40 protein-coding genes are annotated in these 48,809 nt (G+C 62.5%); 19 read left to right on the top strand and 21 right to left on the bottom strand.

Annotated features, from left to right (window positions below):
- The 3 genes from A3728_RS08390 to gspL form a co-directional block, all read right to left on the bottom strand.
- Window positions 1–1,076 (bottom strand): GspE/PulE family protein (locus tag A3728_RS08390; protein ID WP_067922080.1); only part of this gene is annotated, 1,076 nt, incomplete at its 3' end.
- Complete coding sequence (gene gspM, locus A3728_RS08385) at window positions 1,073–1,528, bottom strand: type II secretion system protein GspM (protein WP_067922078.1); 456 nt, start codon at window positions 1,526–1,528, stop codon at window positions 1,073–1,075. The genes A3728_RS08390 and gspM, both read right to left, overlap by 4 nt.
- Window positions 1,525–2,691 (bottom strand): type II secretion system protein GspL, encoded by a 1,167-nt coding sequence (gspL, locus tag A3728_RS08380; protein ID WP_067922076.1) that lies wholly within the window; start codon window positions 2,689–2,691, stop codon window positions 1,525–1,527. Before gspL ends, gspM begins: the two co-directional genes overlap by 4 nt.
- A 76-nt stretch (window positions 2,692–2,767) precedes the next feature.
- Here gspL and gspG point away from each other — a divergent pair, with 76 nt between their 5' ends.
- The 5 genes from gspG to gspD are packed head-to-tail and all read left to right on the top strand — an operon-like array spanning window position 2,768 to window position 6,930.
- Window positions 2,768–3,256 (top strand): type II secretion system major pseudopilin GspG, encoded by a 489-nt coding sequence (gspG, locus tag A3728_RS08375; RefSeq protein ID WP_150120695.1) that lies wholly within the window; start codon window positions 2,768–2,770, stop codon window positions 3,254–3,256.
- Window positions 3,253–3,732 carry a prepilin-type N-terminal cleavage/methylation domain-containing protein gene (locus A3728_RS08370; protein ID WP_067922074.1) on the top strand — a complete coding sequence of 160 codons (480 nt, stop codon included), beginning with the start codon at window positions 3,253–3,255 and terminating at the stop codon, window positions 3,730–3,732. The genes gspG and A3728_RS08370 overlap by 4 nt, the downstream gene beginning before the upstream one ends.
- Window positions 3,729–4,100 (top strand): type II secretion system minor pseudopilin GspI, encoded by a 372-nt coding sequence (gene gspI, locus A3728_RS23030; RefSeq protein WP_067922071.1) that lies wholly within the window; start codon window positions 3,729–3,731, stop codon window positions 4,098–4,100. Before A3728_RS08370 ends, gspI begins: the two co-directional genes overlap by 4 nt.
- On the top strand, window positions 4,097–4,972 hold the full coding sequence (locus A3728_RS08360; RefSeq protein WP_067922069.1) for a type II secretion system protein N: 876 nt from the start codon (window positions 4,097–4,099) through the stop codon (window positions 4,970–4,972). The genes gspI and A3728_RS08360 overlap by 4 nt, the downstream gene beginning before the upstream one ends.
- The gene (gene gspD, locus A3728_RS08355) at window positions 4,969–6,930 is read left to right on the top strand and encodes a type II secretion system secretin GspD (RefSeq protein WP_067922067.1); all 1,962 of its coding nucleotides are present in this window, start codon (window positions 4,969–4,971) and stop codon (window positions 6,928–6,930) included. The genes A3728_RS08360 and gspD overlap by 4 nt, the downstream gene beginning before the upstream one ends.
- Window positions 6,931–6,960: 30 nt before the next feature.
- On the opposite strand, the gene A3728_RS08350 is transcribed toward gspD, so the two are convergent.
- Both A3728_RS08350 and A3728_RS08345 read right to left on the bottom strand, forming a co-directional pair.
- Complete coding sequence (locus A3728_RS08350; protein ID WP_150120694.1) at window positions 6,961–7,395, bottom strand: MarR family winged helix-turn-helix transcriptional regulator; 435 nt, start codon at window positions 7,393–7,395, stop codon at window positions 6,961–6,963.
- A gap of 95 nt (window positions 7,396–7,490) precedes the next feature.
- Complete coding sequence (locus A3728_RS08345) at window positions 7,491–7,943, bottom strand: c-type cytochrome (protein ID WP_067922061.1); 453 nt, start codon at window positions 7,941–7,943, stop codon at window positions 7,491–7,493.
- 149 nt (window positions 7,944–8,092) lie between these two features.
- Between A3728_RS08345 and idi the strand changes: the two genes are divergently transcribed.
- Window positions 8,093–8,635: an isopentenyl-diphosphate Delta-isomerase gene (idi, locus tag A3728_RS08340; protein WP_443069105.1), complete on the top strand. Its 543-nt coding sequence runs from the start codon at window positions 8,093–8,095 to the stop codon at window positions 8,633–8,635.
- Window positions 8,632–9,525 (top strand): oxygen-dependent coproporphyrinogen oxidase, encoded by an 894-nt coding sequence (hemF, locus tag A3728_RS08335; RefSeq protein ID WP_067922055.1) that lies wholly within the window; start codon window positions 8,632–8,634, stop codon window positions 9,523–9,525. The genes idi and hemF overlap by 4 nt, the downstream gene beginning before the upstream one ends.
- Here hemF and hemE read toward each other — a convergent pair.
- Window positions 9,522–10,562, bottom strand: coding sequence for a uroporphyrinogen decarboxylase (hemE, locus tag A3728_RS08330; protein ID WP_067922052.1), 1,041 nt, complete (start codon window positions 10,560–10,562; stop codon window positions 9,522–9,524). The two genes, hemF and hemE, sit on opposite strands and share 4 nt — an antisense overlap.
- Before the next feature lie 99 nt (window positions 10,563–10,661).
- Between hemE and hemC the strand changes: the two genes are divergently transcribed.
- Complete coding sequence (hemC, locus tag A3728_RS08325; protein ID WP_067922049.1) at window positions 10,662–11,609, top strand: hydroxymethylbilane synthase; 948 nt, start codon at window positions 10,662–10,664, stop codon at window positions 11,607–11,609.
- Window positions 11,610–11,634: 25 nt separating this feature from the next.
- Here hemC and A3728_RS08320 read toward each other — a convergent pair whose 3' ends face one another.
- The 4 genes from A3728_RS08320 to A3728_RS08305 form a co-directional block, all read right to left on the bottom strand.
- Entirely contained in the window at window positions 11,635–17,370 is a 5,736-nt protein-coding gene (locus A3728_RS08320; protein ID WP_067922047.1) for a DUF11 domain-containing protein, read from the bottom strand.
- Window positions 17,371–17,447: 77 nt separating this feature from the next.
- Window positions 17,448–20,090, bottom strand: coding sequence for an NEW3 domain-containing protein (locus A3728_RS08315; protein ID WP_150120693.1), 2,643 nt, complete (start codon window positions 20,088–20,090; stop codon window positions 17,448–17,450).
- 66 nt (window positions 20,091–20,156) lie between these two features.
- Window positions 20,157–20,669 (bottom strand): DUF11 domain-containing protein, encoded by a 513-nt coding sequence (locus tag A3728_RS08310; protein WP_067922045.1) that lies wholly within the window; start codon window positions 20,667–20,669, stop codon window positions 20,157–20,159.
- 458 nt (window positions 20,670–21,127) lie between these two features.
- Entirely contained in the window at window positions 21,128–21,742 is a 615-nt protein-coding gene (locus A3728_RS08305) for a response regulator transcription factor (protein ID WP_201722304.1), read from the bottom strand.
- Window positions 21,743–22,071: 329 nt separating this feature from the next.
- Here A3728_RS08305 and A3728_RS08300 point away from each other — a divergent pair, with 329 nt between their 5' ends.
- Both A3728_RS08300 and A3728_RS08295 read left to right on the top strand, forming a co-directional pair.
- Window positions 22,072–22,581 carry an oxidoreductase gene (locus tag A3728_RS08300; RefSeq protein WP_067922041.1) on the top strand — a complete coding sequence of 170 codons (510 nt, stop codon included), beginning with the start codon at window positions 22,072–22,074 and terminating at the stop codon, window positions 22,579–22,581.
- A 5-nt stretch (window positions 22,582–22,586) separates the two neighbouring features.
- Window positions 22,587–25,226, top strand: coding sequence for a hybrid sensor histidine kinase/response regulator (locus A3728_RS08295; protein ID WP_082851047.1), 2,640 nt, complete (start codon window positions 22,587–22,589; stop codon window positions 25,224–25,226).
- 231 nt (window positions 25,227–25,457) lie between these two features.
- Here the strand turns inward: A3728_RS08295 and A3728_RS08290 are convergent, their stop codons facing one another.
- The 5 genes from A3728_RS08290 to A3728_RS08275 all read right to left on the bottom strand — a co-directional run bounded on the left by A3728_RS08290 (window position 25,458) and on the right by A3728_RS08275 (window position 32,962).
- Window positions 25,458–26,048, bottom strand: a complete 591-nt coding sequence (locus A3728_RS08290) for a lytic transglycosylase domain-containing protein (RefSeq protein WP_067922037.1) — start codon at window positions 26,046–26,048, stop codon at window positions 25,458–25,460.
- 233 nt (window positions 26,049–26,281) lie between these two features.
- The gene (locus tag A3728_RS08285) at window positions 26,282–26,512 is read right to left on the bottom strand and encodes a hypothetical protein (RefSeq protein ID WP_067922034.1); all 231 of its coding nucleotides are present in this window, start codon (window positions 26,510–26,512) and stop codon (window positions 26,282–26,284) included.
- A gap of 25 nt (window positions 26,513–26,537) precedes the next feature.
- Window positions 26,538–26,786, bottom strand: coding sequence for a hypothetical protein (locus A3728_RS08280; protein WP_067922031.1), 249 nt, complete (start codon window positions 26,784–26,786; stop codon window positions 26,538–26,540).
- Window positions 26,774–26,899, bottom strand: a complete 126-nt coding sequence (locus A3728_RS23855) for a hypothetical protein (RefSeq protein WP_269084742.1) — start codon at window positions 26,897–26,899, stop codon at window positions 26,774–26,776. The genes A3728_RS08280 and A3728_RS23855 overlap by 13 nt, the downstream gene beginning before the upstream one ends.
- A 201-nt stretch (window positions 26,900–27,100) precedes the next feature.
- Window positions 27,101–32,962 carry a GEVED domain-containing protein gene (locus A3728_RS08275; protein WP_067922027.1) on the bottom strand — a complete coding sequence of 1,954 codons (5,862 nt, stop codon included), beginning with the start codon at window positions 32,960–32,962 and terminating at the stop codon, window positions 27,101–27,103.
- A gap of 488 nt (window positions 32,963–33,450) precedes the next feature.
- On the opposite strand from A3728_RS08275, the gene A3728_RS08270 reads away from it, so the two are divergent.
- Complete coding sequence (locus A3728_RS08270) at window positions 33,451–34,062, top strand: DedA family protein (RefSeq protein ID WP_067922024.1); 612 nt, start codon at window positions 33,451–33,453, stop codon at window positions 34,060–34,062.
- A 76-nt stretch (window positions 34,063–34,138) separates the two neighbouring features.
- The gene (locus A3728_RS08265; protein ID WP_067922021.1) at window positions 34,139–35,788 is read left to right on the top strand and encodes an acetolactate synthase large subunit; all 1,650 of its coding nucleotides are present in this window, start codon (window positions 34,139–34,141) and stop codon (window positions 35,786–35,788) included.
- Window positions 35,789–35,809: 21 nt separating this feature from the next.
- Here the strand turns inward: A3728_RS08265 and A3728_RS08260 are convergent, their stop codons facing one another.
- From A3728_RS08260 to A3728_RS08235, 6 genes are read right to left on the bottom strand one after another with little or no spacing between them, the layout of a single operon-like run.
- The gene (locus A3728_RS08260; protein WP_067922016.1) at window positions 35,810–36,175 is read right to left on the bottom strand and encodes a Na+/H+ antiporter subunit G; all 366 of its coding nucleotides are present in this window, start codon (window positions 36,173–36,175) and stop codon (window positions 35,810–35,812) included.
- Window positions 36,172–36,441, bottom strand: coding sequence for a K+/H+ antiporter subunit F (locus A3728_RS08255; RefSeq protein ID WP_067922014.1), 270 nt, complete (start codon window positions 36,439–36,441; stop codon window positions 36,172–36,174). Before A3728_RS08255 ends, A3728_RS08260 begins: the two co-directional genes overlap by 4 nt.
- Window positions 36,438–36,941 (bottom strand): Na+/H+ antiporter subunit E, encoded by a 504-nt coding sequence (locus tag A3728_RS08250; RefSeq protein ID WP_067922012.1) that lies wholly within the window; start codon window positions 36,939–36,941, stop codon window positions 36,438–36,440. The genes A3728_RS08255 and A3728_RS08250 overlap by 4 nt, the downstream gene beginning before the upstream one ends.
- Window position 36,942: 1 nt before the next feature.
- Window positions 36,943–38,559 (bottom strand): monovalent cation/H+ antiporter subunit D, encoded by a 1,617-nt coding sequence (locus A3728_RS08245; protein ID WP_067922009.1) that lies wholly within the window; start codon window positions 38,557–38,559, stop codon window positions 36,943–36,945.
- Entirely contained in the window at window positions 38,556–38,933 is a 378-nt protein-coding gene (locus tag A3728_RS08240) for a Na+/H+ antiporter subunit C (RefSeq protein WP_067922006.1), read from the bottom strand. Before A3728_RS08240 ends, A3728_RS08245 begins: the two co-directional genes overlap by 4 nt.
- Before the next feature lie 2 nt (window positions 38,934–38,935).
- A complete protein-coding gene (locus A3728_RS08235; RefSeq protein WP_067922004.1) occupies window positions 38,936–41,797 on the bottom strand; it encodes a monovalent cation/H+ antiporter subunit A in 2,862 nt (953 codons plus the stop codon).
- A 224-nt stretch (window positions 41,798–42,021) separates the two neighbouring features.
- Between A3728_RS08235 and pcaF the strand changes: the two genes are divergently transcribed.
- The 7 genes from pcaF to paaZ all read left to right on the top strand — a co-directional run.
- Complete coding sequence (gene pcaF, locus A3728_RS08230; RefSeq protein ID WP_067922002.1) at window positions 42,022–43,227, top strand: 3-oxoadipyl-CoA thiolase; 1,206 nt, start codon at window positions 42,022–42,024, stop codon at window positions 43,225–43,227.
- Window positions 43,228–43,256: 29 nt separating this feature from the next.
- Window positions 43,257–44,249, top strand: a complete 993-nt coding sequence (gene paaA / locus A3728_RS08225; RefSeq protein ID WP_067922000.1) for a 1,2-phenylacetyl-CoA epoxidase subunit PaaA — start codon at window positions 43,257–43,259, stop codon at window positions 44,247–44,249.
- A 4-nt stretch (window positions 44,250–44,253) separates the two neighbouring features.
- Window positions 44,254–44,598 carry a 1,2-phenylacetyl-CoA epoxidase subunit PaaB gene (gene paaB, locus A3728_RS08220; RefSeq protein WP_082851046.1) on the top strand — a complete coding sequence of 115 codons (345 nt, stop codon included), beginning with the start codon at window positions 44,254–44,256 and terminating at the stop codon, window positions 44,596–44,598.
- 29 nt (window positions 44,599–44,627) lie between these two features.
- Window positions 44,628–45,350, top strand: a complete 723-nt coding sequence (gene paaC, locus A3728_RS08215) for a 1,2-phenylacetyl-CoA epoxidase subunit PaaC (protein WP_067922083.1) — start codon at window positions 44,628–44,630, stop codon at window positions 45,348–45,350.
- Window positions 45,344–45,811 (top strand): 1,2-phenylacetyl-CoA epoxidase subunit PaaD, encoded by a 468-nt coding sequence (gene paaD / locus A3728_RS08210; RefSeq protein WP_067921998.1) that lies wholly within the window; start codon window positions 45,344–45,346, stop codon window positions 45,809–45,811. Before paaC ends, paaD begins: the two co-directional genes overlap by 7 nt.
- A gap of 3 nt (window positions 45,812–45,814) precedes the next feature.
- On the top strand, window positions 45,815–46,879 hold the full coding sequence (locus A3728_RS08205) for a 2Fe-2S iron-sulfur cluster-binding protein (protein ID WP_067921995.1): 1,065 nt from the start codon (window positions 45,815–45,817) through the stop codon (window positions 46,877–46,879).
- Window positions 46,880–46,888: 9 nt separating this feature from the next.
- The coding region (gene paaZ, locus A3728_RS08200) for a phenylacetic acid degradation bifunctional protein PaaZ (protein ID WP_067921992.1) at window positions 46,889–48,809 on the top strand (1,921 nt) is incomplete at its 3' end.

Below are 48,809 nucleotides of genomic sequence, written 5' to 3'. Positions count from 1 at the left end.
AGCCGCGCGACGGCGCCCACGGCGGTATTGGTATGCAGGGTGGAGATCAGCAAATGCCCGGTCATCGCGCTTTCGACGGCGATCTGCGCCGTTTCCCGGTCCCGGATTTCGCCCACCATGATAACGTCCGGGTCCTGCCGCAGAATGGCGCGAAGGCCCCGGGCAAACGACAGATCGGTCTTGGGGTTCACCTGCATCTGGCCGACGCCGTCCATCGTGTATTCGATCGGATCCTCGACGGTCATGATATTGCGCTGCCGGTCATTCAGCATGTCCAACCCGGCATAAAGCGTCGTCGTCTTGCCGGAGCCGGTCGGCCCCGTCACCAGCACCATGCCATCGGGCCGGGCCAGAATACGTTTGAGCGCGGCATTGTCCCGCTCCGACAGGCCGAGGTGATCTATACCGCGCAGGGTCTGCCCGCGATCGAGCAGGCGCAGCACGATCCGTTCGCCGAACTGGCTCGGGATGGACGAAATCCGCACATCCAACTCGTAGCCGCCGACCCGCAGCGAAACCCGCCCATCCTGCGGCATGCGCTTTTCCGCAATGTCGAGCTTGCCCATCACCTTGATCCGGCTGACTAGCAGGGGGGCCAACGCACGCTTCGGGCTGATCACTTCACGCAGGACACCATCGATGCGGAAGCGTACCGAAAGGCGCCGTTCCTCGGTTTCGATATGGACGTCGGAGGCACCCTCCTTGACCGCTTCCAGCAACAGCGCGTTGATCAGACGCACCACCGGCGCATCGTCGTTCTGGGCCAGCAGATCGTCCACCGAGGCAGCGGTATCGGCCAGCGCCGCCAGATCGTCGTCCGCGTCCGCCGCCACCCGCGCCGCCTCGGACGCTGAATCGCGGTAGAGCGTCCCCAGCGCGGCTTCGAAGTCCCCCGGCGGGACCTCTTCATAGGTGACTTTGCCCGCCGCGACGCGCTGCGCTTCCAGCAGGGCTTCGGGGGGAGCATCGGCGCGATAGGCGCACCGCAGGCCGCGCTCTTCATGCAGCAGGATGACGCCGTTGGCCTGCGCGAACCCATAAGCCAGACGGGGCGCGACTGTCTTCACTTCGTTCATGACACCGGCTCCAGCAACAGACGGGCGGAAACCATGCCGGGGGCGGGGCGGCGGTCGATCTCCACCGCGCGTGCGGTGACCCCCTGCGCGGTTTCCAGTTCAGCCAGCCAGAGCATCAGCCCGGCGAAAGGCACATCGTCGAGCAAGACGCGCATGCCCGCGCCTTCGGATTCGATCCGTCTGAGGGGCAGCCCGGCCGCGTCGGCGGAACCGGTGATCCGCGTGGCGATGGGTGTGTCGTTCTGCGGCGCGCTCTGCACGATATCGACGTCCGACAGCGCAGCGGTTTCGGCCACCAGCTGATAGGCCGCGATCTGCGCGCGCTGTGCATTGCGCAACTCCGTCAGCGGGACCCATGCGAACTGGTAAAGCGCGACCGCGGCAATCAGCGGTAGCACCGCCCCCAGCAGCACCTTTTCCCGCGGGGTCAGCCTATCGAACCACGCTTTCATGTGCCCCTCCGCGCGATGCGCAACTCGGCCTCGGCGCCGCCGTCACTGGCGTTTGCCGCACCGCTGCGCACGGTGAAACCCGCAGATTCCAGTACCTGTTGAATGGCCTGAAGATCATCCAACGCGCGGGTCTGGATCAGCACCACCAGCGCGCCGTCCTCCGCGCCCCATGACATTCTGCGAAACTCCAGCGGGATCTCGGATGTGGCGAGCGTGCCCGCCACTTCATCCAGCAGGGGCAGGAAATCCCCCCGGGCTTCGCGCTGCGGGCGGGGTGCCAGCCGGGCGAGCAGGGGATCGACGTCTTCCGTTACCACGACCCCGGGCAGCCGCTGTTCCGCCGCCGTCTGGGCGGCGAGCTTGGAGCGTTCGACCAGATCCCTCAGCGCCAGCGTATCATTGGCGAGAATGGCAAGCTGCGCCAGCACGGCCACCGCCGCCAGCAGCGCGGCATAGCCCGCGATCCGCAAGGCGCCGCCCTGTGCCCGCCGACCGCGAGAGAATGAGAACGCCAGATCGGCGGGATCGGCAGGCGGCGGATTGTCTGACAGATCCCGCGCCGCGTAACTTTCCGGCAACGCCATGGCGAGCGACAGGACGTCCGGTCGGCCAGCCTTGGCCCACAACAGCTCAAGAAGCGGAAGCGGCGCGGCAAAGCCCGTCCCGTCGGAGGAGCGTACCACCGCCCGCTCACCTTCGCGCCAGACGGACCACGCCACGCGCCCCGGTTCTGCGGCGGGGCGGGGAATCAGCAGGAATTCGGGCAAGACAGACGCATCTGGCGCGCTCTGTGCCAATTCGTTCAGCAGAGCGCGCTCGCATACCAGGGCAACGACCTCCCCCCCAGGACCGGCGGGCCCCGGCCCCTGCGCCACCCGGACGGAATCGATGGGGGCTGCAATCCGGTCTTCGACGGCGTAGGTCAGCAATGCCTCCCGCTGGCGCGCGCCGGACTTTGGCAGATCTACGGCATGGGCACCGACATGTTCGGATGCGATCACCTCCGGCTGGGTCCGGCGAAGGCGCGCCAGTTCCCGCGCGCGATGTTTCAGAAGCGATGCGGCAGGCGCAAGCGGCAGCCGCCCCTGCGCGGGCCCGTCGGCAGATACCGCGCCAGGCCGCCCCGGGGCGGTATCGGCTGCGATAGTGCCTTGATTAATCACGAACTATTGCCTTTTCCTCGGTCTCGTAATCGCGATACTATCCTCACACGCACGAAAGCAGAAGGAAAACAGTTTCATGCCGCCAGCGCTTTTAAAGGCCCTCCGCAACCGCTGGATGCGGCGCAGGAAGCGCGTGCCCGACGCGGGGGTGACATTGATCGAAATGATGGTGGTGCTCGTCATCATCGCGCTTGTCGCCGCGATCATCGTGCCCAACGTGATCGGCCGCCCGGATGAAGCCCGCGCCACCGTCGCGCAAACCGACATCCGCGCCATCGGCAGCGCGCTGGAGCTTTACCGCCTCGACAATCAATCCTATCCGACAACCGCCCAAGGGTTGGCGGCGCTGGCCGAACGCCCCACCGCCCCGCCCGAGCCGCGCAACTGGGTCGCGGGGGGCTATCTGCAGTCCGTACCGCTCGATCCGTGGGGCAACGCCTATCTCTATCGCTCCCCCGGGGATACGGGACCGTTCGACCTCGTTTCGCTGGGCGCTGATGGGGCCCCGGGGGGCGATGGTGTGAACGCCGATATCGTGCATGGCGCGCGGCAGGTCTCCAATTGACAACGCGGCGTGATCCATCCGCCGGCGTCACGCTGGTGGAGGTTCTCGTCGTGCTTGTGCTGATCGGAGTCATGGGGGGTGCCGTGGGCCTTGCAGTCAACAGCACCGGCCGGCAGGATACCCTGCTGCGCGAAGCCGAACTGCTTTCCGCGCGCCTGCATATCGCCGCCGATGACGTGGCGCTGGCAGGTCGGCCCATGGCCTTCATCTGGGGGCCGGATCGCTATGCCTTCCGGATGCTGACGAAAGGCGAATGGCAACTGCCCGAAACGGGCGTTCTGCAGCGCACACACGCCTTGCCCGATCCGCTGCGATTGAGCGAGGGGCAGAACCGGAACAGGGGCCAAATCGTCATCAGTGCAGACATGCGCCCGACCTCGGGCGAAGAAGCGATCCTGCGCCTGCAGGGCGATGGCGGAGAGGCCGTACAACTTGCGTTCGACGGTATTTCGGCCCGAAGGGTCCCGGCGGAATGACCCAAACCCGCGATCCCGAGGCAGGGTTCACCCTGATCGAAGCGCTCGTCGCGATGGCGGTTTTGGCCCTTGGGGCGGTCTCCCTGCTCAGCGCGACCGAAGGGCATACCGCGCGCATTTCGGACGTATCCGACCGGATGGCGGCGAAATGGGCGGCTGAATACAAGCTCACGGCATTGCGATTGGGCATGAGCGGCGCGGAAAGCGATGATATCGACATGCTTGGGCGGACCTTTACCGTAGACACCGAAACCGCTGAAACAGCGGATCCCGACCTGCGCCGCGTGACCCTGCGGGCGCGGCTGCGCCGGGATGATACCGTTTTCTTCGTGCTCGACGGATATATCGATGCGGGTGGGGCCATATGACAAACCGTGAGGATTTTCGCTTTTTCCGCTGGCTGATCCTGATCCTTGCCACGGGCTCGGTGGCGGCGGGGGCCGCTCCGCTCACATGGCATCTGGGCGGCCATCACGAGATCGAGCCGCCCCCGGTCGCGCTGCCGGTCCAGGCGACACAGGACGCCGAGCCGATCGACCTTGCCGATACCCTCGCCCTCGCACCATTCGGCTCCACCCAAGTGGCCCCCGCCGCTGAAGAAACGGCGGAGGCGATCCCGCTGGATCTTGTTCTGCTCGGCGTCATTGTGAGGGATGATCCCGCCCGGTCGCTCGCCTTGATCTCCGTTTCCGGGGAAGAGGCCAACTATCGTACCGGTGATACCGTAGCGGAAGACGTCACGCTTCTGTCCGTCGCGCAGTCCCACGTGATGCTGGACGTTAAGGGCGAAAGCCGCAAATTGGCCTTCGCGGGCGAGGAGTTCGACGAGGACACGCCCAAGGTTCTGACCGGCGCGGAACGGCTGGCCGCCCTGATGGTGACGGCCGATGGCCCCTCCATCAGTGAGCAGGTGGACGCCGCACAGAAGAGCCGCCCGACCTCTACCCGGGGGTTTATCGACATGTGGCGCGAACGCATCAGGGCCAACCCCGCCGAGGTTCTGGACACAATAGGATTGGTTCCGACCGACAACGGCTATAGGATCGCCGACGAACATGACACGGGTGTAAGCCGTGCAGGATTGCAGGCGGGCGATGTGGTGACGACGGTCAATGGTCAGGCAGTAGGTAACGTGGAACAGGATCGTGCGCTTTACGATTCGGTTGCGGCCTCGGGCATCGCGCGTATCGAGGTCGAGAGGAACGGCAAAACCATCGTCATGTCGTTTCCCCTCCAATGAGGGTTTTCTGGCATAGTCTGATCGCCCTGATCCTGACGGTCGCGCTGACGCTTCCGGCACGGGCGCAATCGGATGAAACCTTCGTCATCAACCTGCGGGACGCAGAAATTTCCGTTCTGGTCGAACAGATTTCCGAGATTACGGGCCGGACGCTGGTGCTCGATCCCGGGCTCACGGGCGATGTGACAGTGGTATCCGCCGAGGCGCTGGACAAGGAAGGCGTCTGGTCGCTTTTCCAGTCGATCCTGAAGGTGCGTGGCTTCATCGCCGTGCAGGCGGGCACGATCTGGCAGGTCGTACCCGAAGCCGAAGCGCGTACGGTCAGCGGCCCCACCATCGCGGAGACGCCTTTCGCAGGCAGTCAGGACGTGGTGACGGAAATGCTGCGCCTGACACGGCTGCCATCGGAAGAAGCGGTGCGCGTCCTGCGCCCGCTGGTTGCCGAAGCAGGCTATATCGAAGCAATCGATGACCCCAACGCCATCGTCATTACCGATACGCGGGCCAACGTGGACAGGATCAAGGCCATCGCCCTGTCCTTCGACGGCGACGCCACTGTCCGCTCGGAGGTCATTCGTTTCCGCAGCGCGGAAGCAGCGGCGGTGGGCAATGCGATCCTCGATGTGCTGGGCCCGGCCGGTACGGGCGCGCGCCTGTCGGTCGATCCGAACTCCAACCTTCTTCTGGTACGCGGCACGCCGAGCGACATCGGCGAAATTCGCGATCTGGCCATCGCGCTGGATGTGGCGCCGCCAAACGATCCCCGCGTGGCGGTCTCTACCACCGTGTTCAACCTGCAATACGGTGACGCGGCAGTCATCACGGAGATCGTCAAGGGAACCGTGGGCGACGCGACGGACATCACCAACGCTGTGGCGCAGGATGTGGGCGCAGCGCCCGTAGCGGCTGAAGGTGCAGAAGCCGAGGCCGCATCGCGGTTCGTGCCGCTCGACCGTGTGGTGGAACCCGATGCGGTCACGATCACGGCCTCTGTGGAAACAAACTCAATCATCGTGCGCGGGACCGCGCGTCAGGTTCAGGAAATCGGCAGCCTCATCAAGGCGCTCGACGTCCGCCGACCACAGGTGATGATCGAAGCGGCGATCGTCGAAGTCTCCGGCGATGTGGCGGAACGGCTCGGCACGCAACTCGGGCTTGGCCAGAACTTGCCCGTGGGCGGTATCGCCGCGACCTCCTTCAGCAACGGGGGCGGCACACCGATCAGCGCCATCCTCGCCGCCGTGGGGGTACCCGCAGGCTCCGCCCTGTCCACGGGTGGAACGCTGGGTGCCTCCAGCAACGAATTCGGGCTGCTGGTACAGGCCCTGTCGCAATCGACACGCGCCCGGTTGCTGTCCACCCCGTCTGTCACCACGCTGGATAACGAACCCGCCACCATCGTCGTGGGCCAGAACGTGCCGTTCCGCACCGGCAACTTCTCCACCCAGGGGAACACGCTGACGCCCTTCACTACGATCGAGCGGCGCGATGTCGGGATCACCATGAACGTGGTGCCCCGCATCACTGCGGGCGGGGTCGTTCAGCTGACCATCGAACAGGAAATTTCCAACCTCGTGAACGCGAACGTTCAGGGGGCGGCAGACCTGATCACCAACCGGCGAGTAATCAATACCACCGTCATGGCCGACAACCGGGGCACCGTTGTGCTGGGCGGGTTGATCAGCGATGATAGCACCAGCGGCGAAAGCAAGGTGCCCGGGCTGGGCGACATCCCTGTGGTGGGCGAATTGTTCAAGTCGCGCAGCGCGAACAACACCAGCAGGACGCTTTTCGTCTTCCTGCGGCCGACGATCCTGCGCAACAAGCATGACATTCAGGCCGCATCCAGCAGCCGGTATGACCGGCTGAAAGCCGCCAGCGTGCGCCAGCCGCCGAAGACCATCCTGAAACAGCGCGCCGTCCGCCAGCTGCCCCTGGAAATTCAGGGCCTCTACTGACCGGCTTTGCCACCGGGCGGATAGGGGGCCTCAGCCCCTCCGCCGCTGGTCCATGCCCGCCAAAGAAACAAGGAAGGCGGTAAAGCGCTTCCGCTCCGACGGGGTGATGTTTCGCCAGAGCTTCTGATTGTAATCGTCGGCGATGCGCGACAGGTCGGCATAGGCACGTTCACCCGCGGGGGTGAGCCGCAGGATTTCCTGCCTGCGGTCGGTCGATACTTCGTCCCTTACCAGAAACCGCATGGCCTCTAGGCGCACGACGGCGCGGGACACTTTCGTTTTATGAATCCGCGCCCGCTGCACAATATCGGTGGCGATCAAATCGCCGTAGCGCCCGAGATGAAAGAGCACACGCCAATCCGTGCGCAACATGCCGTATTTGTCTTTGTACGTGCGTTGAAATTCGAGGCTGACCTGCTCCGCCGCCTGGTTGAGCAGGTAAGGCAGGAAATCGGCCATTTCCATACCGGTATCTTCAGGCCCGGAAGGCATGGGCCATCCTTTCGCTTGAGCGGCGGATCGGCAGGGAAAGCGCGGTGCCCCCTGCCCGCCGCCGCTGATCAGTCAGCGCTCTTTTCGACCTCCGGCCCGACAGAAACGAGATAGGCCCAGACATCCTTTGCGTCCTGCTCATCGCGCAGCCGGAAGGACATCTTGGATTTTGCCTTCTTGTCATCGAGATATTCCGCGAGGAACCCCTTGGGGTCCTGCACGTAGGCGACGAACTCTTCCTCGTTCCATTCCAGACCGGCTTCGCCTGCAGCCACGATGGAATCACCATAGCTGTAATCTTCGAGGCTACCCGCCTGACGCTGATAGACACCGTAAAGGTTGGGACCGACCCTGCCACCCTTCTGGATCTCCATTCCGTCGTCCGCAACAACCACGTGACAGGATTTGCATTTGCGGTAGACGTCTTCTCCTGCTTCGGCGTCCCCCGACATATGCGCATCCGCAAAGGCTGCGCCGCCGGAAACGGAAGCTCCCAGAGCCATGATCATCAGTTTTTTCATCGGGCTGCTCCTATCTGTTCCAGCACAAAGATTAGCCTGTACCGGGCGCGAGTAAAGCTTCTCATACGCCCTGCGCCTTCATGTCACCGTGATCGCGCAGTTGCCCTGCGCCCGAAATCTGTGCGACAGAACCGGCCATGGATACGAGCATGATACCCGCCTGGGTCAACGGCGAACTGACCCCCATGGACAAGCTGCAGGTGCACGAACGCGGCCTCCGGCATATGGCCGTTTCGGTATTCGTTTTGGCTGGCGGAGCAATCCTTTTGCAGCGGCGGGCGCTGGGGAAGTACCACACCCCGGGATATTGGGCGAATACCTGCTGTACCCATCCGCTCTGGGGAGAATCCGATGCCGATTGCGCGTGCCGCAGGTTGGAAGAGGAACTCGGGGTTACCGGCCTCACGCCTGAATACCGGGGGCGCGTCGAATACCGCGCCGATGTGGGCGGGGGCCTGACAGAGCATGAAGTGGTCGAAGTCTTCCGCGCCGAAGCCCCGCGTGACCTGTCTGTGCGGCCCAACCCGGATGAAGTCATGGACACCCGCTGGATCACCCGACAGGATTTGGAGGCGGAGTTGCGCGAAAGCCCGGAAATATTCACGCCCTGGCTGCACATCTACATGAAGGAGCACGGGGATTTGATCTTCGACGACGCATCCGCCGCCACACCGGGGGGAACATCCGCATGACGCCCGACTTCGAAACGGAGAAGCGCGAAGCCGCTGCATGGTTCCGTGAATTGCGCGACTGCATCGTGGCCGCCTTCCATGACATCGAGGATGCCCATGGCACTGGCCCCTTGTCGGACCGGCCCGTCGGTCGGTTCGACGTGACCCTGACCCACCGAACCAGCGAAGACGGTTCAGACGCGGGGGGCGGCGAAATGAGCGTGATGCGCGGCGGCCGCGTGTTCGAGAAGGTGGGCGTGAATATTTCCACTGTCCACGGCCTGCTGGGCGAACGCGCCCAGATGGCCATGGCCGCGCGCAAGGGTATCCCCGGCATGGCCGAGGATCCGCGGTTCTGGGCCTCCGGCATCTCGCTGGTGGCGCATATGCAGAACCCGCATGTCCCGGCGGTTCACATGAACACCCGCATGTTCTGGACACCCCACGCATGGTGGTTCGGCGGCGGCGCCGACCTGAACCCCTGCATCGAATACGAAGAGGACACCCGGCATTTCCATGCGGAAATGAAACGCGCCTGCGACCCCCATGGCGAAACGCTCTATCGGGAGCTCAAGGCCTGGGCGGACGATTACTTTTACATCCCGCACCGCAAACGTGCCCGTGGGGTCGGCGGCATTTTCTACGACGACCGCAACACCGACGACTGGCAGGCTGACTTCCAGCTGACCCGTGACGTCGGATCGGCGTTTCTGCCGGCCTATCTGCCGCTCGTCGAACGCCACCGTCAGACCGAATGGAGCGACGCCGACAAGGACGTGCAGCTGCGTCATCGCGGGCTCTATGCGGAATACAACCTCGTTTACGATCGCGGCACCAAGTTCGGGCTGGAAACCGGCCACGATCCTGATGCCGTGCTGATGAGCCTTCCGCCGCTTGCGAAATGGGCCTAGGCCCGCGCGCCGCGAACCGTATCGATCATCAGTTGCACATTCTCCGGGTCTGCGTCCGGGGTGATCCCGTGACCCAGATTGAAGATATGCGGCCCCTTTGACAGCGCCTCGACGATGCGTCGGGTTTCCCGGACGAGCGCGTCGCCCCCCGTTACCATGTGGGAGGATTTGAGGTTGCCCTGTACGCACCCCCGCGTCTGGACGTGATCCGCCACCCATTCCGCCGTCACGCCGTCATCCACGGCGATGCAGTCGGCGCCGATGGCGGCATGGGCCCCCTCATACCGCTCGCCCGCGCCGCGCGGAAAGGCGATGATCGGCACGCCGGGATGCTTCTGCTTCAGGGCCGCGACGATGCGGGCCATGGGCGCGATGGAATAATCCGCGAAATCCTGATCCTCCAGTGAACCGGCCCATGAATCAAAGAGCTTCACCACTTCGGCGCCCGCGTCGATCTGCGCGGAGAGATAGGCAATGGTCGCTTCGGTGATGCGGTCCAGCAATGCTTCGAACAACGCGCGGTTCTCTGCCTTGAGCGCATGGGCAGGCCCCTGATCGGGCGTACCGCGCCCGGCGATCATATAGGTGGCCACCGTCCAGGGGGAGCCGGCGAACCCGATCAGCGTCGTTTCGCCCGGCAATTCACGCGACAGGATGCGAACGGTTTCATAGACCGGGGCAAGGTGGTCATGAATATCGCTCGCTGGCTTCAACGCGTCGAAATCCCGCTGCTCCGTCACGGTAGAAAGCCGCGGGCCTTCCCCGGTAACGAACCAAAGGTCGGCCCCCAGTGCCTGTGGCACCAACAGAATATCGGCAAACAGGATCGCCGCGTCGAAACCGTAACGCCGGATGGGCTGCAATGTCACCTCCGCCGCGAGTTCGGGGTTATAGCAGAGCGACAGGAAATCGCCCGCCTGCGCCCGGGTCGCGCGATACTCCGGCAAATAGCGCCCGGCTTGGCGCATCATCCAGATCGGGGGTGTGGGAAGGGTTTCCCCGGCGAGGGCGCGGAGGATCGTTTTTTGCGATGTCATCTGGAACTTTCGGGGGTTTCTGTCCGGAGGCATCATGTAACGCAGGGCGGGTGGGATACAAGTGTTGGCAGTGTGACGACCTGCCGCTAGGAAGGGCGCATGACGTCCCAGCTCCCCTCCCCCCGCGCACCGCTCAACATCGGCACACGCGGCTCCCCGCTTGCGCTGGCCCAAGCCCATGAAACGCGCGACCGGCTGGCCCATGCCTTCGATCTGCCGTTCGAAGCCTTCACCATCGTTGTCATCAAGACGACCGGGGATCGCATCATCGACCGCCCGCTGAAGGAAATCGGGGGAAAAGGGCTCTTCACTCGCGAGATCGAGGATGCCTTGCTCTCGGGGTCGATCGACATCGCGGTTCATTCGATGAAGGATATGCCCACGCTTCAGCCCGAGGGGTTGTTGCTGGATACCTATTTGCCGCGCGAAGACGTGCGGGACGCCTTCATTTGCCCGGGGGCCAGCACGCTCGACCAACTGTCCGAAGGAACGGTCGTCGGCACCTCCAGCCTCCGCCGACGGGCGCAGCTGAAACTGCGGCGGCCCGACCTTGAGGTGGTTGAATTCCGGGGCAATCTGCAAACACGGCTGATGAAGCTGGAAAAAGGCGTCGCGGCGGCGACATTTCTGGCCATGGCAGGGCTGAACCGTCTGCAGATGAAGGATGTTCCGCAAAGCCCGATACACCCCGATGTCATGCTGCCCGCCGTGGCACAGGGGGCCATCGGGATCGAAAGACGCGCCGATGACACCCGTACGGCAGAGATGCTGGCGGCGATCCATGACGATGAAACGGGCCTGCGGCTTGCTGCGGAGCGGGCCTTTCTGGCCGAACTCGACGGGTCTTGCGAAACGCCGATTGCGGGGCTGGCCGAACTCGACGGCAAGCGCCTGTCCCTGCGGGGCGAGGTGCTGCGCCCCGATGGGTCCGAAGCCATTGCCGATACCGTGACCTGCGCGGTCGAGGACGGGGCCGAGGCGGGCCGGGACCTCGCCCGCCGTCTGTTGAAAGACGCGGGCGAGGGTTTCTTCGACTGGCGCGAATAACCCGGGAGCCTTTGTGCCCGGATCATCAGCCTCCGAGGAACCTGTCGAGCAGCCCCCAAAGGGTTTCATCCAGCTTGAGCCGGAGCCGCAGGAAGAGGCCCTCCTGAAACTGCTCCTGATCGAAAGGCAGGGCGTCTTTCGCGTGGTTGTAGCCAACAGAGATCATCGCCCCATCCGCCAGCACGAAGCCCGCCTCCAGCCCGACGGCCTGACTGGAATAGCCGTCGGAATCCCACATGTGGAACCCATTGAGCGTGGCATGGAACCGGTCCGCCAGCAGTTCCCACGTAAGGCCGGCCTGCACCAACTGCATCAGTGATTTGGCCCGCAGGCTGCCGGGAACATTGTAGGACGCGCGCTGCCCGGCGTACTTCGCGTTGACATAGAAATCGGAATTCACGTCATAGGTGCCTGCCACGGACCACAAATGGTCCGACGTGGTGAAAGACTGCCCCTCCATGCGGTTCTCGTACCATGCGAGGACCTTCAGGCGGGAATCGTCTATCGCGCGGTAGGATGCCCCCACCCGCATGCGGTGCCGGCGCTGGCTCGGCCCGGCGCCGCGGGCGTCATAGGCGTAACGGCTCCGGGCGAGAAAGGTCACCTCGGGGCTCAATGCGCCCGCGATCCCCACATCGGAAAAGCCGGTATAGCCGTCATCTTCCCATGTCTGGTCCAGCGTTCCTTCCGCGATCCAGAGGCCATCCTCCGATTCCCATTTTCCGCCGAGGGAAAGACTGGTCAATCCATCGCCGCTCGTTCCCATGTCAAAGCTGTGTTCCAGCCCAAAGCGCCAGGATATCCGCTCATTGAGTGAAAAATCGGCGTCGAACCCCTGCTTCAGTTGGCGCGTTGCGGCCTCGCCGGTGACGATGCCACTGCGCGCGTCCAGCCAGTCGGTGATGCGGTAGGTCATACCGATGTCCGCGCGGTCCACCCGAGAGCCTTCCGGCCCGAAGGACAGCTCCACGAGGCCGACGACATGCATACGTTCGTTCAGCCTGTAATCCGCCCCGATCAGAAGGCTGCCGACATTGAATTCGGTCTCATGCACGGGCAGTTCGAACTGGAGGTCGAGTTCGAGGTTCCCATCCGCGATCGGGCGCCATTCGACACCGTGCAGCAGCGCCCATTCCGTCGGTTCGCCCGACACATCGCGCAGCTCCCGCGAATAGCGCAGCCCGTCCACGCGGATGAGCGTTTCGTCGATGACCCGCCGCAGGGCCACCTCTGCCGCGAGATATTCCCGCCCTGAGAGGCTATCGATCACGTATTCCGCGTTGCCTGACAGGGTATGCCGTTCCGACAGGCGATATTCATAGCTGAGCCTTGCCTGCCCTGTGCCCTTCCGGGTCGGGGCGTTCTGTATGTCGAAAAACTCCGACGCGTGGGAGGCTTCGAGGTGAACCCGGGCGTTTTCCGAAACATGTTCGGCTGCGATACGCACCGCTTCGCCCTTGTTGCCTGCGACATCACCGCTCTGTGCCACTTCGACGACCACGGTATCCCGGGGCGTGATACGTGCTTCGGCAAAGGCTGATGTCACCCCGAAGCGCTCTGCCGTTCCGTGGCGCCCGTCGGATTGCACATTGCGCAGGCCGACTTTCAGACGCTCGCTTACATCCGCGACCACCTGACCGCCGTAAAGCCAGTATTTCTCAGCCGTCCGCCCCTCCACCTGGTAGGAAATGCGCACCGATACGGGATTGCCTTCATCGTCCTGCTGGGCCACCGGCACGTCGAAGATGATCGTGTTCAGGAAATAATCGAGCACGTAATCCGTGAGGCGGCGCAGTTTGCGGGTGCTCAACACCTCGCCGGAGTCCTCGTCCCGCACGAGGATCTCAACCAGTTCGCTGCCTTCCCGGTAGTCGGTAAGGTTCACATCATAGGGGCCTGAAACACCGCGACCGGCAAATTCCACCTCCCGCGACTGCTGGTCCGTGCGCGCCGCAAAGACCGAAACCTTCACGCGCTCCCCCTCATGGTGGACCTTGGCCCCCGTGGTCAGCCCGCGATAGCCGCCCAGCGCAAAGGCGGGGTCCGCCGGTTCGATAGCAAGATCGCCATAGAGCATGTACGAGGCCCCCCGCTCCACCTTCACGAAGAGGTTGGAGGAAGACTGCGCATCAAATCCGCGCTCCGAACTGTCGCCATATACCGGGTAGTATTGATCGGCACGGATATCGCGGAAGAGCCGTTCGTCGGCGTCCCGGTCGCTGCCATAGCGCAGGGTCAGCAGGGCGCCACCCCGGATCCGCCCTTTCAGATAAAGCTGGCCGCGCAGGCCGGTTGTCGTATCCTCGAAGGGGCCCAGCGCATCGGTATCGATCATGTCATGGCCGCGCTTCAGCCCGACGGAACCTTCGATGATCCCGACGAGCTGGCGGCTCTTCAGATCCGGGATCAGCATGATACGGGCCTTCGCACTGTCAAAGCTGGTTCTGGCAGAGATATCCTGCGGCCCCGCCGCCTGGGAAGCGAGAAGCCCGAAGGTTGCTTCGCCATTGTCGACATAGGCCTGGATGCCGGGCTGTTCCTCGCGAATGTCCGTCACGTCCCAGACCGAACCGCGCGCTTCAAGGGTCACGACGGCGGAGCCCTGCGCAATGGCACCGCGGTTGTCCAACAGCCGTACGACCACCGGGATCACGGTACCCTGAATGGCGGGCGCGTTGGGCGGCGCGATGATTTCGAGGGTCGCGGGATCGCCCGGGGCGTTCAGGGTGATCGTCTTTTCCCGCCGGGGGATGCCAAAAGGATCGGTTCCGATCAGGCGAATGCTGTTGGGACCGGGGTTGAGCCTGACGGCCACGAGTTCCATCGCCTTGATGCCGCCCCGCTCCCATATGACGCTTTCGCCGACACGACCCGAGCCGATCCGCTCCCCGTTGACTTCAACGTGGAGCGCGAGGTCGAGGGGACCTTTGACGCGAATGTTGGTAGTCCGACGGGGGGCGTCCTGCCCGTCTGACAGGTCGATGAAATCGAACCCCTTTTCCATGTCGCGGATCAGGTCTTCGAGGGTCGCGGTACCCTCACTTGCTCCTGCCCCGTCAGTGTCCTCCGGCGGGGTCAGATCCTCGCCACGGTAGATCTGGGTCCCGGTGGAAAGGCCTGCCTCACTGCGGGCGCTGCGCTGATCGGGTGTCGTCGTGTCGATGGGAAGGTCGGACAGCAGGTTTGCATCCTTCCCCTCGCGGTCGGACAGTTTGCGGTGCCGCAACACGACATCGCCGCGAATGTCTCGTTCACATCCGATCAGGGGGAAGTCTTCTGCCTGCAATGCACCGCGGGAGAGGGTGACCATGCGCGATCCCGGGCGCCCCATGTCACCCACACGGCTGGCCAGCGGCTCCGCCCCTTCGGGCAGGGTTTCCGTCTGCAACGCCAGCACATGCGATACGGGGCGCAGACCAAAGAGCGAATAGCGCCCGTCCTTGTCCGTGACGACGCTGATGCCTTCCTGCGTTACGATACGCACACCGGGAACACCCAGTTCTTCCGCCTCGTCCCGCAGGCCATTTTCGTTGCAGTCGAGGTAGACGGAACCCATGATCGACGCCCGCCGGGAAAACACGCCACCTTCGGGGTTGAGCCGCACTTCGGCTCGCGCGATGTTGGATTCGCGGTGCTGACCGGTCCCCGCCTGATAGCCCGACAACACCGCCTCGTTGATGCGCTTGCCGGCCTGTGTGGTCGGCGTGAACCGCACAAGATATTCGAGTGATCTTGAACCGAGGGGGGTGATCTCCCCCATATCGAAAACCAGCTGACCCGCCTCGTTCAGCACCGGATCCGCAATCGTTTCGCCGCCCAGCCGGGCGGAGCCGGGGATATAGAGGGCATTGCGCGGAAACTTGTCCGCAACCTTGGCCTGCTGCAGGGATTGCCGCATGTTGTTGGTGGCCTTGACCGTATAGAGCACGAATTCATTGGCCTGCACTTCCGGTTTGTTGACGGATTTCTCCAACGTCAGCGGCACCCCGTAGTAGGGATCGAGCGGCACATCCATCAGGAAGACCGGACCGCTGGTATGGGAAAAGGCATGCCCGTAGGACCCTTCCATCTCGACCCGGCGCTCGAAACCACTGAACGCCGTGCGGGTGGAGGGGAATTCATAGCTGGCGGGCGGGCGCACTTCGATCCGATAGGTATCGGTATGTGCATGGCCTAGGCTGAAGAAGCCGTTCTGTGCCGTTTCGACCATCGCCATGCGATGGCCCGACATGTCCATCAGCATGACAGTCGCGCGCGAAACAGGCTCGTTCGTGATGCTGTCGAAGACGAAGCCGCCGGGTTCGACCTGCAGGTGGCCGGTGGCGGAATCCCCGGCGCATTCGGACGTGGCATGAAGCGTATCGGCCTGCCCCGAAGCGATGACCCCGTCGAATGATACCGGCGACTGCATCGACACGATCGGCATGGGGGCGGAGCGGAACTCACCCGAGTTTGGCGCTGTTTCGGTGGCGCGGATCAATTCTTCATCCCCGGTCCGCTCGCTGCGCACCGCGATTTCGATCACATCGATTTCCGGCGTCGTATTGCAGCGACCGGCGATGAGCCGAAGACCCGTATCCATGCCGGTATCGGCAAACTCCATCTCCGCCCCTGTGGCGGGGTCCATGAAGCTGAGCGCCTCGGACATTTCCATATCTTCGAAGAGGGCCATGCCCACTTCGTTCGATCCGATCCGGGCCACGTTTTCATCGGAGAGGTGATAGGTTTCGGCGATGTTCAACACATCGACCGGGCCGCGCGATGTCAGGGCTTCTACCGTGAAGCCCACCCGCGACATACGTCCAATGGCGTAGTCCTTCGGCGACAGGAAAGCCACGGCATCGACGGTTGCAAGGTCTGCCGGCGGGGCGGTGACGAAATCGAATTGCGGCGTCCCGTGAACGTGGAACAGCTCCATCAGGTTGGCGTTCTCGTCGATCCGTACGAACCGCGTGTTGAGCGGCACCGGGTCGTAGACCAGAACGCCCGCTGCGCGCGCACCGTCAATCCGGATCGGCGAACCGCCTACCTCGTCGTAAACCTCGATGTCTTCCTTGCCGTTGTTGTGCAGGTCGAGCGTATAGGACAGCAGCATGCCATCTTCGGTCTCTGCGTGCTCGACGCTCTTGCGCAATTGTAGAATGTGGTTCGAGATCGAGACTTTGCCGGTGGCCGTACCGTGATGGATCACCGGCATATCCGTCGCGGGTGAGATTCCTTCGACCAGCAGTTCACTCTCCATCGAAGCCTCGAGGTGCGCGGAAGGGGAAATCGAGAACCGGTAGATAAGGTGCATGGTTTCACCGACCGGCAGATCGAGCATGTTTTCACGCAGCATCACGGGATCGGCCCGGTCGATCCGCCCGTTGCCTTCCATGTCCTGAAACAGGTCGGTGGCCATCATCATGCCGGCGGGCCCCGCATGTGCGATGCGCCAGGCGGCGAGAATGGGTGCATTGCCGGTGTTGGAAACCTTGAAATGGAATTCGCCCCAGTTGCCTGCCGAAAGCAACAGATCGGAATGACCTTCTATTTCGAGCGCGGGGACCGCGGCTACCACGGCTTCGACGCGGTTCGACAGGACGGTTTCGGTGATGCCGAGCCGGGTGTTGAAATAATGTGCCGACGCGACGTTGATGATCCGGGTTCCCGCCTCGACCGCCATGGCGGGAGTGGCAAGCAGGGACAGTGCGACCAGCATCGACAGCAGAGCGGCGATGGCGCTGGCCCACAGTTGAAGGATTGGCGACGAAGGACGCATGGCACAGATACCCGAAATAATAGGAGAATGGGGGGAGAGGGTGTCACCCGGCCCGCAGGCCGGGTGACTGGGGTCGATTACTCAGCGACCTTCACGGTGAACTCGAGGCGGGCGAAATCACCCGGGAGAACCGTGTTGTGGAAGCTCTCCGCAGTCGTGCCGGTCATGGTCACGCTGGAGGAAGGCTCCGCCGGGTAGACGCTGTAGCTGCACGCCCCGCCGCAGGTTTCGATCAGGGAATAGGCAGGCGCCGTATCCCGGATGCGGACGTTGCCCGCGTTGGTCGTTCCCGTGTTGGCCGCTTCGATCTGGTAGCGGATGCACTGGCCGGGCTCCACGTCCAGCCGATTGGTGGTGAAAGTACCCACCGCACCGGTGCACAGGGGATCGATGTACTGGCGCTTGGTCAGCGTGACGTCACCGGAGACCACGACCACCTGGTCGCTGACTTCGTTGTTCGCCGTGTTGCTGTCGGTCGCCAGACCGGAGTTCAGCGCAGTCGCCAGCGTCAAGGTACCGATCTCGGACACGCCCGGGATAGCGGAAGACGGTGTCTGAACACGGTAGATCAACTGGATCTGATCGCCGGGTGCGATGCCGTTGCTTCCCGGCGCCACGCCATCGATCAGGTCATCGAAGTTGTCGACGATGACTTCGGTGCTGTCGATCACGCCGTTGCCGTTGGCATCCCAGTAGATGGCGCCCGAGAAATCGGTCAGACCAGCTTCGGAGATCGCGCCTTCGGTGATGGCGATGTTCGAGTTGTTGGTCACGATATGGACCATGTCGACGATACCGCCGGGTGCTGCCTGAGTCTCCTGATCGGCTTCGATGGCGACGTCGATGACTTCGTTCACCGTGACCTGGTTGACGATACGGTCGGACTGACCGGTAACGGCAGAGGCCACTTCGATGTCGATCAGCGTATCACCGGGTGCCTGACCTTCTGGCGGACGGATCACGACATTGAAGTCGAGGTTGCCACCTGCCGGAATGGTGCCGGTATTCGACACGACCGTGCCATCCAGCTGCTGGAACTCAACGGTCCATCCTGTGGGCAGAGGCTGGGCCAGCGACAGGTTGAAGCTGTCCGATGTCGTGCCGCCATTCTCGACGTTCATCGGGAAGGTCACGGCAACGCCGGGATCGGTTGTCGAAGTCACCCACGGATTCGCGCCGTTGGTCGGGTTCGCACCGTCCCCTTCGGAGCCTACAACCTTGTTTTCAAGGTCGATGGCCGAGGCCAGTACCTGACCGGTGAATTCGGCAGTCGAGCTGTCGAACGCGCCGCTGTTCTCGGAGGTTGCCACCACATTCGCGGTGAATTCCGATGTCGGTACGGGCGAAACGTCGGTGGGCAGCTTGGCCAACAGGGTCACCCTGCGGCTTTCACCCGACGCCAGCGGACCAACGGACCCGACGATCGGTGTCGCCCCGTCTTCAGCCACCATGCGGAAGGTCGTTCCGGCCGGGAAGTCGACGTTGCTGACATCCAGCGTGTAGCTGTCCGTCACGTTCGAAGTGTTTGAGATCACGAACTCGAACGGGATCGTCGCACCCTGATATACATCGACGTTATCCGTCACGATATCGTTGGGGGTTCCGTCCGTATCCGTCGAGGAAGCGACCGTACCGTCACGCGTGCCGTCGGGGGCGATGCGCGTGTCGTCGATCTCGAGACGGTATTGTTCGTCCACCGTGATCTGGGCCGTGTTCGAATCTGGGAAGGCCGTACCATCCACGCTCTGAGTTGCGGTGTTCGGGATGATCCCGGAGGGAACGTCCGGTGCCACCACTGCCTGGAAGGTCACGCTGCCCGACCGGCCCGAGGGAACCTGGCTGACGATGAACTGAACGTCCTGGCCCGCGGCGGAGTAGGCGATCGTTTGCCCCCCACCGTTCGTACCATCCGCTGCATTCGCGGCGTTTGCCTCGCTCAGGGGGCCTGTCGTATCCGACCAGGTCGCGCTGTTCGGGACATAGACAAGTCGTCCGTCCAGCGTATCCTGCACGATGTAGTTGTCGGCCGCGGCCAGACCTGTGCTGGAGTATGTCAGAGTGATCGTGACGACATCGCCGCTATCGACGATATTGTTGTTGCCGGTGCCCGACGCCGGATCGACCGTCATCGACTTCACGACTTCCATGATGGCGCCGGTTGAAATCGTCAGATCGTCCAGATTGGCATCCGAAACCGTCGCGTCCAGAACGGAGGTCGCGACCACATCGATCTGGTCAGTTCCCGTCTGGGTGGTGGAGGCCGTGGCTTCGATGATGAAGCCGAACTGTTCGCCCGGTGCCAGAACTGGGGTGGAGGTAATGGGCGTTGTCGAATCCGCCACGCCGTCCATGTCGGCATCGGGATAGAAGACGAGCGTGGTATCGAGCGTGCCGGTATCGCGCTCCACCGCTGTCAGGTCATAGGAATCCGGCCCGTTACCGTCGTTGGTCACGATATGTGGCAGGAAGGCCTTGCCGCCGGGTGCGATGGTTTCGGAATTATCCGAAAGGAGGGTGACGCCGGCGACTTGCTGGACAACCGTTTCGACCTTGTTCGATGTCACGGTAATCGTATCGCCGGCATTGTTCGTATAGGTGGCAACCGCCTGGTTGCCGATGACATGGCCCGCCTCCGGGGCCGCGCCATATCCGACGGTCCCGAAGACCGCCAGCAAGGCCGCTGCTGAACAGCCGTGCTTAAGTTGCGTGTTAATTCTCACTTAATGTCACCATTTCTTTTCGAGGGTTGAGGAATGGGGCAGTCCTGCCCCGGCTGAATACCGAGGTCAGTTGACGACGACGCGGTAAGAGTTTTCCACGGCTTCACCCGCGGGAAGGGCGTTCAGAAGGGTCCAGCGGACCGCTGCGATGCTGTCTTCGGGGACCGGTTCCATACGAACGGTTCCATCCTCATCGACGACCTTGCGCATCGCCGGCAGGGAGGACCATTCCAGACCTTCGAGGTCCGGATCCATTTCCGCCTGAATTTCGAACTTGGCATCGAGGCTGCTCGCTTCGCTGCCGAGGTTCAGTGTGACGCCTTCGGGTACGGGGCCGGAGACGACCAGACCGCCAAGGGCGTCTTCGGTCAGGTTCTCATGTACGATCTTGTACTGGATCGCTTCGCCGGGGCGAACGGTGTCGCGTTCGACCAGTATCTCGTTTCCATCGGTATCGACCTCCACGATACGGAAGTCGAAATTGGAACGCAGCGCATCGGCCTGGGCCGTCGCCGCGGAAGCGACGGACAGCAGAAGGGCCAGACCGGTCGCTTTGAGGAAGGGTGTTTTGTCAGACATATTTTCTCCTTTGGGCACTTTTTCGACGCGCCCTGTTTCGGTGTCGGGCAAATTGGCGCGCAGTTGCTAAGAAGAGGTTTGCTGACAATCGACCGAGAAAGGCATTCCCTCCTCGGGGTAGGCGTCGGCGCGTCCGCAGAAGCCGGATGGCCCAAAGTCGGGGCCGACCTTTCGATAGCTGCTAACGGTTAGACGAAGGTCGAATGCTCTTATTCCAAAGGGTATTCGCGCCCGAGCTCAGCGCCGGACCCCCACGTGGAAAGATGGTAAACAATTCCCTCTAACCCACTCAATTGTCAGCAAATTAAGAAAAACGGATCGCCGCCCGTGCCGTCCGCACCCGGGATTCGGCGACCCGAACCCGCGATTCCCTGTCCATCCGCGAATCGGTTTTGCCTACCGCAAACGAAAATGGCCGCCCGAAGGCGGCCATTCTGAAATGCGGTACTGAAACGGCGTTAGATGAAGCCTGCTTCCTTCGCGATCATCGCTGCGTGGGTGCGGTTCTTGGCATTCAGCTTCCGGCTCAGCGTCTTGACGTGCAGCTTCACCGTCACTTCCTGCAAATCGAGGTCGCGTGCGATTTCCTTGTTGGCCTGTCCCTTTGTCAGGCCAATCAACACCTGCTGTTCGCGCTCAGTCAGAAGGTTCTGGAACGCGTGTCCCGGATCATCGTCCGGTTGTGCCATGAAACTGACCGGGGCAAAGACTTCTCCCGCGGCCATGAAGCGGACGGCGTTCATCAGCGACTTGGCTGACATGGTCTTGGGCAGGAAACCGGCAGCACCTGCGGCCAACGCGTCTTCCGCGACCGATTTCGTCGCAGTCCCCGATATGATGCCGACGGGGTTGCCATCGTTCAGGGCGAGCGCCTGGCCGAAACCATCCAGCCCCTTCATGCCCGGCATTTCGAAGTCGAGCAGCACAAGGTCGAACGGGCCGTTCTTCTCCATGATGTCCAGTGCTGAATCCAGCGTTTCCGCCGTCGCCACGCTGGTTCCTTCGTCCGCCTCAAGGAAGGCGGCGATCGTGTCCCTGACAAGATCATGGTCGTCCGCTAGCAGGATATGCATCGTCATCGTCTCCGGCTTCTTGTCTCCGGCACGGGGGCCGAAAATCCAATTACGTTCCCGATAGCCTTAAAATGAGGCAAATACATGGCGACTGAATGAACCGCCTCGCACACGCTTTGGTTGTCGGGTCTATCCTATCGATAGGAGACGAGGTTCATCCGATACAAGCTATTTTCGAGGTATATCGCCGGATGCCCCGTCTGCCTATCCCAAAGGATAGTCGACCTATTCCAATCCCTCCGTGCAAGGGCATCCGCCCGCCGGATATATACTGTGGATCATCACGACCCGCCGGCACCGTTCGGCCCATGAACCGCTAGGAGACCAGAATGAACGTCACAAAGAAGCTCGTTGCCATCATCGCCGCCCTGACCCTCGCCGCCGGAACCGGCAGCGCGGATGATCTGCCCGCTCCCGAAGGCGACGTCGTACTGACGGTCACAGGTCACATCCATGAAAAGAACGTAGAGGACAGCGCGGCTTTCGACATGGCCATGCTCGAAGCGCTCCCTAGCGTCAAAGTGACGACCGAAACCATCTGGACCGAAGGGCCGCAGACCTTCGTGGGGGTCGAGCTGAAGGAACTCGTCGAGATGCTCGAAGCCACGAGCGACAGCTTCCGTGCCACCGCCATCAACGATTACGCCATTTCCATACCGCGAGAGGACGCGATCGAAGGCGGGGCAGTCGTCGCCTACAAGCAAAACGGCGAATACATGTCACGCCGGGACAAGGGCCCGCTCTGGGTGATCTACCCCTACGATGACAACATCGACTACCGTTCGGAAACGATCTACAGCCGTAGCATCTGGCAGCTGGACCGTATCGAGGCAGAATAAACGTCATGGACCGAGCCGACCGCACATTCCCCACGTCACTGCCGGCAAAGGCGTTCACGCCCAGACGCCGCGCCATGCTGCGCGCGGCCGTCGCGGTGCTCATCATCGCGGAGTTCTCTGCGGTCGGCTATCTCTCCCTCCAGCTTTCCGACAAGATTCAGGAAATGCGCGAGATTCCAAAGGACAATGTCCAATGGAACCTTTCCCAGCTAGAGGTCGATTTTCTGAAAATGCTGGCCGCCGGAAAGCGCGCCGAAGAAGACCCCGCCGCGCTGGAAGAGTTTCGCAAGCGGTTCGATGTATTCTACAGTCGTCTGACGCTGCTGAGCGAAAGCGCCGACGCCGAAGCCATCGACATGAAGAGCGATACCCGCCATCAACGTGCGGAGCTGAGGGAATTTCTGGATGAGACCGTGGGCTTCGTCGATGCCTCGGACGCGGTGCTCATCGAAGCGATGCCGCAGATCAATGCCTACATGGAACGGCTGTCCGATATGCCGCGCCGTCTTTCGCTCGGGGCCATCGAAGTCACCGCCGACATGTCCGACCGTCAGCGGCAAGAGATTTTCGATCTGCTGCGCTGGCTCGGGGGCGTTTCCCTCTTCGTGGTAGGTCTTCTGTTCCTGACGTTCGTTGCCATGATGTTGCAACGCGTGGAACTGTCATCGCGGGCGCGCAAGATCGCGAAAGCCAGCCAGATGCAGGATTCGACGCTGCGCGCCTCGCTCGATGCCATCGTTGTGGCCAATGAAGAGGGGCGCATCACGGATTTCAACGGCTCGGCGGAAAAGGTCTTTGGCCTGCGCCGCGAAGATGCGGTGGGGCGTCTGCTTTCGGAAACCATCGTTCCGCCGTCCTTCCGCGAAGCGCATGAGGCGGGCATGTCGTCCTATACCTCGCCCTACGATTCCAGCATCATCGACAAGGGGCGCCTTGAACTCACGGCGATGCACGCGAACGGGCATGAATTCCCCATCGAGATCTCGATCACCGAAGTCGCGACCAACACCGGCATCAGCTTCATCTCCTATATTCGCGACATCACCGAAGAGAAGCGGAACCAGGCCGAATTGCAGGACGCCCGCGACCGGGCCCTGACCGCCTACAAGGAAAAATCCCGTTTCTTCGCCGTCATGAGCCATGAGATGCGCACACCGCTCAACGGCATCATGTCCGCGCTGAACCTTCTGAGTGATGCCGACAACACCCCCGAACAGCAACGCTACATCCATATTGCGGAAACCTCAGGCAATATCCTGTTGGGTCATATCAATGACGTGCTGACAATCGAGCGGCTCGATTCCGGAACCGGCAGCGCGCAGACGGCCTCCTTCTATCCCGGGGCGGCCCTGCGCAACCTGGCCGACAGCATGCGCCCACTTGCCGAAGCCCAGAATACCAGCCTCTCGGTCGAAGGGCCGCGACATGACATCCCGCTTCTGGCAGATGAACGCGCGCTCAACCACGTGGTGACGAACCTTCTCAGCAATGCCATCAAGTTCACCCAGAGCGGGGCCATCCTGCTGAAGATCGATCTGACGGAAGAGGACGAAAACGTCGGGATCACTGTAGACGTGACCGACACCGGCGTCGGAATTTCCCCCGAGGATTGCGAACGCGTCTTCGACGATTTCGTGACGGTCGATCTGCCCTATGAACGCAACGCCACGGGGACCGGTCTGGGCCTGGGCATCGCGCGGCGCATGGCCGGACAGCTGAACGGAACGCTCACCTGCGAAAGCGAATTGCGCAAGGGTTCGACCTTCCGCTTTACCGCCACCTTGCCGAAGGCTCCTGCCCCCACGCGGCTGATGGCGGCCGAAGAAAACCAGCAGCCCGGAGATACCGAAAGCCTCGATATCCTCGTGGTGGAAGACAACCCGATCAACAGCGAACTGCTCGAAGCCTTGCTACGCCGGGAAGGGCACCGGGTCTCTCTTGCGTCCGACGGCTTCGAAGGGGTGCACCTAGCGAGCAAGTCCTTCTTCGATCTCATCCTGATGGACATCAGCATGCCCAACATGAACGGGATCAAGGCGACACAGCAGATCCGGGATTCAGGCGGGCTTTCCCGCAATACGCCGATCTATGCCGTCACGGCCCATGCCATGCCGGCGGAAATCGAGGAGTTCAAGAAGGCAGGCATGCGGGGATGCCTTTTGAAACCCATCCAGATCGGGGAACTACGCAAGATACTGGCGGAAACGACGCATCGCGTGTCGAAGAAACGCAAGGAAAACGCTCCTGCACAGCCCGCCTTTCTTCAGCGCAAGAAAGCCTCTGACGAGGACGTATCGCGGATCGACGAAGCGCGCCTGTCGGAAATGCTGGAATTGCTCGGCTCCGACGCGGTGCGCAAGCGGGTGGCGAAGTTCATCACGGATGTGGCAGAGGGCATCGCGACCATCGAAAAGGCCACCGCCGCGGGCGCGCTCGACGATGTCCAGGCCAATACGCACAAGCTTTCCGGGTCTTCCGCGCTGTTCGGCGCCACCGGCCTGCACGCGCTGATGCGCCGTATCGAGGTTGCCTGCAAGGAAGGCCGCGCCGGAGAGGCGCAAGAAGGCGTCTCCGAGCTTTCGGATCACGGGATGGAGGGTGTGGCCGCGCTGGAAGAAGCGGTCCAACGGCTGACAGCCGCCTGATCCAAAGGTTTCTGCCTGGCTTCTCAATGTACCTATGGCGTTTGCTTGATCTGCTGTTTCGCGGCTTGCTGATCTTCGGTTGGTAATGGTCACCCGACAGGCCTACTGGCTTGGATCAGCAAAGCCATTCATTCGTGCCCCGCTCGATGCTTCCAATAAAGAGCGGCGGTGCAGCAGGCGTATCCGACCCAATCGCAAAGTTCGGACGCAGCCTGCAGCACCGCCTCGTCCTCACTGCCCGAGGATCTTGCGTACGTAGTGCATCGTTTCCTTGTAAGGTGGAACGCCACCGTATTTTCGCACGGCGCCGGGCCCCGCGTTATAGGCCGCGAGTGCCAGACGCCAATCGCCGAAGGCCTTGTACTGGGTACTGAGGTAACGCGCGCCGCCTTCGAGGTTCTGCATGGGATCATGCGGATTGACCTTCAGATCACGCGCCGTTCCCGGCATCAGCTGTGTCAGCCCGATTGCCCCCACCGGGGAACGGGCGTTCCTGTTCCAGCCTGATTCCTGCTGGATGAGAGCGAGGAAGATCGCCGTTGGGATACCGTAACGAGCGGCCAGCCGCTTTGCCGTTGCAAGATAGGTAGCGGCATGGGGGCCCCGGGCGGGGCGCGGTGCGATCCGCAGGGGCGTCTCCGCAACGGTCCTTGCCCTGACCTGCTTTGGCGCGACTTCAACGATGCCCCGCTTGTCGACCGCCGCTATCTGGTAGGCAAGCAACTCCATCCGTTTGCCGGGCACCCCGAAAAGCGCCTCGGCCTGGGCCGGAAAGGGTAAGGATACAACACCGAAAGTCGCCGCGGCCAAAAGTAATTTCATTTGTTAACTCCAATCTCATTTTGGATTACCGAAATCATGATGAATATGTTAACAAATACGGAAAACATATTTTACTGCGCAAAAGCGGAGCGGAACCTCCATTCGCAGAGATAAAAGATATTCATTTGGATAGCGTTAATTCAAAAATGAAAAAGACCCCGCTCGAACCAAAGGAAATTCGAGACGGGGCCAGATGTAGTATCGTTCTGGAGGGAACGTTGATCAGGTGCGTTCTATTCGAAAGCGGGCACCTGTCCGCCGGGGGTCCGGTCGTTTAGCTTGCTTGCGGTGTCGCCGGACCGCGCCTGCCTGCCCATTGCGATGGCGAGAAACAACAGGGTGCTCACGAACCCGGCGACAGTGTAGGCCGCGATCGTGATGAGAAGGGGATAGCCGGCAAGGAGGCATCCCGCCCCCGTGGTGCCGGCGCATATCGTACCGAAGAGCAAAGCTGCTGCAATCATTGTGAAACTCCCTGATATGAGCGCATTATGCGGCTTGCAGCCACTCGTCCGCGTCGACCACGCGCAGGCCGTGATTCTGCGCAGGGGCGGGGTGGCGGGGGGTGAAATCACGGTCCTGGATCGCTTCGATGCTGTAGTCGAGGAACAGGATCAGACCATGGCCCGCGATGGCGAAAACCGGCAGAACAGCGATGAGCGGTGCGCCTACCAGCCAGGCGCCGCCGGCGCAGAGTGCGCCAAAGATGATGCCGACGATATGGCTCAGAATGTGCATGCCATGCCCTCCTCGATTGCGGTGCCGGGCCGCGCGGTGCGGGGGGCCGTCAGGTATTCAAGGGCGATGATGCGCCGCAAACGCGCGATCTGATCGAAAGGAATTGAGTTCATTTCTTTGTTCCTCCATTTATCTACAATTCATAGATACCAATTCCTCAAATCGACTGCATCTGCGCAATAGGTGGAAGCAAACGCTCTTTTGTGACTTCGCCCTCCTTTCGTATAGTCTGCGCCTATCCCTCGCAGAGAACACAGGTCATAATTCTGCCACAGCAGTTAAAATACCCTTAAGTGTTCTTCAAAAACCCTGCCTCAGGGGTCGATGCGGACAGAAAACGTCACGGAGCCTTCGGCGCCCGGCGGGTGGGTTCCGGCACAATCCCAGCGCAGGGGGCCAGCATACCCGGCGATATTCGTCGTTGGCACGCCGATCGCGCAGCTCAGGTCAGGCCCGACGATGACGGGGCTGGGCACGGGTGCCGCCAGGCTGGTGTAGGCCGGCGTCCGGTCATAGATGATGACGTCCCGCGCGGTGGCCCTGCTCGGATTGGTGAGCCGGATGCGGTATTCCAGCACATCGCCCGCCTCCCCGGTATTCGCCGTGCCTTCCGGGGTGTTTTGCGTCTGGTTCCGGACATACTTTTGAAGCTGCAACAGCCCGAGGCTTCCTCCGGTTTCAACCACATCGGTGTTGGAAACCACATGGGACTTTCCGGTATCGGTAAGCGCCGTGATCGCCTGCAGATCATAGGTCAGACGGCTCCCCGGTCCGACACCGCCCCCGGCGGAAACGCGCGAGACGAGGCAGAGGACATCCCCGGCCACCACGGCCACGGGATCGGTGGCAGGCGTATCGGCGGTGCCGTCGCAATCCGTATCCAGATAGATCGCGGCGCTATAGGCGTCGGGGGCCGACATCTGGACCTGATCGTAGGTAAAGGTGACTTGACCGGAGGATGTCGCCGTATATTCGTGCAGCAGGCTGGTGATCTGTCCCGCCTCTACGCTCGCGGTCTGATCCTCGGTCAGCAGTGGTGCTTCGATGATGCCGAAGACAAGGTTCGGATAATCTGTCTCCGCGGCCGGTGTGAAGGTGAACTGCCCGTCGCGCGGATCGGGATCGACGAGCGAAGGTAACCCGCTCTTGCGTTCAGAGATCGGAAATATTGCATCAATCGTGTCGATCGCCAGTGTGATCTCGCCACTGTAGGCCGCGTCCAATGCGTATTCCCACGTTCCGTCGGGGGCAATCACCGGGGAGGCGATGAGGGTGCCGCCGCTGTCGAAAATGGACAGGCTCGCGATATCGGTGCCCACTTCGCCGCCGTTCACGATACCATCGTGCGCCGTGCCCCCGCCGACACCATTGTCCAGGATAATTTGCCCGGACAGCTTTCTTTCACCGGCGTAGATTGAAATTTCGTAACTGTCCTCGTCATCGTCCGCGATCCCGTCGTTGAAATCGTCCACCTTGATACCTGTCCCTGGGTCACTGTCCCGGTCGGGCAGGGAGCTTTGGATAATTTCCACCACGTTGAGGTGATCGCCGCTCTCCAGCACGCGCGCGGTCACCCGCAGCGTTTCCGTCGTGCCGGGCAGAATTTCGTCCACGAACCAGACGCCGGTATCCGGGTCGTAGTAGTCCCCCGTCGCCGGGGCATCATCGTTGATATAGACATACCCGGACGGCAGTTTTTCGATCACGGTCACGCCGGAGGGCGAACCGGGGCCCGAATTGTTGATGGAAATGACGAAATCGATCACATCCCCCGGCGCCGCGGTGGTGATGACGGTGTTGCCCCCCACCGCATAGGCGACCTTGGTCAGCGAGAGGTCGCTTTCCTGGGGATCGAAACCGAAGTTCTGCTCCGGCGTGTCGCTGTAGGGCGCGACCACGACACCGACGATCGGATTCGACGTGCCGATCTGCGAACCGGCGGGAAGATCGGTATCGTTCACATCGACTTCAAGCCGGTAGCTCGTCCCGGGCGAAAGATCCCCCACCGAATAGGTGCCGTCAGCGAATGTCTCCACGCTTTTGAGGAAGACGTCATCCGACAGATCGTTCGGCGTGTTCCGGTCGTCGAATACCCGGATCAGGATACCGCCGCCCAGATTCAACTCGCCCGGGTCTTTCACGTCGGAGGCGTTCTGGTCGATGTAGATGTTCCCCGAAAGGGAGCCGAAGGGGATCGCCGAAGGGCCGCGGCAGGAGGCGCCGTCATTGGTGCCGCCCTCTTCGTCCTGGCTGACGGCGATGACCTGACTGATGCCTGTCGACAGGTCGACGAGCGAGATTTCGTTGGAAACGTTGTCGTAGATGTAGAAGCGACCGGTATCGTCGAACCAGACCGCGCCATAGGTTCCGGTATAGGTCGATGGGCCGAAGAACTGAACGGTCTCCGTGCCGACGGAGGCCGTCCCGTTGTTGGCCGACACGCTGAACAGCCGGTCGGTCCTGCTGTCGACACCATAAAGTCGACCGTCCTGAGCATTGTAGGCGAAATCCACGGCGCCGACATTGTCGCTCAGTTCAAGCAGGCCCAAATCGACGGACGCGTTCGCGTTGGAAAGGTCCAGCAGTTGAAAGGTGTTGTTGTCTACGCGGTAGACCATGGTGCCGTTGGGCATGATGTCCCCCGCGTTCGTGCCCTTTTCAATGCTGTTGGGCGGGTCCGGCATCTGGGTGAATTCACCGGCCCCGTCCACGCGCCAAAGCTCCTTCTTGCCACTGCGTACGGCATAAAGGTAGCCATCCACCTCGTTGTACCCCCAACCGCCATTCAGGTTGTCCGTTGTGGACCCGATATCTTGCAGGTTCAGGGTGTAGCCGGTCAGTCCCGCCGAAAAGACCAGCCGTTTCAACGTCGAGTTGGATGTGGCGATCTGGTACAATCCCGCATCGCAGACCACGGGCGGCGCATCGCCCGAAATCGTCAGCGCATAATCCTCAACCTCGCCGTCCAGCGCGAGCTGCACGACCCCCGCGCTGGTCGACCAGCGGAAGCGCGCATAGGTTTGCGTCAGCGCCGCACCGGCGGGCACGTCCACGTCGAAGACGATCACACCGTTCAGCAACCCGTCCTTGTCGCTGGCGCTACCATCCTGAACATCCGTGGCCACCATGTCGCCGGGATCGAAACTGCCATCCGCCCCGAAATCCACCCAAGCCTGAAGATAGGCAACACCCCCGGTCGCCGAAGCTGCCCCGCCGGTAACCTCATTGACCGTTACACTGACTTCCGTGCGGGCCCCCCGGAAGAACTGGGGCAGGATCACACCGTCTTCGTCATCATTGCCATCCAGATCGTCCCCTGTCGCATTGCCGTTGGACTGGGAAGCGGCATCGGGATCGGGCGGCACACTGCCGAGGTAGGTACCCGCCACCCCGGTATCCGCGATGACATGCTGCGGATCGCCGTAGCTCGCCGGGGCATCGCCCCGGTCGACGACCGGGGCCGCCGCGATGACCACGGCGTAATCTTCGACCTCACCGTCCGGGGCGAAGACCGTGGGCGAAAGCCCCGCCTGCTGCGACCAGCGGAACCGGGCAAAGGTCTGATCTAGCACGGCATCGCCCGGCACGATGACATCGAACTGGATGAAGCCGTCGTTCGCGGCTTCGTCGCGCCCGGTTCCATCATCTGCGAGGTCCCGCGCGATCTGTTCCGCTGTCCCCACCTCAAAAACACCATTGCCGTTGTAATCGACCCATGCCTGCAAAAGACCCTCATTGCCCGTCACCTCTGCGGTGATCGTGGTGAGAAGCCCTTGGGTCATGGGCGGAATATCCATGCCGTCATCGTCGTCGCTGTCGGCATTCGCGGCGTTCCCCGGCGCGGCATCGCCCGAAACGACCGCACCAAGGCGAAAGCCGTCACTGTCGATGAAGTTGTGAAGCGCATCCCCGAGGGTGCTGGGCGCATCCGTCATGTCGGCGCAGGCCTGGATATCGGCCATATGCATGCTGTCCGCCCCGGACAGGCCGGGCGCGCTCAATTGCAAGGGCGTGTGGCGGATGATCAGGCGATCGATCGTTTGGCTGAAGCCCACGTCAAGCGCTCGGCTGGTGCCGGTGCCGAAGGGGCCGCTACGCTCCCCCGTCACGCTGCCATCGTCATTCGCGACCCGGGTCATGGGCAGGCTTGCCGGGTTGGTCGCCATGGCAGGCGAAACACGGACACCCTGATATTCACCATAGATCGTGACGGATTCGTCAGCATTGAGGTCCGCGATGTAAAGCTGCACACCCTTGAGCGGCGTGTTCAGATCCACGATCGTTTCGGAATATTGGGTGTCGAGCATCGCATCGCCGCCGGAATAGAGCGGCGTCGCCGTGCCCACGGTCGCGGGGCGGAATGGGGCAGAGGCGTCGTTTACGGTAACCGTACCGCTCAGCCCCAGGCGGGAGAAGGGGACGGACTGCCCCAGCAGCGTGGGCGTATCGCTGGTCCAATCCACAACGGAAAATCGGTTGCCGTTACAGGACGGCAGGGTTTCCACAGGAACGTTCGTCACATTGACGGAAACACTGTCTGATGCTGGCCCGGCTTCTGCGCTGGAAATACTGGTGCTGGCGTCCACCGTTTCCGCAGCGGCCGCATTCGTCCGCACGTCGAATTCGATCGCGCCGCTCCCGAGCCCCTCAAGAACGGGCATTGTTTCAAAGATGAAGGTACCACCCGAAGGGTTGGTTGCGGGGCGTATGTCATCACCCGAGATAACCTCGAAATTGTCGGTCGATACGGTCTGCGACGGCAATGCCACCTGAACGACAGTGTTCGTCATGTCGCTGACGGAGGTGTTGGCATAGCTCACCCGGTAGCGCAGGGTCGCCGCCGGGGGGATGTCCCCCCCGTTGTAGGGGGCGCCGTTCACCTCGACGATGGTAATGCCCACCGCGATATCATTCAGCGTCGCGGGTGCGTAGGAGGATGAGCCGGCAACCCAGTAACGCCACGGGTTGTCATTGCCCGCAGCGCCCCCTTCGGCCGAATCGCCCCCGTGACCTTCGGCATTCAGCACGCCCAGATTGTTGATGTCCGTTACCCGCAGCCGCAGGGCCGCGTAATAGACCTCATTCACCGCGATACCGCCGAAAGCGAAGCGCACCGCGTTCGTACCGGCGGGCAAGGCGGTCAGGTCCGTACTGTTCAGGTCATAGCCGACATTCGGCACCTCGGTGCAGACATCTACGGAATTGACGCCCGGATCGGTCGTTTCGGGAAACACGCTGCCCGCGCCGGTCGCGGGGCCCTCCTGCCCCGGCAAGGCAGGATCATCCGCCCGGCACGACCCCGGATACTGGATACGGTTCCACGGCCCCGTGGTCCCATAGCGGTCCCAGTCGGAACCGGATTCGGGCCCCGCCACGGGACTGCCGGAGCGGAACGGAGTGGCCCCCCGCCCGTCAGTGAGGGAGGTCTGCTCCGCCGTCGAGAAACCGTTGTCGAAGATCGAGCCACCCGATCCGAAGGCGTTGACTTGAACCGCATCCCACTTGTTGTGCACCCGGGCGGTGCCGGTGCCACCGACGGTCCCCCATGGGGTGCCGTTGGTCGGATCGACGAGGTATCCGTTCGTCAGGTCTGCCCGGTCCGATCCATTGGCAAACATCGCCGTATCCGCACGGGTCGAATAGAAGATACCGGTGTCACCGTAGATATAGGCCAATCCCGCGTTGCATTCGGCGACCGGGTAGCCTGCGACGGTACATGCGCTGTCATCCTCGGGCTGCCAACCATTGGCCGTGACATCGAAGGTAAGCTGGCCCTTCGGCCCCCATCCCTTCGAAATCCCGCTTCCCGTAGAGGCGCGCGCGGGCCGGGCGTCCACCGGATTGCCAGCCGCGTCGGTGATATAGGCCCCGACGACTTCCGTACCCTCCGGGACATACAGCGTGGCATAGCCGCCCGGGCCGTCATCCGTTCCCGCGACGATGGCGGGGAAGCTGGAATAGACCTCGATCACGTCGCCGTTGGAAAGCGCCTGCCCCCCGCTCTGGACCCGGGCCTTGATCTCGTTCCGCGATGCCGGGGTAAGGTCGATGACGCCGGTGCCCAGCCAGGCGCCGTGGCTGAACACGATCGCGACCAGAAGGCACCAGAAAAGCAATGCAAGGCCATACACCCGGAGGCGGCGAAACTGCTTTCCCTTCGGCGACGATCTGTCCATCGTTATCTCCCTCTCCGCCGCGGTGTCGGGCACCACAACCCTGCTTAATTGGTCAGAACCTAACCGCCGGTTAAGTCCGTTCAGGCAAAGCGTACGGCTCCGCCTCGACCTATGGTTTTAGGCTACGGCTTTCGGAAAGTCGGGCGCGCTTCGGGCCAGCCGCGGTGCGCATCCGAATACCCGCGGTCACGAAAGGATAGTTTTGGGCCGGGGGCCGAAGGGCCGCCATCTGTCCGCAATTCGGAACCATAGACCCCACGAAGGGTTGGTCATGGGAAGACAGATAGACAGACATGCAAATGGGGGGTCCGCCATGTTCGCGTTCTTAGCAATCGTTCTTTGTACCAGTCTTATCGCCCTTGCCCTGCGCGCAGTCGCAACGGCGCCCGCGCCGGCCCGCGTCCCGGCACGAAAGCCCGGCACCACACATCGCTGAACGCAGTCGGGCAGAGGCCCGGCGCCATCGCTCAGATTGATCAGGAGACCTCATGTTCGACTGGATCACCGGTCTTTTGGACCAGTTCGGATACTTTGGGGTCGGCTTCCTGATGTTCGCGGAGAATGTCTTTCCGCCGATCCCGTCCGAACTGATCATGCCCCTGGCGGGGTTCCTGACCTACGAAGGCAATCTGAATTTTTTTGCCGTCCTTGTGGCAGGCAGTATCGGTTCGCTTCTCGGAACCGGCCTTTGGTATCTTGGCGCACGGAAGATCGGGCGCAGGCGGGTCCGCGAATTCATTGCCCGCCATGGCCGCTGGCTTACCATCACCCTCGAAGACCTTGACCGGGCATCGGACTGGTTTGAACGCCACGGTCGCGGGGCCGTGCTGATCGGCCGTATGGTCCCGGGCATCCGAACGGTCATTTCAGTGCCCGCGGGTTTGACCGGCATGGCGGTAACGCCGTTCCTCGTCTACTCCCTGATCGGTACCCTGATCTGGAACCTTCTGCTCACCGGTCTGGGCTATGCGCTGGGAAGCCAGTACGATCTCGTCCAGACCTACCTCAATCCCGTCTCCAACATCATCTTCGCCGCAATAGCGCTGCTTTACGTGTACCGGCTGGTGAGGGGGAAGGGCAAAACACCTCGAGAGCCGTGAACTGTCCCGCCCCGGCACCTTCGGCCCATGGTGTCGGCCGGGAGCCGACCTTTTCACGCATCTGCAAGGAGACCTCATGAAAGCATCCGATCTTTTCGTCCGCTGCCTCGAAGCGGAAGGTATCACACGTATCTACGGCCTTCCGGGGGAAGAGAACGCCGATCTGATGATCTCCCTCCAATCTTCGAAGATCGAATTCATCCTGACCCGGCATGAACAGGCCGCGGCATTCATGGCCTCTGTCCATGGGCGGCTGACTGGCGAGGTGGGCGTTTGCCTCGGCACGCTCGGCCCCGGGGCGACCAACCTCATGACAGGCGTTGCCGACGGGAACATGGACCGCGCGCCGCTTCTGGTGATCACGGGACAGGGCGCGCTTACCCGGCAGCACAAGGAAAGCCATCAGGTGGTGGATGTGGTGGACCTCTATACCCCCATCACGAAATGGTCCTGCGCGGTGAACGCTGGCGAAAACATTCCGGAAATCGTAAATCGCGCGGTAAAGCTCGCCGTCGCCGAAAAGCCCGGCGCCACGCATATCGAACTGCCCGAGGATATCGCCGCGACAGAGGTGGAGATGACGCCGATGCGCCCTGCCCGCCCGCGCCGCCCGGTTCCCGAAGAAAGCCTGATCGATGATGTGTGGGAGCGGATCCAGAGCTCCAAAAGCCCCCTGATCATCGCGGGCAACGGCGCGATCCGGACCCGCGCCAGCGCGGCGCTGACCGAATTCTCCCGCGCGACAGGCATCGGCGTGCTGATGACCTTCATGGCGAAGGGCGCGGTGGATATGGATGACCCGCAATGCCTCTTTACCGTGGGCATGGGCCAGCGGGATTTCACGCAACTAGCCATAGATGCGGCGGATCTCGTTATCACGGTGGGCTATGACGTCGTGGAATACGGGCCGGAAAAGTGGAACGCCGAAGCGAAGACGGATGTGATCCACATGGATTTCCTCCCCGCTGAAAGCGACCGGCACTATCAGCCACAGTTCGAGGTTGTCGGCGATCTGGCCCATGGTTTGCGCATGTTGAACGAACGTGTCGCACGCGATGGCGCCCCCGACTTCGACCTGCGCGCGCAGGCCAAGCTGCGTGAAAAGATGCTTTCGGAATTCGCGGAACATGCGGAGGACAAAACCGAAGGCAGCATTCGCCCGCAAAAGGCCATCGCCGATGTCCGCGCCGTTCTGAAGCCAGAGGATATCCTGCTGTCAGGCGTAGGGGCGCACAAGATGTGGGTTGCCCGGCACTATCAGTGCCACAAACCCGGCACCTGTATCATTTCCAACGGATTCAGTTCCATGGGAATGCCATTGCCCGGCGCCATCGCAGCCACCCACGCCCGGCCCGAAGCTAGGATCATGGCCGTCGTGGGCGATGCGGATATCATGATGAACCTGCAGGAGATGGAGACAGCGAGCAGGCTCGGCTCCGACATCACCATGCTGGTCTGGGAGGACAAGGCCTATGGCCTCATCGAATGGAAGCAGGAGGAGGAGTTCGGCAAACATACCGATCTTTCCTTTGGCAATCCCGATTGGCTGAACCTTTGCACCGCGATGGGCTGGAAGGGCGATCGCTGCGAAAATGCCGCCGATCTGCAGGACGCGCTTCGCGAGGCACTGGATCACAAGGGACCTGCGCTCGTCGTGATCCCCATCGACTACCGTGAGAACATGAAGCTGTCAGAGCGCCTCGGAAAGATCGACACGACCTTCTGAAAAGGGCTCACCCCCGGTCGATCAGCCCGGTTCGTCGACCTTTTCGAGCGTGGCCCAGACTTTGTCGGGTTCGGGCTGGGGCAGCGCGTCCTTGTTGTGTTTGCGGTGGATATGCACCTTCGCGATAAAATGCGCAGAGATCGGGGCGGTCACGAAAAGAAACGCCATGATCAGCACCTCATGCAGCGAAGGTTCCCCCCGCACGTAGGAATCGAGGATGGAGGCCAGCAGGAGTGACCCGACCCCCAGCGTGGAAGCCTTCGTCGGTGCGTGGAGACGCGCCATCGGGGTGCGCAGTTTCAGCAGCCCGATGGATCCCACAAGGGTGAATGCTCCGCCGACAAAGAGGAAGATCACGGTGGCGATGGCAAGGATATCTTCGATCATTCGATGATGTCCCCCCGCAAGACGAAGCGCGCAAGCGCCACGGTGGAAACGAACCCGAGCATGGCGAAGATCATACCGCTTTCGAAATAGATCTGCGTGCCCCACTTCAGCCCGATAAGCACGATGAGCGCGATAGCGTTGATGACCATGGTATCGAGCGCAAGGATACGATCCCCGATATGCGGCCCGATGATCAGCCTGACCATCGCCAGAAGTTGTGCGAGGCCTGCGGCGAAAAGCGCAAAGTAGAAGGCGATCTCGATCACTGGAAAATCTCCTTCAGCCGGCGTTCATAGCGGTTCTTGATGTCGTCGCGGACGGCGTCGGGGTCGGGCGCGTGGAGGGCATGTACGAGCAGCGAGCGTCCGTCGCGGGACAGATCGGCGCTGAGCGTGCCGGGGGTCAGCGTGATCGTTCCGGCCAGCATGGTGATCGCCTCGGGCGCCCGCAGTTCGAGCGGGATTTCCACCCATGCCGACTTGATGTTCCGGTTCGGCTTGAACAACACGATGAGCGCCACAACCACATTGGCAACAAGGATGTCCCAGATCACGATCACCGCGTAGGTCAGCAGCTTGAAGGGCCGGGGAACGGCGGGCCGATCCGGCCAATAGGCCGCCGTGGCCGCAGGGATGATCCACCCCAGAAAAAGGCCGACCACGAAGGTGCCCAGCGATACGCTGTTGTTCAGCAGCGCCCAGACCGCCACCAGAAGGACCGTCAGCAGCGGATGCGGCAAGAGCCGGTTCAAGACGCGTGAACGCATATCAGTGGCCTCCTTCATCTGGCTTGTCCGAGGTCTTCTTCTTCGGATCACCGGCGTCCTTGGCCTTCCCGATGATCCGCCCCTCGGTCTCCAACACCTTGGTGATATAGGGCTGCGGCGCGAAAAGTTGCGCAACGGTGGCATCCGTCACCCGTGTGAGCGGACCGGCAAAGACAGTGACGACCACGACATAGCCCAGCAGGATCCCCACGGAGGTCATCGGCAGGACGCTGTTGCGGGGTGGCGGCATCGTCCCCTCCGGCGCCTCCTCCGGCGGGACCGGGTCGGCATCCTGATAGGCCTTCCAGAAAATCTGCGATCCCGCGCGCCCGAAACCCACCACGGCGACCAGTGACGAAATCAGGATGACGGCCCAGATCCACCAGATCAAGTCACTGTCCAAGGCCGCATCCAGCACCAGCAACTTGCCGACGAAGCCGGAAAGCGGCGGAAGGCCGCAAAGCGCAATGGCCGCGACAAAGAACATTCCCGCCATTAACGCCCCGCCCCGCAGGGGGGGTGCGACTTGTTCCAGCCGTCCTTCTGCGGCCCGGCGGTCACGGATGACATCGACCAGAAGGAAAAGCGCTGCGGCTGTGAACGTCGAATGCACCGCGTAATAAAGCGCCGCCGATATCCCCTCGGGCGTGAAGATCGCCACGGCGGCCAGCAGCATGCCCATGGAACCGATAACGGAAAAGGCGACGAGCCGTCCTATCTCCCGCGCGCCCAGCACCCCGATCATCCCCAGCGCCAGTGTCGCCAGGGCGGCGGGCAAAAGCCAAGTTCCGAACAACCCCGTCGTCAGATCAAGGTCCGGCGGAAAGACCAGCGTATAGAACCTAATGATGCCATAAGCCCCCACCTTGGTCATGATCGCAAAGAGCGCCGCGACAGGCGCGGGCGCTTGGGCATAGCTCGCCGGGAGCCAGAAATGCAGCGGCAGAAGCGCCGCCTTCACCGCGAAGACACCCAGAAGCAGAACGCTCGCCACCCGGATCCCCGCCGTATCGCCCGCATCCAGCGCCGCGACCCGCCCTGCAAGGTCTGCCATGTTGAGCGTTCCGGTCTCGGCATAGAGCGTGCCCAGCGCAAAGAGAAAGAGCGTGGAGCCCAGCAGGTTGTAGAGGACATACTGCGTGCCCGCGCGCAGCCGCTCTGCCCCGCCGCCATGGATCATCAGCCCGTAGGAGGCGATGAGCAGCACTTCGAAGAACACGAAAAGGTTGAAGGCATCCCCGGTGAGAAACGCCCCCATGATCCCCATGAGCTGGAACTGGAACAGCGCATGGAAATGTCGCCCCCGGGCATCCCAGCCGGATCCCACAGCATAAAGCAGGACCGGCACAGCCAGCAGCGCCGTCAGCAGGACCATCAGCGTCGCCAGCCGGTCAGCCACGAGGATGATGCCGAAAGGCGCCTTCCACGCCCCCAGTTGATAGATCGAAATCGTGCCGTCCGACGCCTGCCAGAACAGCCCGAGCGCGAGCGCCAGCAGCCCGAACGTGCTGGCGATCGACAGCACGCGCGCCAGCATCTGGTGGTGACGCGCAACCAGTACGATGATCGCGGCCATCATCGCTGGCAACACGACCGGCAAAACCGTCCAATGCATCATGACGGCGCCTCCCCGCGCTTTGCCTCCGGCGCGGGCTGCGCTTCGGGTTGCGTGGCGGGCGCGTCCACCAGATCGTCATCACAGCTGAGGTAGGACCCCAGCGCGATAATGACGACAACCGCGGTCATGCCGAAGGAGATCACGATGGCCGTCAGCACAAGAGCCTGCGGCAACGGGTCGGTGTAGACCTCGACCCCATCCTGCAGGATCGGGGGCGCGTCCACCGCCAGACGCCCGGCGGTAAAGAGAAACACGTTCACCGCATAACTGAGCAGAGACGTACCGATAATGACCGGAAAGGTCCGCAGGCGCAGCACCATGTAGATGCCGGCGGCTGTCAGCGCACCGATGGCAGTAGCGACCAGAAGCTCCATGTTCAGCCCCCTTCCCGTTCGGCGGCAGCATCGCGGGACGGGTCGATATCCATCGCGTGTTCGCTGACGGCGGTCCCGGCCCGGCGACCCAGCCGCGAAAAGCTTTCAAGCGACAGCATCACCGCGCCCACGACCGCAAGGAATACGCCAAGGTCAAAGCCCATGGCGGTCGCCAGTTCGAATTCGGCCATCGGCGGTATCTGGAAATAGCCATAGGCGGATGTCAGGAACGGCTGACCGGCGAACCATGCGCCAATGCCCGTCAGCCCCGCGACCAGCACCCCCGCGCCGATGATGCCATGGTAAGGATAACGCTGCCGTTGCGCGGCCCAGGCGAAACCGCTCGCCATGTATTGCATCACCACGGCAATCGCGACGATGAGCCCCGCGATGAATCCGCCGCCCGGATCATTGTGACCCCGCAACAGGATGTAGACACCGACCATCAGCACCACGGGCATCATCACGCGGGTCAGCACCACCATCATCAACGGATGCGGATCCCCGGCGCGGCGTTCCTCGAACCGGCGGTTCAGCAGCTTGGCGCGGACAGGGCCGGATAGCAGCGCCTCGGTCAGCGCGTAGATCACCAGCGCCGCGATCCCCAGCACGATAATCTCGCCGAACGTATCGAAGCCCCGGAAATCCACGAGGATGACGTTGACGACGTTGGTGCCGCCCCCGCCCTTGTAGGAATTGGCGAGGTGGTATTCGGCAATGGTCTCCGCCGAAAAGTCCGACAGCATCATGGTATAAACCAGCGCCGCAGCCGCAGCGCCCCCAGCCAGTGCAATCGTCCCGTCACGCAGCCGCCGCCCGGCGGAGGATTCCGCGGGGGATCGGTTCGGCAGGAAGTTCAGGGCCAGCAACAGCAGAATGATCGTCACAACCTCGACAGAGATTTGCGTAAGCGCGAGGTCCGGGGCCGAGAAGAAATTGAAGCCGATGGATACCATCAGGCCGATCACACCCATCAGGATCAGAACGGCCAGCCGGTTCCGGTGTACCGCGACGAGGAAACCGGTTGCCGCCACCAGCATCGCCCATGCGGCCACGGCGTTGGGGGTGATGGGCAGCATCGTCCGGCTGAACGCCGCGTTGGAGCCGGTAACCCACGCATGCACCCCGATGGCGATCACGGTGACAAGGAAAATCGCCGCGTACCGGGTAAAGGCCCCGTTGTGCAGCCCCCCGGCCAAACGCTCTGCGCCAGACACGCAGCGGGCGATGACCCCGTCGAAGATATCCTTCGCCTCGGGCCTTGGCGCGGCGTTCCAGCCCCTCGCCAGCGGGGAGTAGAGCGCCAGCAGGATCAGACCGCCGACAAGCGCCCCGGCGGACATCATCAGCGCGGGATTGACCCCGTGCCAGATCTTCAGGTGCGTATCGGGCAGCTCCGCCGCGCTTCCGATCACCGCCCCCGTTACGAGTTTAACGAAGGGTTCGGCAAGGAAGGGCGCAACCCCGATCGCGACGACCGGAATGATCAGCAGGGCAGGCGGCAGCCAGAGGCCGACGCCCGGATCATGCGGCTTGGCGGGATAATCGTTCCGCACCGGCCCGAGGAAAGTATGGGCAATGAAACGGAAGGAATAGGCCGCCGAGAATACCGCGCCAAGCGTCGCAACGGCGGCCACCAGATAGGGCGACCCATAAAGCGTCACATGGGTGGCTTCCTCCAGCATCATTTCCTTCGACAGGAAGCCATTCAGCAGCGGTATGCCGGCCATGGACAACGCTCCCAGCGTCGCGATGGCGAAGGTCGCAGGCATCACCCGGGCGAGCCCGCCCAAACGCCTGATGTCGCGCGTATGCACCGCGTGATCGACGATACCCGCGCTCATGAAGAGCGCGGCCTTGAAACTGGCGTGATTCAGGATGTGGAACACCGCCGCCATCGCACCGAATGCTGTGCCGGTGCCCAGAAGGAACGTGATCAGCCCAAGTTGGCTGACGGTGGAGAATGCCAGCAGCGCTTTGAGGTCATTCTTGAACAGCGCGATGATCGCGCCCAGCACCATGGTCAGCAGACCCGCCGAACTGACGATGACGATCCATGCCTCGGTGCCCGACAGCACCGGCCAGAGCCGCGCCATCAGGAACAGCCCGGCCTTAACCATCGTGGCGGAATGCAGATAGGCCGAAACCGGCGTGGGTGCCGCCATGGCGTGCGGCAGCCAGAAATGGAAGGGGAACTGCGCGGACTTGGTGAAACACCCCAGGAGGATCAACAGAAGGGCCGGCAGATATAGCGGGGAATCCTGTATCAGCTCCCTGTTCTGCAGGATCACCGTCAGATCGAAACTGCCCGCGATATTGCCCAGCATGAGCATCCCGCCGATCATCGAAAGCCCGCCCATGCCGGTGACCGTCAGCGCCATACGAGCACCCCGCCGGCCCTCGGGCAGATGCTTCCAGAAACCGATCAGCAGGAAGGACGACAGCGAGGTAAGCTCCCAGAACACCAGCAACATCAGGATGTTGTCGCTGAGCACGATCCCGACCATCGCGCCCTGAAACAGCAGCAGATAGGTAAAGAACTCGCCCATGTTGTCGTTGCGCGACAGATAGGCACGCCCATAGGCGATGATCAGCAGCCCGATACCGAGGATCAGCGCCGCGAACATGAAGCCCAAAGGATCAAGGAAGAAATTCGCGTTCAGACCAAGCTGCGGCAGCCAGTCGATCCGTGCGGTGACCACCTCCCCCGCGAAGACGGCAGGCGCATGGGTCGCAAGCCCTATCGCGGCGACGAGCGTAACCAGAAAGGTTGCGTAAAAACAGGCCTGTCGGCCCGCCTGTATCATCAGACCCGGCAGCAGGGCGCCGATGAAGGGAAGAGCCACGATAAGAAACAACGACATGCGCGCGAACATGAAGGAAAGCGAAATGTTTGGAAATACCCCAATGGGTGTTTTCGGAGCGGCATATTCGCTTTGTCACAGTTGCCCCGCCGCACCAGAAGCGCGCGCAGGTCGCACGGCCCTCAATACGTTACGATCCTCTGGTTGTATGCGCGATTTCGTAACATTTATATTGTTGCGAATCGCAGGTAGCGGTACACTGATGACAATTTGGGAGAACGATAATGCAGGCATTCATCTGTGACGCGCAACGCACACCCATCGGGCGCTATGGTGGTGCGCTTTCGTCCGTCAGGGCTGACGATCTGGCGGCGGTACCGCTCGCTGCGCTGATGGAACGCAACAGTCAGGTGGACTGGTCCAGGGTCGACGATGTCGTGATGGGCTGCGCGAACCAGGCGGGGGAAGACAACCGCAACGTCGCCCGCATGGCCGTACTGCTGGCGGGGATGCCGGTGGATGTTCCGGGCGCCACGATCAACCGGCTCTGCGCGTCGGGCATGGATGCGGTGGGCACCATCGCCCGGGCGATCCGCGCCGGCGATATGGACCTTGGCATCGCGGGCGGTATCGAAAGCATGAGCCGTGCGCCCTTTGTCATGCCAAAAGCAGAAACCGCATTCTCCCGCAGCAATGCCGTTTATGACACCACGATTGGCTGGCGGTTCGTCAACCGCAAGCTGAAGGATCAATACGGCGTCGATTCCATGCCGCAGACCGCCGACAACGTGGCCGAGGACCATGACGTCAGCCGCGAAGATCAGGATGCCTTTGCCGCGCGCAGTCAGGAACGCTGGGCCGCCGCGGACAAAGCGGGCGTCTTCGCAGAGGAAATCGCCCCCGTCACCATTCCCCAGCGCAAGGGCGATCCCATCGTCGTCGACCGGGATGAACACCCCCGCCCCGACACGACGCTGGACAAACTGGGCAAACTGCGCGGCATCAACGGGCCGGACCTGACGGTCACCGCGGGCAACGCTTCTGGCGTGAACGACGGGGCCGCAGCACTTCTCATCGCGTCGGAGGCCGCGGCGAAAGATCAGGGGCTCACCCCCATCGCCCGGGTCGTCGCCATGTCCGCCGCCGGGGTCGAGCCCCGGGTCATGGGCATTGGCCCAATTCCGGCGTGCCGCAAGGCGCTGGACCGCGCTGGCCTCGGTATCGACCAGATCGACGTGATCGAACTGAACGAAGCCTTCGCCAGCCAGGGGCTCGCGACGTTGCGCGCGCTGGGCGTGGCGGACGATGACCCGCGGGTCAACGCCAACGGCGGCGCCATCGCCATCGGGCATCCGCTCGGCATGTCGGGGGCACGGCTGGTGATGACCGCTGCACTGCAACTCAAGCGGACAGGCGGGCGCTACGCGCTTTGCACAATGTGCGTTGGCGTGGGTCAAGGCGTGGCGCTGATACTGGAAAACGCAAGCTGAAGTCTCTTATCCTCGAAAGGATCTGAACCATGTATGCACAGATGATCAAGTCCACCGGAAAGGGCGTGAAATCCCTTGATGAGATGGATCCGCAGGAACGCGCCTTTCAGGAACGTATCGACGCGGGCGGCAAGATCGAACCGAAGGACTGGATGCCCGAGGGGTATCGCAAGAACCTGATCCGCCAGATCGGACAGCATGCGCATTCGGAAATCGTGGGCCAGTTGCCGGAAGGCAACTGGATCACCCGCGCGCCCACGCTGGAACGAAAGGCGATCCTGCTGGCAAAGGTTCAGGACGAGGCGGGCCATGGCCTCTACCTCTATTGCGCGGCAGAAACGCTCGGCGTCACGCGGGACCAGATGACCCGCGACCTGCTGTCGGGCAAGATGAAATATTCCTCGATCTTCAACTATCCCACGCTGACCTGGGCGGATATGGGCGCGGTCGGCTGGCTGGTCGACGGCGCCGCGATCATGAATCAGGTGCCACTGCAACGTACCTCCTACGGACCCTATGCCCGTGCCATGGTCCGCATTTGCAAGGAGGAATCCTTTCACCAGCGGCAGGGCTACGACATCATGATGAAGATGGCCAAGGGCACGCCCGCCCAGCGCAAGATGGCGCAGGATGCGTTGAACCGCTTCTGGTACCCGTCGCTGATGATGTTCGGCCCCTCCGACAAGGAATCCGTCCACTCGGCGCAGAGCATGGCGTGGAAAATCAAGATGAACACCAATGATGAGCTTCGGCAGAAGTTCGTCGATCAGACGGTGCCGCAGGCGGAATATCTCGGCCTCACGGTGCCTGACGAACACCTGAAATGGAACGAGGAGAAGGGCGGCTACGATTTCTCGGAACCCGACTGGGAAGAATTCTTCGACGTTCTGAAGGGCAATGGCCCCTGCAACACCGAACGGCTGGAAGCACGCAATAAGGCGTGGGACAACGGTCGCTGGGTGCGGGAGGGTCTGCTGGCCCATGCAGCCAAGAAACGCATCGCGAAACTGGCGGCGGAGTGAAGAGATGAGCAGCCCTGAATCCTCCCCCTATCGCGAAACCCATGCGGAAAAGCACGGCAAGGCCCGCGCCACCGAATGGCCCCTGTGGGAAATCTTCATCCGGGGCCAGCACGGGCTGAGCCATCGCCACGTGGGTAGCCTGCACGCGGCGGATGCCGAAATGGCGATCAAGAACGCGCGCGACGTCTATACCCGGCGCAACGAAGGGGTCAGCATCTGGGCCATCCCAGCAGAGGCCATCGCCGCCTCCTCCCCCGAAGACAAGGGCCCGATGTACGATCCGGCCAACGACAAGGTCTATCGCCACCCGACCTTCTTCGACATTCCAGATGAAGTGGGGGCCATGTGAGCGATCCGCTGTTCGAATACCTCTGCCGCATGGGGGACAATACGCTCGTCCTGGGGCATCGCGTGTCCGAATGGTGCGGGGTGGCACCGGTACTGGAAGAAGACATCGCGCTCGCGAATACCGCGCTCGATCTCATCGGTCAGACGCAACTTTGGCTCGGCCTCGCCGCCGAGGTCGAAGATGCCGGGCGCGACGCCGATGCACTGGCCTTCCGCCGCGATGTCTGGGACTTCCGCAACCTTCTGCTGGTGGAACAACCGAACGGCGATTTCGGGCGCACCATGATGCGGCAATTCCTGTTCGACGCATGGCATCTGCCGTATCTGACCGCCCTGATGGACTCGAAGGACGCGCGCATCGCCGCCATCGCCGAGAAATCGGCGAAGGAAGTGACCTATCACCTCGAACGTTCGACCGACACGGTGATCGGTCTGGGCGACGGCACCGAAGAAAGCCACAACCGCATGCAGGCGGCGCTGGACCGGCTGTGGCCCTATGTCGGCGAGATGTTCGTCGGCGACGCGGTCGACAGTTCCCTGCAGGAACGGGGCCTCGCGCCGGACCCGGCCAGCCTGCGCCCCGGCTATGACGAGCTGGTGGGCGATGTGTTCACGGCGGCCACGCTGAAGCGTCCCGAAGATGATTTTGCCCACAAGGGCGGCAAGACCGGTGCGCGCCACTCCGAACATCTGGGTCACATGCTGACGCAGATGCAATGGCTGCAACGGGCCTATCCGGACGCGACATGGTAATCGAACGCCCCTCCATAGACACGGTCTGGGGCTGGCTTTCCGAAGTCCCCGATCCCGAAATCCCCGTGATCTCGCTCACCGATCTGGGGATCGTCCGGGATGTCGCGTGGGCGGGCGATACGCTCGAAGTGACGGTCACGCCGACCTATTCGGGCTGCCCGGCTACGACGATCATCAACCTCGACATCGAAACGGCCCTCCGCGAACGCGGGGTGGAGAACATCCGCCTGAAACGCCAGCTTTCCCCCGCCTGGACAACCGACTGGCTGACAGCCGAGGGCCGCGAGAAGCTGGAGCGTTACGGCATCGCCCCGCCCCGTCCCGCAGGTGGGCCGGAACATTGCCCGCTGTGCAAATCGCCGGATGTGGAGCGGATCAGCCAATTCGGCTCCACCCCCTGCAAGGCGCAATGGCGCTGCCGCGCCTGTCTGGAACCCTTCGACTATTTCAAGTGCATCTGAACCATGTCCAGCTTTCATCCCCTCGAAGTCACCGACATCCATCATACCATCCGCGATGCGGTGGTTCTGACCCTGCGCCCGGAGGATCCGCAGGCCTTCGCCTTTCGTCAGGGGCAGTACCTGACATTCTCCAAGGATTTCGACGGGACAGAGGTTCGGCGCAACTATTCGATCTGCGCAGGCCTTGACGACGGCGAGCTGAAGGTCGGCATAAAGCGGGTCGATGGCGGCGCCTTTTCGACCTACGCGAACACGGAACTGAAGGTCGGTGATGTGCTCTATGCGATGCCGCCGCAGGGGAAATTCTTCACCGAGATCGAGCCCGACCGCGCCAAGGATTATATCGGTTTCGCGGGCGGCTCCGGCATCACGCCGATCCTGTCGATCCTCAAGACCGTGCTGAAGCGCGAACCGCAATCGACCTTCACGCTGGTCTACGCCAACCGCGCGGTGAACACGATCATGTTCCGCGAGGAGCTTGAGGACCTCAAGAACCGCTACATGGGCCGGTTGACCATCATTCACATGCTGGAATCGGGGCAGGACATCGACCTGTTCACCGGCCGGGTCGATGCCGAGAAATGCGCGCTGCTCTTCAAGCTCTGGATCGATCCCTCCAAGCTCGACACCGCCTTCATCTGCGGGCCCGAACCCATGATGCTCGCCATCGCCGAGGCGCTGAAGGCCCATGGCATGGACCCCGATCAGATCAAGTTCGAACTCTTCGGGGAAAGCCAGCAGGGCCGCCTTGCAAAGCGCGAAATGGAAAAGCGAAGCGAAAGCGCTGCTGGCACCGAAGTGACGGTGATCATAGAAGGCGCCCGCCGAAGCTTTACGATGTCACGCGGCCAGTCGGTGCTGGAGGCGGCACTGGAAAACAGTCTCGATGCGCCATTCGCCTGCAAGGCGGGGGTCTGTTCCACCTGCATGGGCAAGGTGCTGGAGGGCGAGGTCGAAATGCTGTCGAACCACGCGCTGGAGGATTACGAGGTCGAGCGTGGCTATGTGCTGACCTGTCAGAGCTACCCGGTCTCGGACAAGCTGACGATCGATTACGACACACATTAGGGGGCGCCGATGAAAGACGTTCACAGTTTTGCCGTCGGAAAATGGGTGCCGCCCGGCACAGATGCCCGCGACATTCGCAGCGCGATAGACAACATCCCGCTTGCCCGCGCCGGGGGCGGGGCCATCGACCCAGACGCCATGCTGCGCCATGCCCGCGAAACCGGCGGTCCGGCCCTGCGCGCCATGACGTTCCATGACCGGGCGCGGATGCTGAAGGCGCTGGCGCTCCATCTCAAGGAACGCAAGCAGCAGCTTTACGATGTGTCTTTCGATACCGGCGCCACGCAAGCAGATCACCTGATCGACGTGGATGGCGGCATCGGCACGATGCTCGTCTTCGCCTCCAAGGGACGGCGGGAAATGCCGGATGCGCATGTCTTCCTTGACGGTCCGGCGGAGCAGCTTGGCCGGGGTGGTCAATTCTTCGGGCGGCATATCTGCACCCCGTTGCAGGGCGCCGCCGTTCATATCAACGCCTTTAACTTCCCCGTCTGGGGCATGCTGGAAAAACTGGCGCCTACCCTGCTCGCCGGGATGCCCGCCATCGTGAAACCCGCAACGGCGACCTGTTATGTGACGGAAACCTGCGTGCGCCTGATGCTGGAGTCGGGCATCCTGCCCGAAGGTTCGCTCCAGTTCGTCGCGGGCGGGCTGGGCGATATGCTGGACAGGCTGGATTGTCAGGATACCGTTGCCTTCACCGGTTCCGCCGATACCGCGCTGAAGCTGCGCGGCAATCCCAACCTGCTGGCGCGCTCCGTCAGGTTCGCCGCCGAACAGGATAGCCTCAACGCCTCGGTGCTTGGCCCCGATGCAACACCGGGCACGCCGGAATTCGACCTCTTCGTTAGGGAGGTTCATCGCGAAATGACGGCGAAGGCCGGGCAGAAGTGCACCGCGATCCGCCGGATCATGGCCCCCGAACCGCTGGTGGCACCTTTGATCGAGGCGCTGAAGGAAAAGCTGGAAGCCACCCGCATCGGCGATCCGCGCGACAAGGACACGAAGATGGGCGCCCTCGTCTCCGCCGCACAAAAGCGCGACGTTTTGGAAAAGACAGCACTGCTGGCGCGGGAAGCCGAGCGTGTGTCGGGCGACCCGGACCGGTTCGAAGTTCACGGTGCGGATGCCGCGGCGGGTGCCTTCCTGCCACCGATGCTGTTTCATTGCACCGACCCCGATACCGCCAGCCGAGTGCATGATACCGAAGCCTTCGGCCCGGTTTCGACCGTTATGCCCTACCGCGACGTGGCACATGCGGCGCACCTGCTGAACCGCGGGCAAGGCTCGCTCGTCGCCTCTGTCATCACGCATGACGCAGGCTTTGCGCGGGACATCACCCTGAGTTCGGCGGCCTATCACGGGCGGCTCTACTTCGCCGACCGAACCTCCATGAAGGAAGCCACCGGCCACGGTGCCCCCCTGCCCCATATGGTGCACGGTGGCCCGGGTCGCGCGGGCGGCGGCGAGGAACTGGGCGGCATCCGCGGCGTCATGCACTACATGCAGCGCACCGCTGTTCAGGGCAGCCCCGACATGCTCAGCGTCATAGGCCAGCAATGGATACCCGGCGCGGCGGAGATCGACGACAGGGCGCATCCCTTCACCCGCAGCTTCACCGAACTGGAGCTGGGCGAAACATTCAACAGCGACAGCCGCGTGGTCACGCTCGACGATATCGAGACCTTTGCCCATTTCACCGGCGATACCTTCTACGCCCATATGGATGACGAAGCGGCGGCGGCCAATCCGTTCTTCCCGGGCCGGGTGGCGCATGGCTACCTGCTGCTCAGCTTCGCGGCGGGGCTGTTCGTGCAACCTGATCCCGGCCCCGTGCTGGCGAACACCGGGCTGGACAACCTGCGCTTCATGGCACCGGTACAGGCAGGCGACAGCATCAAGGTACGGCTCGTCGTCAAACAGAAAACAC

Source organism: Sulfitobacter sp. HI0040, assembly GCF_001634885.1.
Classification (GTDB): domain Bacteria; phylum Pseudomonadota; class Alphaproteobacteria; order Rhodobacterales; family Rhodobacteraceae; genus Sulfitobacter.
Note: the sequence above shows the minus strand (reverse complement) of the source record. Positions and strands in the feature narration are given on the sequence as shown.

Coding starts and splice junctions, on each gene's coding strand:
- hemF (WP_067922055.1), top strand. CDS start 8,632: ATGACGCCCGACTTCGAAACGGAGAAGCGCGAAGCCGCTGCATGGTTC.
- A3728_RS08265 (WP_067922021.1), top strand. CDS start 34,139: ATGAAAGCATCCGATCTTTTCGTCCGCTGCCTCGAAGCGGAAGGTATC.
- A3728_RS08250 (WP_067922012.1), bottom strand. CDS start 36,941: ATGCGTTCACGCGTCTTGAACCGGCTCTTGCCGCATCCGCTGCTGACG.
- A3728_RS08300 (WP_067922041.1), top strand. CDS start 22,072: ATGAACGTCACAAAGAAGCTCGTTGCCATCATCGCCGCCCTGACCCTC.
- A3728_RS08275 (WP_067922027.1), bottom strand. CDS start 32,962: ATGGACAGATCGTCGCCGAAGGGAAAGCAGTTTCGCCGCCTCCGGGTG.
- A3728_RS08285 (WP_067922034.1), bottom strand. CDS start 26,512: ATGATTGCAGCAGCTTTGCTCTTCGGTACGATATGCGCCGGCACCACG.
- A3728_RS08350 (WP_150120694.1), bottom strand. CDS start 7,395: ATGGAAATGGCCGATTTCCTGCCTTACCTGCTCAACCAGGCGGCGGAG.
- paaB (WP_082851046.1), top strand. CDS start 44,254: ATGAGCAGCCCTGAATCCTCCCCCTATCGCGAAACCCATGCGGAAAAG.
- A3728_RS08260 (WP_067922016.1), bottom strand. CDS start 36,175: ATGATCGAAGATATCCTTGCCATCGCCACCGTGATCTTCCTCTTTGTC.
- A3728_RS08360 (WP_067922069.1), top strand. CDS start 4,097: ATGACAAACCGTGAGGATTTTCGCTTTTTCCGCTGGCTGATCCTGATC.
- hemC (WP_067922049.1), top strand. CDS start 10,662: ATGACGTCCCAGCTCCCCTCCCCCCGCGCACCGCTCAACATCGGCACA.
- A3728_RS08305 (WP_201722304.1), bottom strand. CDS start 21,742: ATGCATATCCTGCTAGCGGACGACCATGATCTTGTCAGGGACACGATC.
- paaC (WP_067922083.1), top strand. CDS start 44,628: ATGGGGGACAATACGCTCGTCCTGGGGCATCGCGTGTCCGAATGGTGC.
- gspG (WP_150120695.1), top strand. CDS start 2,768: ATGCCGCCAGCGCTTTTAAAGGCCCTCCGCAACCGCTGGATGCGGCGC.
- A3728_RS08270 (WP_067922024.1), top strand. CDS start 33,451: ATGTTCGACTGGATCACCGGTCTTTTGGACCAGTTCGGATACTTTGGG.
- A3728_RS23855 (WP_269084742.1), bottom strand. CDS start 26,899: ATGAACTCAATTCCTTTCGATCAGATCGCGCGTTTGCGGCGCATCATC.
- A3728_RS08245 (WP_067922009.1), bottom strand. CDS start 38,559: ATGATGCATTGGACGGTTTTGCCGGTCGTGTTGCCAGCGATGATGGCC.
- A3728_RS08320 (WP_067922047.1), bottom strand. CDS start 17,370: ATGCGTCCTTCGTCGCCAATCCTTCAACTGTGGGCCAGCGCCATCGCC.
- gspI (WP_067922071.1), top strand. CDS start 3,729: ATGACCCAAACCCGCGATCCCGAGGCAGGGTTCACCCTGATCGAAGCG.
- A3728_RS08235 (WP_067922004.1), bottom strand. CDS start 41,797: ATGTCGTTGTTTCTTATCGTGGCTCTTCCCTTCATCGGCGCCCTGCTG.
- paaA (WP_067922000.1), top strand. CDS start 43,257: ATGTATGCACAGATGATCAAGTCCACCGGAAAGGGCGTGAAATCCCTT.
- idi (WP_443069105.1), top strand. CDS start 8,093: ATGATACCCGCCTGGGTCAACGGCGAACTGACCCCCATGGACAAGCTG.
- A3728_RS08345 (WP_067922061.1), bottom strand. CDS start 7,943: ATGAAAAAACTGATGATCATGGCTCTGGGAGCTTCCGTTTCCGGCGGC.
- paaD (WP_067921998.1), top strand. CDS start 45,344: ATGGTAATCGAACGCCCCTCCATAGACACGGTCTGGGGCTGGCTTTCC.
- A3728_RS08280 (WP_067922031.1), bottom strand. CDS start 26,786: ATGCACATTCTGAGCCATATCGTCGGCATCATCTTTGGCGCACTCTGC.
- A3728_RS08205 (WP_067921995.1), top strand. CDS start 45,815: ATGTCCAGCTTTCATCCCCTCGAAGTCACCGACATCCATCATACCATC.
- A3728_RS08310 (WP_067922045.1), bottom strand. CDS start 20,669: ATGTCTGACAAAACACCCTTCCTCAAAGCGACCGGTCTGGCCCTTCTG.
- gspD (WP_067922067.1), top strand. CDS start 4,969: ATGAGGGTTTTCTGGCATAGTCTGATCGCCCTGATCCTGACGGTCGCG.
- A3728_RS08240 (WP_067922006.1), bottom strand. CDS start 38,933: ATGGAGCTTCTGGTCGCTACTGCCATCGGTGCGCTGACAGCCGCCGGC.
- A3728_RS08290 (WP_067922037.1), bottom strand. CDS start 26,048: ATGAAATTACTTTTGGCCGCGGCGACTTTCGGTGTTGTATCCTTACCC.
- pcaF (WP_067922002.1), top strand. CDS start 42,022: ATGCAGGCATTCATCTGTGACGCGCAACGCACACCCATCGGGCGCTAT.
- A3728_RS08295 (WP_082851047.1), top strand. CDS start 22,587: ATGGACCGAGCCGACCGCACATTCCCCACGTCACTGCCGGCAAAGGCG.
- gspM (WP_067922078.1), bottom strand. CDS start 1,528: ATGAAAGCGTGGTTCGATAGGCTGACCCCGCGGGAAAAGGTGCTGCTG.
- hemE (WP_067922052.1), bottom strand. CDS start 10,562: ATGACATCGCAAAAAACGATCCTCCGCGCCCTCGCCGGGGAAACCCTT.